The sequence below is a fragment of the Shewanella sp. P1-14-1 genome (assembly GCF_001401775.1).
GTDB lineage: Bacteria > Pseudomonadota > Gammaproteobacteria > Enterobacterales > Shewanellaceae > Shewanella > Shewanella japonica.
In genome coordinates this window covers 173,015-230,685 of record NZ_LKTL01000002.1, presented here as the reverse complement: position 1 = coordinate 230,685, position 57,671 = coordinate 173,015, and the positions used below count along the sequence as shown (strand labels likewise).

The following is a 57,671-nucleotide window of genomic DNA, read 5'->3' as shown; positions in this document are numbered from 1 at the left end:
ATCCGCTAAATTATCTTTATATGGAACGAGAAGGGCTATCCTTAACCTCGGTGAGTTCTGGCCGTATTTCAGATAATAATGACAATTCAAACTCCAACTCGAATTCGAACTCCAACAGTAGCTCATCAAGTAGCAACTCGAGTAATAATAACAACTCCAACAATAATAACGATAGTAACGACAACACTAACGGCACCTTTATTCGCTCGAAAACGAAATCTAATTTCTGGGGTGAATTAGAGAAAACCTTAGTATCAATTATCGGTAATACAGGTGGCGGGCGCCAAGTTGTGATAACGCCACAAGCAGGCTTAGTGACTGTAAGAGCGTATCCTGATGAATTACGTCAAGTCAGTACATTCCTGAAAAAAGCGGAAACGCACTTACAACGCCAAGTGATCCTAGAAGCTAAGATATTAGAAGTAACATTATCGGATGGCTACCAACAGGGTATTCAGTGGGATAACGTATTAGGACACGCAGGTAGTACTGATATTAACTTTGGGACTTCACCAGGTAGTGGCTTAAGCGACCAAATCACTAATGTCATTGGTGGTGTTACGTCAATTAGCCTTACAGGAACAGATTTTAGCACCATGATCAGCTTACTTGATACCCAAGGCGATGTAGATGTGCTGTCAAGTCCTAGAGTCACCGCATCAAACAACCAAAAAGCCGTAATTAAGGTTGGTAATGATGAATACTTCGTTACTGATGTCTCGTCAACGACAGTGGCAGGTACAACACCTGTAACGACTCCTCAAGTTGAACTCACTCCTTTCTTTTCAGGTATCGCGTTAGATGTGACACCACAAATCGATGCAGACGGTAATGTGTTATTACATGTTCATCCATCCGTTATTGATGTTTCAGAGCAAGTTAAAGAAATTAAAGTTAGCGGTTCAAGTTTAGAGTTGCCACTGGCTCAAAGTGAAATTCGTGAGTCAGACACTGTGATTAAAGCCTCTTCAGGGGATGTCGTTGTGATTGGTGGTTTAATGAAAAGTGAGAATATCGAAGCGTTGTCTAAAGTGCCTTTATTAGGTGATATTCCATTTATTGGAGAAGCCTTTACTAATCGCAGTAAATCCACAAAGAAAACAGAACTTATTATCATGCTAAAACCTACCGTAGTAGGAGCTGATACTTGGAGTAATGAATTACAACGCTCTAAAGATTTACTTGATCGTTGGTATCCAGAGCAGGAGTAACGGCTAAATGCCGTTGAAAATGCTATGTATCAACAACACTTTGGCTTAACTCAGTTACCTTTTACGTTAACACCTAATACGCAATTCTTTTTTGGGTTAACGCCGCATGTTGAAGCATTACAAGTGCTGCAAACTGCGATTGAGAATGGTGAAGGCTTTATTAAAGTCACAGGGGAAGTTGGCACGGGTAAAACATTGATTTGCAGAAAGCTGCTCAATGATTTACCGGAACAATACCATTGCGCATATGTGCCAAACCCTTATTTAAGCCCAGAAGAGCTTCGTTGGGCATTAGCGACAGAGTTGGGGCTTTCATTAGATGAGAACTTAAACCAGCAACAGCTAACGAGTTTAATTCAAAGCAGGTTACTTGAGCTTAATCAACAAGGTTTACAGGTCGTTTTAGTATTGGATGAAGCCCAAGCTTTGCCGAATGAAAGTTTGGAAACTTTAAGGCTATTTACCAACCTAGAAACAGAAAGCACCAAGTTAATTCAAGTGGTGTTGTTTGGCCAACCTGAATTAGATGAACGACTTGAAGATAACAAGCTAAGGCAACTAAAACAAAGAATAACCTTTAGTTATAAATTAAGACCACTAGCGTGGGATGAAATCCAAGCCTATATCGACTACAGGTTGTCCGTTGCTGGTTATCAAGGTCATTCATTGTTTAATGACAAAGATGTGAAACTTATTGCCGCTGCAGCGCGAGGGGTTCCTCGTTTGGTGAATGTGATTACTAATAAAGCGCTGTTACTTTGTTTCGCAGAGGGTGAAACTCGAGTTCATACAAAGCATTGTAAAGCGGCCATTGTGGATACAGAAGATGCTGAACCCTTGCCGCCAGCTCAGCAACAAGAACGATGGATTTTTTTATTACTACTTTTATGCGCTTCACTGGCGATGCTATATGTCGCTGATGTTGATTGGGTATCGATGTTAAGAGAGTCAATATGAGCGTCATTAATAAAGTATTAAAAGATTTGGATAAGCGTCAGCAACAACATTCTGATGAGAGTCCACAAGGCGCTGAGGCCAACGGATTTCAGCGACCTGAAGTACAGTTTACTAGTCAAGTTAATATGGCAAAAGGGACGACTACTGATAGTGCAAGCTCTTCTAACAAAAGCTTGCTGATGTCTGTACTGATGTTAGTCGCGGTAGCTTTGTTAGGCATAATGCTGTATCGACAGGGAATGCAGCTGCAAAAATTACAGCCATTGACACCTGAACGGGCTAACAACAATGCTTCAGTAGTGGTAAACCCTAATGAGAATTTAGGTGATGATCAGCCTATGGTTACGGCAGTTAAAAGCAGTGATGAATCTATCTCGCTGAGTCAGTCAACGATAGCGGATGCGTCATTTTCATCTAATGAACCTACTGATGACATGAAACAAGATGACGACAAGATTGCCGAAGAGGAAAGTGTCGTCGATAGGGATGTAAAACCAAAAAATACTGACATCGCGACGGTGGAAATTGCGAGAAATGAAAGCAAACAAGATATTGATAGGGCTGTAAAAGTAAATAAGGTTGAGCAAACTCAAACCAATGATTCAGGTTCAGTACAAGTCAGGTTTAGTCAAAACACTCGCAGTTCGGCCATTGTCGCTGATAACCAAAAAGAAACGGCAAATAATGTCGTTACAATCAATGAATCAAAGCCAACGAGTACAACGGCAAGAAATAGCGTTAGTGCGACAGCGAATAAGGGCAGCATGGCTGTCACTGAGGTTGTGTTATCAAATGCAGAGCTTGCACAAAAGAAATTTGATATTGCAGAGGTTGCAGAGCAGCAGCAAAAAGTAGATAGAGCCATTAAATACTATTACGAAGCATTGATGTTAGAGCCATCAATGCATCAAGCAAGAAAGCAGTTAGCATCTTTGTATTACGCGCTTAATAATTTGGGGCGAGCTGAGCAGATTTTGGCACAAGGCGTGGTTCAATTTCCTGAGGAAGTGGAACTCGCTATTTTAAAAGCCAAAGTTGAGAATGCGTCATTTAGTCCTGATAAGGCATTAATCACCTTATCAGGAGTGAGTGATAACAGCGACTGGGCAAGGGATAAGTGGATTTTACAAAGTGATATTGCCCAGAAAAATGGCCAATTTGAATTGGCAGAGTCGGCATATCGCTCATTAGTCGGACTTGAGCCTTCACAAGCGCGTTGGTGGATGGGATTAGCATATGCACTCGATTCACAACAAGCATATAAAGAGGCGGCAGAGACTTACCGTAAAGCGTTATCTTATCGAGGCTTATCAACTGGTGCTATGACGTATATAGAACAACGATTAATTCAACTTGAAGGTAGCCAATGAAACCAAAATTAAAAATGCGTTTAGGCGATCTTCTCGTTCAAGAACACATTATTACTGATGACCAATTAACCCAGGCTTTATCTGAGCAACGAAACTCAGGTAAGAAGTTGGGACGCACATTAATTGATTTGCACTGTATTACAGAAGATCAATTGCTCAAGTTTTTATCTCAGCAATTAAACCTGCCGTATTTAGACATAAGTCGTTTATCGATTCCTTCTGAAGTCGTCAATCTTATTCCTGAAGTGCAGGCTAGACGTTATCGTGCGCTTGTGGTTAAGGCCACTGAAGATACGGTCACATTGGCCATGAGTGATCCTGCAGACTTACAGGCCATCGATAATTTAGAAGTGTTCGTAGCACCAAAGAAAATTACTATTGCGGTGACGCCTGAGCAACAATTACTGGATGCTTTCGATAACTTATATCGTCGTACAGGTGAAATTGCCAAAATTGCAGGTGAGCTTGAAGAAGAATATGCCGCTGATGACATGTTTGATTTGGCGAGCATCACTGACAGCGATAGCGATAACGAAACCACCGTGGTTAAGTTATTGCAGTCAATTTTTGAAGATGCAGTACAAATGCGTGCTTCGGATATTCATATTGAGCCAGGTGAAAAAGTATTACGGATACGCCAACGTATTGATGGCCAGCTGCATGAAAATACCTTAGATGAAGTTAATATCGCTTCCGCACTGGTGCTGCGTTTGAAGTTAATGGCTGGTTTGGATATTTCAGAAAAAAGAATGCCACAAGATGGCCGTTTTCATATTGAAATCAAAGGCCATAAGATTGATATCCGTATGTCTACCATGCCAATTTATCATGGTGAATCTGTGGTGATGCGTTTGCTAGATCAATCAGCCGGCTTACTGACGTTAAATGAAACGGGTATGCCTGATCATATTTTGCAACGGATCAGAAAACAGATTAGACGTCCTCACGGCATGCTCTTGGTAACAGGGCCAACAGGTAGCGGTAAAACCACAACCTTATATGGCATTTTAAGTGAGCTAAATACGCCTGATACTAAAATTATTACTGTTGAAGATCCGGTCGAGTATCAGTTACCTCGCATTAACCAAGTACAAGTTAATCATAAAATTGGTTTGAACTTCTCTAACGTATTAAGAACAACGCTGCGTCAAGATCCCGATATCATCATGGTCGGTGAGATGCGTGACCAAGAAACGGTAGAAATTGGGTTAAGGGGAGCACTAACCGGTCACTTTGTATTATCAACCTTGCATACCAATGATGCGATTACCAGTGCATTACGTTTACTGGATATGGGGGCGGCAAGCTATTTGGTTGCGAGTGCATTAAGAGTGATTATTGCCCAGCGACTCGTTAGGCGTGTATGTTCAAATTGTATGACGGATCATCAACCTACAAGCTCAGAATTAGCCTGGATAAACACGATTGCTAAAAAAGATTTTAGTGCTGCGAGTTATAAAATAGGGACAGGTTGTCAAAGCTGTAACGGTTCGGGTTATCGTGGTCGTATTGGTATTTTTGAAATTCTTGAACTTGATGACGATATGGTCGATGCCATGCGTACAGGAAACCCGCAAGACTTTGCTCGTGCTGCGCAAAAAAGTCCGACCTTTGTGCCATTAGCTGACTCGGCCTTTGAGTACCTTTATAACGGCATGACAACCATCGAGGAAGTTGCCAAATTGGTAGAAGATGTCAGTGAAATACCAGGCGCAGAAACCATGCCTGCAGATATGGGTATGGGGAGCTAAGTATGCCAACTTACCGGTATCGAGGTCGGAACAATCAAGGCGCAGCCGTAGAAGCCTTTATTGAATCAGCAAATGAAAGTAGTGCTGCTGATGCTTTGATGTCTCGAGGCATCATTCCCCTTGAGCTGCGTGAAGTTAAACAATCTCAGCCATTTAAATTGGGTAGCCTTTTTGCAAGCAAAGTCTCGCTTGAAGAGTTGCAAATTTTTACCAGACAGATGTATTCATTGACTCGATCTGGCATTCCAATTCTGCGGGCGATAGCGGGGTTAGCTGAAACCACGCATTCTCAGCGAATGAAAGATGCTTTAAATGATATCTCAGAGCAATTAACGTCTGGTAGGCCACTTTCTGCGGCAATGAACCAACACCAAGATGTGTTCGATTCATTGTTTATCTCGATGGTTCATGTGGGTGAAAATACCGGTAAGCTGGAAGATGCATTTATTCAATTATCTAGCTATATAGAACGTGAACAAGAGACTCGACGTCGAATAAAATCGGCAATGCGTTATCCTATTTTTGTATTAATTGCGATTACCATCGCCATGGTGATCCTCAATATCATGGTCATCCCCAAGTTTGCTGATATGTTTTCACGGTTTGGCGCTGACTTACCTTGGGCAACAAAAATTTTAATCACCACTTCAAATGTATTCGTAAATTATTGGCATGTCATGTTAGTTGCTGTGGTTGGTGCAATTATTGGGATTAGATATTGGCATCATACAGAAAAAGGGGAGCGACAATGGGACCGTTGGAAACTGCATATCCCTGCTGTAGGCTCAATTATTGAACGTTCAACGCTTTCTCGGTATTGCCGAAGTTTTTCGATGATGTTGGGAGCAGGTGTGCCTATGACCCAAGCGTTAAGCTTGGTCGCTGATGCTGTTGATAATAGCTATATGCACGACCGAATTGTGGCAATGCGTCGAGGTATTGAATCAGGTGAATCAATGCTGCGGGTATCTAACCAAAGTGGACTGTTTACTCCGTTAGTATTGCAAATGGTGGCTGTAGGTGAGGAAACTGGGCAAATCGATCAGCTGTTGAATGACGCCGCAGATTTTTACGAAGGGGAAGTTGATTACGACTTAAAAAACTTAACAGCAAAGTTAGAACCGATTTTAATCGGATTTGTAGCATGTATCGTATTGATCCTAGCACTAGGTATTTACTTACCTATGTGGGATATGCTGAACGTTGTTAAGGGTTGATTGCAAAATGCAAAAACAACAGAAGTCAGAAAGCGATCTCCTAAGGACCTACGGGCGTATTATTACGTTAACCTTAGTCTTGGTTATTATGGCCGTTATCGCCAGTAAGCACTTTTCGAGTGTTGAAAGTATTGGAACAAAGGGGCTGCAGCTTGAGCATAGCCGCCTGTTATATGTGTTGGCTATGGTGAAAAGCCAATGGCTAAGCCAGGGCAGGCCCAGCGCACTTAAACTCAGTTGGGAAGAGACAGGTGTTGGTTCAGCAAATCGACAGCTTGATGAGGTTAAGGTTCAGCCTCAAAATAACATTATTCAGATGTCGCCTCAGGGCTGGCCGCTATTAAACTCGAGTGATGAAGCAGGTTGTAGGGCATTATGGCAACAGCTAATGGCAAGTGATTTGCATGACATTAAAGCTGATGTTTTTTATCAAAAAGAGCCAGAAATTTGTCGCTTTACCACAGATCAAAGTGGCAGCATCAGCTATCAAGCAAGCTCTGGGCGAGTGATTTTTTTAGAAGGCAGTGATTAAAATTTAACTATTACAACTGTTTAAATGTAGAAATGATGCTAAAATTTGTTTACACATAAGCTTTAGCTAGGTAACAATAGTCTTACTGCTGAGATGTTTATTCAATATTTGTAAGGCGTAAAATAGGTATTTTAGATATGAAATTAAGACAGCAAGGCTTTTCATTAATCGAGCTGGTTATTGTTATTGTTATTCTCGGTTTATTAGCCGCAACAGCAATACCACGTTTTTTAAATGTTACTGAAGATGCGCAAAATGCCAGTATTGATGGAGTTGCTGGTGGACTCGCAACTGCAGTTGGTTTTGTACGTGCTCAGTGGGAAGTTGATGGCCGCCGCAATACGTCCGTTATTTTAGACGGCACAGTGGTGTCATTAGATACGCGATTTGGTTTCCCTACAGGAACAAGTAATACTGATGTCACCGCTATGACAGATGCTACGTGCCAAGAAGTGTTTAATAACGTTTTACAAAGTGCGCCTCGTAACGTGATTTACAATGAAGATGCTCGTGAGCAACGCTACACGGTCAGAGTGCAAAATGGGGTGGGCGGTTCAGCCACGTCTATTGATGGCACAACCGTCACTGGAATTGACCTATGTGTTTACCACCAAGTAGCGTCTTTAACACTAAATCAAAATTCCGGTGTTCCTTCACCCGCTCCTGACTTGTCTACTGCAGGTGCGAAGGGGGTGACATATAACCCTGGTACTGGGCAAGTGCTTAGTTTCAGCAATGACTAGATTTTATTAATTGTTTGTCAATGAAGGTTTTCAACATTGCCAAACTAAGAGTAACAATTAAAGTCGCAATATAGCGGCTCGAAAAACAACCACAAAATATGGAATGTTGAGTGGGCATTTTACAAATGAACAGATGTACAAAATTCACATATTAGATTTAAATAAAGGGTCTACATTATGCAAAAGCAACAAGGTTTTACATTAATTGAGTTAGTTGTCGTTATCATCATCTTGGGTATTTTAGCGGTAACTGCAGCACCTAAATTTATTAACCTTCAAGGTGATGCTCGTGTATCTGCGTTAGCGGGTATGAAAGCTGCTATTCAAGGTGCCAACACTTTAGTTTACTCAAAAGCAGCTTTAGCTGGTGAAGAGAAAAAAGCATACAATGATACTACTCCGCCAGCTGTTGATATTGGAACTGGTACTGATGCAGTGACTCAGTATGGTTACCTACAAAGCTTTTTAGATGAAATTGAAAATGCAACTGATGTGACATTCAATATTGGTACTAGTGCAACAGATCCTACTGTAGTGACTGATAATGGTGGAGATTGGACTATTTTCCCAGGTACTGCTGCTGCGACAGTTACTATTTGGCAAGTTGGTGCTCCAGCAACGTGTACTTTAACGTACACACAAGCAACAAGCACTACAGTTTTACCTTCATTTGTAGCAGTTACAGATCCTGATAACTGTTAATCGCTGTCAGAAATTTAAGCCCGCATTATTGCGGGCTTTTTTGTGTCTAAATATCAGGTTTTAAAACACTTTTGTGCTGTCGGTAACACACTATAAATCAACGGAATGATAACATTACCTTGATAAAAGAATATGCTCATGAACATTAATTATAGTGTCAACAAGAGCTGTCGTTGTTCTACTTTTTAGTGAAGGTTTTCAAATGCAAAAGCAACAAGGTTTTACACTTATTGAGTTAGTCGTGGTGATCATTATTTTAGGGATCTTGGCTGTGACCGCGGCACCTAAATTTATCAATTTACAAGGTGATGCTCGAGTTTCCACATTGCAAGGTGCGAAAGCTGCTATTCAAAGTGCTAATAGTTTAGTTTATTCAAAAGCGGCTTTAGCTGGTGAAGAAAAGAAAGATCCTGGCTCTGTTGATATTGGCGCAAGCAGTAATTTGGTGACAGTTTTTGGCTATGCTGAAGGTGATGCCGATGAACTTATTAAAGCGGTTGATATGTCTACTGACGACTGGGATATTACAGGAACAGGCGGTACGGTGAAAATTCAGCAAAAAGATGCACCAACTAATTGTTATATTGAATATACCGAAGCGCAAACATCAGGAAGTACTCCAACTTTCTCAAGTGGTATTTCTGACGGTAATGGTGGTTTTTTACCTATGCCTACAGCGTCTGACTGCTAACATTCGTTTGTAAATAAAAGGTCTGCATGCAGGCCTTTTTTATTGTCTGAAATATTCTCCTCTATGTCGTGTTGTTACCTTTGAAACATCATTGCTAAAAAGTATTTTTAATAAAGGATATCAAGACGTTTATGTTATATTTTGCCATACTGTGTATAGGAAAATGTAATAAAAGGCGTTAACCGTTCGGATGCAGCACAACCAGAGTAAACGATACGCTTCAGGCTTTTCACTTATTGAGCTAGTCACTACGATTTTAATTGTAGGGATTCTTGCTGTGTTCGTCATACCCAAACTGATACCTGAATCGAGTTATAGTGCCTACACTTTGAGAAATGAATTTATAAGTGAACTGAGGCAGGTTCAAATTAAAGCGCTTAATAACAGTGATCGTTGTTATCGCATCACTGTCGATTCAGACGGTTATCAATTAACAACCTATAGTCATAACATTAATGCACCGTTTGCGGGGTGTGTTCCAGCCCAGCTGATACGAACCGATCTAAAGCAAACCTTTAATGGTGGTGCGTATATTGAGCTTGCGAGTAATTCCAGTACCAGCTTTAGCATGGATTTCGATAATTTAGGCCGCTCTACATTGGCTTGTACTGGCAGTTGCTTTGTCGTTGTTGCTGATGAAAGCCTCACTATAGCCATGGAATCCGAGGGATATATTCATGGTTTATAAATGTCGAGGCGGAGGGTTTACGTTAATTGAGCTTGTTATTGGCATGTTGGTGCTTAGTATTGCCATCGTGATGTTGACGTCGATGTTATTGCCACAAGCTGATCGGGCTGTTGATACATTATCACGGGTTCGCTCTGCTGAACTTGCTCATTCAGTGATGAATGAAATCTGGGGTAAACGTTTTGATGAAAACACGAACTCTAATGGCGGTATTCCAGCGTGTAATTCCCCTTTAGGTGCCAGTTGCTCTTCTACACTTGGACCTAATGGCGAAAATCGCAATGACTTTAATGATGTCGACGATTATCACGGACTCAACATTAACAGCACCATGCTTGATTCTAGCCAGACCTATGCAGATGTTTATATTGGTTATCAGATGTCTGTCAATGTGGAATACATAAATGGTCAAGCCCAAAAGCTGATTACCATTGATGTCACTACGCCTTCAAGCGAAGTTATTACTTACCAAGCGGTAAGGAGTAATTATTAATGAAGCAAAATGGCAAGCGTTATTCGAAGATGAAGCAAGCGGGTTTTACCCTAGTTGAAATGGTGACCGTTATTATCATTTTGGGGATTTTAGTTGTTGGGGTCAGCAGTTTCGTCATATTCGGAACACGTATTTTTGTTGAGTCGAGCTCAATTGACCAAGTCTTGGGGCAAAGCCGATTTGCTATGGAAAGAATGACGAGGGATATACGCAATTCAGTCCCCAACAGTGTCAGAATTAGGACGGCCAATTTAGGTATTTTTCAGTGTATTGAATTGCTTCCGATTGAGGCAAGCAGTAGCTATTTAGATTTGCCTATTTATCCAGATACATCATCAACGACAGGCACCATTGTTGATAATAATATTAATGTCGCGTCAGGCGTGTTTGCGATTGTTTACCCTCTAGCGAATGAAAGTATTGGCGGCGTTAACGATATCTATCAAGCGAGCCGAAATAAACGTTTTGAAGTGCAATCGAGTAGTTCTGCAGCAGACAAAATCACACTAACGTTTGCAAGTTCGGTTCAATTTGCTGAAGAGTCGCCTATTAAACGAATCTATTTTGCTAATGAGCCTGTGAGCTATTGTTTTGAAAGCGCAATTAATTCTTCGATTGTCAATCTATATCGTTATGCCAACTATGGTTATTTCATTAGCCAACCAGTGCCATCAAGTATGGGAACTGGGGTATTAATGGCTGAAAATATTACCAATAATTTGTTAGTTGAACCGGCGATTAAAGTCACTGAGCAGAATTTAATGACGAATGCGATAGTCCACCTTGAACCACGCTTTAGTGTGAATGGGGAAACATTTAAATATCAGCATCAAGTGCAGGTGACCAATGTCCCATAACTATCGACTTAATCGAAAACCACAGCAATATGTAAACCTTGGTGCGAGCAAGCAAAAAGGCAGTGCATTAGTTATTGCTGTTTTTGTCATTATTGTGATGTTTTTATTAGCAGGTACCTTGATTCGGATGCTTGAGGATGGAGACGCATCAGTGAACGTTGAAGTCTGGGGGGCAAGGGCTTTGTTTAGTGCCAATAGTGCAGCAGATGCAGAGCTAGCAAAGTTATTTCCGCTCTCTGGCGCTGTTGGTGTATGTAGCGCTAATTCAACTTGGACACCGCCTAACTCTGTGGGATTTCATGGTTGCAGTGTCACGGTAACTTGCACACCTATTAGTGTTGATGGAGTAACGCAATATCAAATTATCAGTAATGCAGTATGTGAGACTGGCGATTGCGCTGGTAATGCAGCAACGACAAATTGTTTAAGAGTCAATAGACAGGTCGAGGTAGAAGCTCGTGGTAATTAATCGATTGAAGTTGTATTCATTTGTAATGCTTGCAGTGCTGTCTTTTCAAGTAAGTGCTTTTGAGAGCATAGATTATGCCCGCTACTTCCCAAATGTCGTTCAAGGACATCATGGTACTGCGGCGAGTTGTGAAAATATCAATCAGCAGTTAGTTATTTACGATGCTCAAATTAATGGAACAAATGGCGTCGCACTCGATTATTGCACAAGTAATTCAAGTAATGAGATTGGAAATCAAACCTGTGATGATGGTGCATCGGGGTATAAAAAGTGCGAAATATCAGGTACTGATATTGATGGTCTTGATTTGAATGCTGCTGGAAATGAGTTTTTGTTTAGCTCAGGTAATACTGGGATCTCATGGGGGCAGTGTTCTAACAATGATCTACTGGGACCTGGAATAACCGAATTTGGGAATGTGATTATTGATAAAAATAATTGCGAATTAACATTCGGTGCTGCGCCAAGTGAACCCTATCGAATCAAGAGCTTAATCTTGGATAAGAAGACCACCATTAACCTTCCAGAAGGTGACTATTGGGTTGAGTCATTTACTATTAATGGTGGCACTCCAGTAATAAATACAACGGGCAATGTCAGATTATTTGTTAATAACAGTACTTCAATTAATGGTGCGTTGACCGTTAATCAAGGTACTGATTCTACATTTACACTGATTGCCTATAACAATATTAATTTTAACAGTTCTGATTCTGAGATTAACGGTTACATATATAGTGACGGTAATATTACCATTAACCGCACCAACACCTTTAATGGCCGTATCACCTCAAGAAAATTAGTGATTAATGATGATACAACCATTAACGACGGATTTCCTGAACCTACTCCTTTCCATATTCAATATGGTAAATCTACCTCTGGTAGCGTGACTTTTGATACGGCTTTTCCTGATGGTGTTACGCCTCTTGTTTTTTTAATGCCGACTATCGAGCAATCGAATACTAATAGTGATGGCCCAGCTTCTGTATTTTTAGATGGCACACCGACGACAACCGGTTTTAGTTGGTCTCAACAGGAGTCTCCGTCACCCGCAAGTCGTTATGTTGAATCTGAAGATATGACAGAAATTCACTGGGTTGCGGTGAATGCGGGAACCCATGATTTATCCAATGGTACTCAGCTTATCGCAGGAACAGTAGAGCTTGATACCGCTCTGATTGGCTCCAATAGTCAATACGTTAATGTGGCGTTACCAAGCACACAGAATGTTGTGCTGAATCAATTGCAAACTCAGGTAAATAACTGTTGGTTGACGAGCTTGTCGCAATTTAACAATACAGGGATCCGTTTAGCGATGGATACTTCTGAAGTCAGGAGTAATAACAGTCGGTGCCAGCCAGATAATTTAAATAATAATCAGATTCAGGCGGAAACGGTTGCTTATTTGAGCTTGCAATCAGGCAGTGGCTCAATTGTATTAAACAGTGAAAACCTCAATTATCATTTCGGACAAGCGCAGACTTTTACCGCAGGTAGTGTTCAAGACCTAAGTTACCAATGCGGCTTTACGACTGCGCTTGAAGGGTTTACTAATCCCCCCATTTTTGTCGCAGGAAAAAATAGCCGCCGTGGTGGTGACGGTGGTTGGTTAAGGCGTTGCCAATTGACAAATTCACTGGTGAGTATGGTGGTTGATGAAGATACCTACCGGGATACAGACCGTCGCCATATATGGGAAAATTATAGTTTTATCGCCTTAGAAAAAGAAGAACAGGTGTTAACGTGTTTTAATGATGACTTTCAGCGCAGTGATGTGGGTGATGATTGGGTCGTTTCTGAAAGTCGCGGTGGGTTTATTCCTACTATTGTGAATAACCGACTTCGGATAACCGAAGCTGCTGGAAATCAGGCTACGTCTTCGACATATCAGCGACTTTTCTCTGCCGCAGGAAACTTAGTGACCATTGAGTTTGATCATTATGCCTATGGGGGTAGTGGTGCTGATGGTATTGCTTTTGTGTTATCTGATGCTTCAATTACTCCTCAGCCTGGTTCATATGGTGGTCCATTAGGCTACGGTGCTCGTTCGAATGTCGACGGTTTTGCGGGCGGTTGGTTGGGTTTTGGTATTGATGAGTATGGTAACTTTTCTACCGAAGGAGGCCCTGGTGGACCTGGTAGAAGACAGCAGTCTGTAGCAGTTCGTGGCTCAGGTTCGGGGACTAGTGGTTACAATTATCTACGTGGTACCTGTAATAATGGGCAAGATAACCCTAGTGGAGGTTGTTTATCGCCTACGGTTGATAATAATGAAAATGCAAATCATCGTTACCGTATAACCGTTGATTCTCAGGTTGCTGGCCAATCAATGGTCAGTGTTGAGCGTGACACTGGCAATGGCTACGAAATGCTCATTTCTCCTTTTGATGCTGCATTAGAACCTAATCAGTCAGCTGTCCCTACTGATTTTTTACTTTCATTAACAGGTTCTACTGGCGGGGCAACTAATAACCATGAAATTGATAATGTTGAAATTTGTGCGCTTGATTCCAACCCAATAGGGGTTGTCATTGACCATTTTGAATTTACTCATACTGGTGCAGCCTTAACCTGTAATGCAGAGCCCATGACATTAAAAGCTTGTGCGAATGCAGACTGTACTCAAACAGTTCCGGATTTTGTTACTGCAACATTGAGTCCTGCAACAATAGCTACTGGTGGCGGCTGGATTGGCGGTAACGTCGTTAGCTTTAGTGGTGGAAGTACCAATTTAGAGTTAAGAAATAATACCGCAGGTTCAGTGACTGTGGATGTAACAGGTTCAACCCCAGGAGCCAAACCATTCAGTACCACTTTATGTAGTATCGCAGGTAATACTCCTACAGCAGCTCAATGTACGTTTAATTTTGCAGATAGTGGCTTTATTTTTGATGTGCCGAATAAATTAGCGAATAAACCCACTGGGATGATAAATATCTCCGCAGTAGAGAAAGATAGCGAAACGCTGGAATGTGTTCCTCAATTTGCCGATGTTACCAAGAGCGTGGGATTCTGGAGTGATTATATAGAGCCTAGTACCGTTATCTCAGGCCAAAATGTCTCTGTGACAGGGGCTGGTACTGCAATGAGTATCGGTACAAGTGTTGGCACACGAACGCCAATTAATTTGGATTTTGACAGCAATGGTGTTGCAGAAATTGACGTGAATTACCCTGATGCGGGCGCTATCCAACTTAACGCACAATACGACGGAACAGGTGATGAGGATGGCCTTGTTATGGTCGGGGCTGACACATTTGTCAGCTTCCCTGTCGGATTATGTGTTAGCCCAGTTGATGCTGCTGCGAGTTGTCCTGCCGGAAATCAGACTTGCGCCGTTTATAAAAAAGCGGGCGAAGAGTTTGAATTAACGATTCAAGGTATGGCGTGGGAGTCAGATGGAGATAGCGACTATTGCGATAATCTTGCAACACCAAATTATGCTCATGCAGGAATGACACTCGCAAGTTCCCTTGTGGCACCATCTCCAGGTATCGAAGGTGATATTGGCTTAAGCAGTTATGATCATCTTGCTGCAGCAAATAACAGCAACACGATTACTCAATCAATCAGTGAAGTGGGTGTATTTGAGTTTACCGTTAAGTCAGATTCAAGTTATTTAGGCTCGAGCTTTTATGATATTCCATTGGCGAGCTCAGGTAATATAGGCCGCTTTATACCCGATAGGTTTGCGATTAGTGGTGTCAGCGTATTACCGGCGTGTACTGTATTTAATTATATGGATCAGCCTTTTTCAATGGCGATGAATATTTCTGCATTTAACATTGGCTCAGATGTCACGGAAAACTATCAAGGCGACTTTGCTTTTGCCACGGCGATATTGGTCGGGGAAAACAGTGATGATGGTGATGATAAGCGAAATCGTTTAAGTGCTTTACCAGTATCTGCTAGTTCATGGAGTGCAGGAGTGGCCACAGTTGATAGTAGTTACATGGCCAGCTTATCCCGATTGGCTGCCCCTAATAAAGATGGGCCATTTGAAGACATGGATATCGGTGTGGTTATGGTCGATAACGATGGCGATAATAGCTTTGTGGCAGATCCTGACATGAATGCAGCTACTGCTGGCAGCTGTGGTAGCAATTGCGATGCTAAGCAAATTACAACCCAACGTTTTCGACATGGTCGAGTGGTGATGGATAATACCTATGGTGCAGAAAATGATACTTTGCAAATGCCCACTCGTGCAGAGTATTGGGACGGCGCTGATTGGAGTGTGAATATTCTGGATAACTGCTCCACGGTGACACCTGCTTTAGCTACACAAGTCGATGATTCAGTATTAGGCTATCAATTCGAGCCTAGTTTAACATCTGGGCAAACCATTGTTAGAACTGGGCAATCTTCGATGTTCGCTGCAGGTGAATTTACCTTACTTTGGAATGCGGTTATTACTGGAACTGCTGCTGACTATCGTGGGCAAGTCACAGCACCACTTATTGTGCCTGAATGGCTACAGTGGTATTGGAACTGGGATAATGCTTCAACGACGACATTATATGATCCAAGAGCCAGTGCTTATTTTGGCCGTTATCGTGGTCACGATCGAATTATCTATTGGCGTGAAAAACGTTAATGGACAAGTAGAAACCGAGTGACTATGAGTCAGTATTGAGCGTGAGGTCGTTAACTATGTCAAAAAATGTTGAAAGCGCGTTTTTTTGACACTAGATTGCCTTAAACATGCTGCTGTTTTTTTGCTCGAATAGTTGGTGTTTTTCTGCGCTGGTGGATTAATTTAGCATTATTGTAAAAAAAACACCTAGATTAGCGATTGTTAACCTGTTCGGTCTTGTGGAAAACCAGTGGCATTGATAAAGTTACCTGATTTTTCTTTTTTCTGATGTTACAGAATACAGGCTAGATACATGTTCAAAAAGCTGCGTGGAGTTTTTTCAAACGACCTATCGATCGATTTAGGTACGGCAAATACATTAATTTACGTTCGTGACGAAGGTATCGTGTTAAACGAACCATCGGTGGTAGCCATCCGTGGCGAACGTGGCAGTAGCGGACAAAAATCAGTAGCTGCTGTGGGAACAGATGCAAAGCAAATGCTAGGTCGTACGCCTGGCAATATTCAAGCTATTCGTCCAATGAAAGACGGTGTTATCGCTGACTTTTATGTGACAGAGAAAATGCTGCAGCATTTCATTAAGCAAGTGCATAACAATAGCTTTTTCCGCCCAAGTCCACGTGTGCTTGTGTGTGTACCGGTAGGTGCAACCCAAGTTGAGCGCCGTGCGATCCGTGAATCAGCCATGGGTGCTGGTGCACGTGAAGTTTACCTAATTGAAGAACCAATGGCTGCGGCGATTGGTGCAGGCTTACCTGTTTCAGAAGCGACTGGTTCAATGGTCGTTGATATCGGTGGTGGTACAACTGAAGTTGCGATTATCTCGCTCAACGGTGTGGTGTATTCATCATCAGTGCGTATTGGTGGTGATAAATTTGATGACGCCATTATCAACTACGTTCGTCGTAATTACGGCAGCTTGATTGGTGAAGCAACCGCAGAGCGTATTAAACATACCATCGGTACTGCTTATCCTGGTGATGAAGTGCTTGAAATTGAAGTTCGTGGTCGTAACCTTGCAGAAGGTGTTCCAAGAAGTTTCACTTTGAACAGCAATGAAATTTTAGAGGCACTGCAAGAGCCTTTATCAGGTATTGTAAGTGCTGTTATGGTTGCATTAGAGCAGTCTCCGCCAGAACTGGCTTCTGATATTTCAGAGCGTGGCATGGTGCTGACAGGTGGTGGTGCATTATTACGCGATTTAGATCGTTTATTAATGCAAGAAACTGGCATTCCTGTCATGGTTGCTGATGATCCATTAACGTGTGTTGCTCGAGGTGGCGGAAAAGCCCTTGAGATGATCGACATGCACGGTGGTGACTTATTCTCTGAAGAGAACTAAAGAGCGAAACAATGGCGGTGTTTATTCTGACAAGTATGTTAAGAGTGTCACCGCCTACATATTATGAAACCCATTTTTGTTCGTGGTATATCGCAACAATTTAGATTAACACTGGCAATATTTTTGTCGGTGGTGTTGCTTATCGCCAATGATCGTCTAGATCCCATTCGTCAGTCCATTTCCTCAGTTTTAAGTCCCTTACAATATTTAGCGAATGTCCCCGGTTTATTGCTGGATTGGTCAGCTGACTCCATCGCTACGCGAAATATGTTGGCGATGCAAAATAAAGAATTATTGCGTCAACAACTTATGATGTCTGAGCGATTACAGCGCTTTGAACATTTACGTCAAGAAAACGAACGCCTTCGAGCGTTACTCGGCTCTCCAGTGCATATGGATGCTCGAAAAGTGGTTGCAGAAGTCATGGAAGTGGCAAGTGATCCCTTTAGGCATTATGTCGTGTTAAATCACGGTGCACGTACAGGGGTTTTTGTCGGTCAGTCAGTCGTTGATGCCCAAGGGGTTGTTGGACAGGTGATTGAAGTCAGCGAGCTGACGAGTCGGGTGTTATTAGTAACTGATCCTACTCATGGGATCCCTGTTCGAATTACCCGTAATGATGTTCGCGCCGTAGCACAAGGCACAGGGGATATTGACGAAATTGAATTGCGACATGTTGCCAAAAGTACCGATATCGTTGTTGGCGATTTACTGGTTACATCAGGACTTGGGAATCGTTTTCCAGAAGGCTATCCTGTTGCACGAGTGATGAAAATTTCACGTGATGCTGGGCAAAGTTATTCGGTTGTTTCGGCTCAGCCATTAGCGGCACTTGATAGGATCCGTTATGTGTTGCTCATATGGCCTGATGATGGCACACAAGAGCAAGTTGATCCTGCTACCATGGTGAATGAGGCTGAACTTGATATTGAATCAGCGGAAGATGAGGTAAGCCAATGAGTGCGCATATCGCCAATGGCCGCTTTGTCGTGCTAGTGACCATATTTATTGGCATGATGTTTCAGATTATGCCGTTACCTAAAATCGTCGAGGCGTGGCGTCCTGATTGGTTATTGATGGTAATGATCTATTGGGCAATGGCATTGCCACATCGCTATAGTATTTTAACGGCTTGGGTATTAGGAGTATTACTGGATGTGCTACTAGGTGCAACCTTAGGTATTCGCTCACTTGCTTTTTCGATTGTGATTTATGTGATTGTGATGCAATCACAACGATTACGTAATTTTACTCGCTGGCAGCAGTCTATTTTGGTCGCTATTTTTATTTGCCTGTATCATTTTATTATTTACTGGGTTGAGTTTGTAGTGAACGGCGTGGCATTTGATTGGTCAATGTTTTTGCCTGCAGTGTCCAGTATTTTCATGTGGTGGTGGGTATTTTGGGTTTTACGAAATATTCGTCGCCGATATAAGGTCCGTTAATATGGGATGGGTTCTCGCTTCGACTTCGCCAAGACGTAAAGCGCTTTTTGCTGAAGCTGCTTTTACAGAGTCAGATTTTACCTTTAGGCAAGTGGCACCAGATATTGATGAGTCGCACCACGATAATGAACCTGCTGCCGAGTTTGTTGTCCGTTTAGCTAAAGAAAAAGCCAGAGTGGGTTTGACCTTATGCAATGATGAGCCAGCTGCGAAAGTGTTGGGGTCAGATACTATTGTCGTTATGGGCGAGGAAATTTTAGGTAAGCCTGAAAACATTAATGATGCAAAGCGCATGTTAACCTTGTTATCGGGTCAAACTCATCAAGTTATGACGGCAGTAGCGGTGACCAACGGTGCAATAACGCTGACTCGTTTATGCCAGACTCGAGTGACATTTTGCGAGATATCAGCAGAGGCTATCGATGCGTATATCAACACCGAAGAACCTATGGATAAAGCCGGTGCATATGGCATACAAGGGCTAGGTGGTTGTTTCGTACAATCTATTATGGGCAGTTATTCCGCCGTCGTAGGATTGCCGTTAGTCGAAACGCGCGAACTGCTCCATGAAATGAATCAAATTGAATTAACTTAATCTTTCGTTCGCCAACATGTGAATGTTACCACACCCATTTTTGCTGGTATTACATTATCCTTGAAGCGCGGCGTTAAACAGGTGGCTTATGCACACAAAAGCACAGCGTAAAAAAGGATCTGAATTACTGATTAACGTTACGCCAACAGAAGCCAGAGTTGCACTTGTTGAGCATGGCGTTTTACAAGAAGTTCATATAGAACGCCGAATGAAACGTGGCTTAGTTGGTAATATTTATAAAGGTAAAATCAGCCGAGTATTACCTGGTATGCAGGCCGCATTCGTTGATATCGGACTCGAAAAAGCTGCCTTTTTACACGCATCTGATATTGTGCCGCATACCGAATGTGTTGCCGATGTAGAAAAAGGTAATTTCGTGGTGCGTGATATTGCTGAGCTCGTGCGCCAAGGCCAAGACATTATGGTTCAAGTGGTTAAAGATCCCCTTGGCACCAAAGGTGCTCGTTTAACCACAGATATAACCCTTCCTTCTCGATATCTCGTCTTTATGCCTGGCTCAAGTCATGTCGGCGTGTCTCAACGTATTGAAGAAGAAACAGAACGTGCTCGCCTAAAGAAAATTACCGAACCCTATGTCGATGAAGATGGTGGCTTTATTATTCGCACCGCAGCGGAGGGGGTGGGTGATGATGAGTTAGCCCAAGATGCTGCATTTTTACGTCGTGTTTGGGCGAAAGTGAGCGAACGCCGTAAACGTAAAGGTGCCACGCTCCTGTATCAAGATTTAGCGCTTCAAGTGCGTATTATTCGAGACTTTGTCGGTGAGGAGCTTGATCATATTCAAGTCGACTCAAGACGTACTTTTGCAGAACTTCAAGGGTTTGCTCAAGAGTTCATGCCAGAAATCGCAGACAAAATTGAGCATTACGCTGGCCCTTCTCCTATTTTTGAACTGTACGATGTAGAAAATGAAATTCAGCGTGCATTAGGTCGTAAAGTAGAACTGAAGTCGGGTGGTTATTTGATTATCGATCAAACAGAGGCCATGACAACGGTTGATATTAATACTGGTGCTTTTGTTGGCCACAGAAACCTTGCCGAAACCATTTTTAATACCAATCTAGAAGCAACTCAAGCTATTGCTCGACAATTACGACTGCGAAATTTAGGTGGCATCATCATTATCGATTTTATCGACATGATGAATGATGATCATAAAAAGCGGGTGTTAGACAGCTTAACAGCCGCGTTAGCAACCGATCGTGTTAAAACGAGTGTAAGTGGTTTTTCAGGCTTAGGCTTAGTTGAAATGACCCGTAAACGTACCCGTGAAAGTTTAGAGCATGTGGTGTGCGGTGAGTGCCCTGCGTGCCAAGGTACAGGCTCAATGAAAACGGTTGAAACGGTTTCATATGAGATATTCAGAGAGATTATTAGATTAAATCGAGCATACGCAGCAGATGAGTTTTTGCTGTACTGTTCACCGGCGGTATTCAAAAGTTTAAGTACTGAAGAAGGCCACTTATTAGCAGAATTAGAAGTGTATATTGGCAAACAGATCCGCCTGCAAAACGAGACTTTATATACTCAAAATAAGTATGACGTGGTGATGGTGTAGTGCCCAAAAGTAAAACCGTAAAAGTGTGTCGTTTTTTGTTCCAATTTGTAGCCGTAGTACTGGTACTATTTGCGCTAGCGGTGAGTCTCATCCGAGGATTAATACCTCAGCTTCCTGAAGCGCGATACGAAGTGGTGAATTACCTCAAAGAACAATACCAGATTGAAGTTCAAGTGGGAAAACTCAGTGCCGAGTGGCAAGCGTTTGGACCTGCATTAACGGTTAATAATCTCGTTATTCCCCCGCAGCCATCGCTACCAGTGACCTTAATCGCCAACAAGGTGCACTTAAAACTCGATTTTTGGCAAACATTACTCACTCTGTCCCCTAAAATTGAAACCGTAAAATTTGATGGCATCCATGTTGCGTTAAATGTAGATGAGCTTTCTAGTTCGAAAAGTGATGAGGATGCGAGTACCAATTTAGATTGGTTATATGCCTTGTTACTTGAGCAGCTTGAATATTTTTCTATCAGTGACGGTACTTTACAGTTGCTAAGTCATAGCCATGATTTTAGACCAATATTTATCAGTAATTTGATGTGGCATAACCAACCAGGCCTTCACCAAGCGAAAGGCTTTATGCATTTGGATTCAGAAGCGTCAGCAAGTGAATTATTGGCTCTCAGAATTGATGTCACTGGCGATGGCTACAAACCTGATGAATTAGTGGGTCAAATTTATCTCTCTGCTGAATCATTAGATCTAGGTGAGTGGGCTTCACGTCAACATGACCCTTTATTAAAATTAGATAGTATTGAATTTGAAGGTGTTGTAAATCTTAAAGCTTGGCTAGGTATAGAGCATCGAACTATCAATACAGGCTTGTTGATGTTCGAACCAAGCTGGTTGCAGTGGAATACATCTGATAAGCAAAATACTGAACAACTGCAAAAGTTTGCGATTAATGGCGGTGCGTTAAAGTGGCAACCAAATGATAATGGCTGGCAAGTTACAAGCCATGATTTAGACTTTTCGACCAATGGTGTTCCATGGCCTGAGCTTAATTTATCACTGAAAACTAACTACAGTGACTTATCGGTTAGCGTGAATGAAATTGCGCCTGAAGTGCTCACGCCATTGCTCCCTTTATTTCCTAAAATGGGAGAAAAGGGCGTGGCTCAATGGCAAGAGTTGTCACCAAGTGGCGTTATTGGGCCGCTGCAATTACTTAAAGAGTCAGGGAAACCATTCTTACTCAAAACCGAAATAAACCAACTCAAGTGGTCTGCTACAGAGGGAATACCCGGTAGTGCCCCAATTGATTTACGCTTTTCTTGGGCCAATGGCTTAGTCAATGCTGAGTTCCCAGCACAAGATTATCAATTTGATTTTCAAGATGGGTTTGAAGCACCGCTTGCGCTTAAAGGTGATGCATTTCAAGTTCAATATAACGTCGATAAGTCGCGCCTGATATTACCTCATGTTCACTTTAGCAATGCCGATATCGATCTCGCTGCATCAATGCAACTGGATTTATTAGAGCAAGCACACCTTGCCTTAAATGCTAACTTAGCCATCAATAATGTTGAACATGCGGGTCGTTATTTTCCGTTAGATGCGATGAGCGATAACTTGGTAGATTATCTAAATGGATCGCTTAAAAAAGGCCAAATTCCTGACGCTGAAATTGTCTGGCACGGTCAACTTAATCAGTTTCCATATCAAGATCATTCTGGCATCTTTCAAGCAGGTTTTAATTTAAATGATGGTGCATTTTTGTTTCAACCCGATTGGCCAGCAGTTGAAGCGTTAAGCCTTTATGCATTATTTGAAAATGCGGCAATGGATATTGTTGTTAACAAAGGGAAATTATTGGATGTGGATGCCGACGGTGCACACGTTTATATTCCTTATATGGGTAAAGAAACGACCTTAAGAATTGAAGCTGAGGTTGGCGCTGATGCTGATGCTGCAAAAGCCGTTATTGATAATTCACCGCTTAAAACCTCAGTGGGCTCAACACTCAATGTTGTGCAAATCTCTGGTGACATTGTGAGTGATTTAGATTTAACCATTCCGCTTTATGATGGTGCGAAAGCGAACAATAAAGGCGTGATAACCTTCGATAATAATGCCGTATATATCACCTCTCCCGGGCTGCATTTAAACAGTGTGAGCGGCGCTGTCGAATTTATTAATGCTGAAGTGAGTGGTCAAGAAATCGCGGCAGATTTATTTGAGCAACCATTGCAGTTTAGCTTTGCAACAGAGCAAACGAATAGCGGTGATCTTGCTTTAAGCGTCGATCTGAACGGCCAATGGGATTTAGATAATTTACCGAATTACATTGATAATCCATTATCTGATTATTATTCAGGAAGCTTAGATTGGGATGGTGGGTTAACGATGATTTTTGATCCGCTTGGTTATCGTTTACAAGTACAATTAAATTCAGATCTCACAGGCACAACATTGTCCTTACCAGCTCCTTTTACTAAAGCAGCCGACGAACCTAGAATGCTGCGAGCTGAATTAATTGGTGATAACAAGCAGTCTTCCTTAGGGATCAAGTTAGGCAAAGAAGCTGAGTTTTGGGGCGGGTTTAATGAGCAAAGTGGCGACTACCTCGCCCATTATGATCTGTTACTCGGGCGCCATTTTAAACTGGGTGATAAGCTCGTTAAAAACCAAGGTCACATTCAAATTGACTTACCAGAAGCTGAGTTGACCACATGGCTACCTCTTATCAGTAAATTTACTGATAAAGTGACATCCAGTATCGATGTTATCGCAGATAAAGAATCAATAGTCGTCAATGATGAAACTGCGCAAACTGCCCCTGATAATACTGCTGAAACAACAAACATTGAGACAATTGCTGAACTGGCTAATCAATCTTCTTCAGTAAACGTTGAATCAGAGCCAGTAGTTAACCTCACTGACCTTGATGACAAGGTGAGCTTTTTCCCGCCGTTAACCTTAATCGACGCCCAAATTGGTTCATTGAATATTTTAAGTCAAAACTTTGAGCAATTATCGTTTACAGCCAAGCCGCTTCAGCATGTATGGCGTTTCGATATTGAATCAGAGCAGATGGTGGGTAATATTGATTTTTATCCAAGTTGGCGCGAGCAAGGCCTTAAAATTGTTGCCAGTAAATTGCATTTAGCACCTAATGTGAAAGCGCCAGAAGATGCCGAATTTACCCCAGGCAATTTACTCGATAATTTACCGCCACTTGCAGTTGATGTAGATGATTTTGGTTTATATAAAACGCGTTTAGGCCACCTTGTGCTACAAGGAATACCGTATGAGAATGGTTACCGCTTCCAAACGTTGACCTTAACGAGGCCAATAGTCAGCCTGCAAGCCTCTGGAGATTGGACGTTCGCCGCAGGAAAAAGCATGACCACGTTTGATGTCAATGTAAAAGCCAGCAAGTTTGATGCGTTATCTGAAGCGTTAGGCATCAGTCCTGGTCTTAAAGATGCGCCTGTGGATATGGTGGGAGAGTTTTCATGGCAAGGTGCGCCGTATGAATTCTCATTAGAAACCTTAAACGGCAAATTACGCTTTGATTTGGGTAAAGGATACTTATCTGAAGTGAGCGATAAAGGTGCTCGTATTTTCTCCTTGTTTAGTTTGGACTCGTTAGTGAGAAAACTCTCTTTAGACTTCTCTGATGTGTTTGGCAAGGGGTTATATTTCGACTCTTTTGGTGGCTCATTGGATATTGATAATGGCGTCGTAAAAACCACAGATACAGAAATGGATGCGATAGCAGGCAACATGAAAGTACGAGGCTATACTGACTTAACCACTCAAAGTTTGAATTACGATATTCGTTTTATTCCGCAATTAGCCTCGAGCGTCCCAACTGTAGTGCTATTAAGTACCAGCGCTTGGACATTGGGCTTAGGCGCCTTTGCACTCACAAAAGTATTGGAGCCGGTCATTGAAGTCATTTCTGAAATTCGTTTCAGATTAGGCGGTACAATGAATGATCCTTTGCTAGAAGAGTTAGAGCGTAAGAGTAAAGAAATCGAAATCCCTGAATCAATTTTACCTCGCGAAAAAGTGGAAACTGAGCCACAAAGTAATCTGCAAGGTGCTCAACAAGACCAATTGCAACAGGCGAGCGAGCGATTAGATGTCAATGACTCTGGCACTCAAACTGTAACTGAGATGACTGTACCAGACAGTTCCAATGTACCTGCAATCAGTATCGAGGCGGATAGCAGCAAAAACAGCGATAACATCATTATTAACAGCAATACTCAAACCGAGACTGATTCCGATAACGCTCCTAAAGGGGAGGGTAGCAGTCCGATATCATTTGTTGATTACCAGCAACGTCAAAGCCAAGGAGGCGCTAATGCAAGTCAACTTACTGCAATGTCAGAGCAGCAGGGATGTTCAAGCCAACTTAGCTTTTATCGACGAGCAGCTTAGTCAACTTCCAAGGCAAGAAAATCAGCCTCAGCTCGTTGTATTACCAGAATGTAGTTTGTTATTTGGTGGTCATGAACAGCAACAGTTATCAGTCGCTGGAGATGATAAAACCAGTGAGCTGAAACAGGCTTTAGCTGCATTGGCTAAAAATCATCGAGTGTATATGGTGGCTGGAACCATTCCTATTTTAGCGAATGATGGGCGGGTATATAGCCGAAGTTATTTATTTGATGATACAGGTGATACCTTAGGCAGTTATGATAAGTTACACTTATTCGATGTCGAAGTTGCCGACAGTACACGCTCATATCGTGAAAGTGATACTTTTTGTCCTGGCGATCGTATTAGTGTTATCGATACCCCGTTTGGTAAAGTGGGCTTAGCCATTTGTTATGACGTAAGATTTGCCGATTTATTCCGTGCTTTACGAGCTGCAGGTGCTGATATTATTGCTCTGCCATCAGCGTTTACTAAAGTGACAGGCGAAGCTCATTGGCAAGTGTTAGTGCAAGCTAGAGCGATTGAAAGTCAATGTTATATTCTGGCAGCTGATCAATGGGGCAAACATAATCAAGGTAGCCGAGAAACTTGGGGGCAGAGTATGATTGTTGATCCTTGGGGTCACATTGTCGCTGAACGAAAAACGGGAACAGGTTGGGTGCAAGGTCAGATAGACCGACAACAACTCAACGATATTAGACAACAAATTCCAGTCGTGGAGCACAACCGTTTTAATTTACCCGTGCTAACGACAGCACTTTAATCAAAGTATTAAAGTCAGAAAGATAAATGAAACATCGCTGTTGCGATTGATGAATTACATTTTACAAGCCATAGGGCTTAAAGAGAGAATTAATGCCATTTCTAGCTCAAGTTGAACAAAGTTTATTACATGATGGGTTAACCCTTGATGGGCTACAGGATTACCTCAATATTATTCACCAACATAATATTGATTTTTCAGACTTATATTTTCAAGGTAGCCGCCATGAAACTTGGGCGTTAGAAGATGGCATCATTAAAGAAGGCAGTTTTCATATTGAACGTGGCGTAGGGGTTCGAGCCATAACAGGTGAAAAGACAGGCTTTGCTTATGCTGATGAAATTACTCCAGCAGCACTGCAATCAGCAGCTGAAGCTGCACGAGGTATCGCAACCGCTGGTCAGCAACATCAGGTGCATGCCTTTAAGCGTCACAATACTCACGCACTATACAAAAGTGACGACCCCATTGCTGCAATGGAAGAAGCGCCAAAAATCAACCTGCTTAAACAAACCGATGCATACATTCGCAGTCTAGATACACGTATTATCCAAGTCGTGGTTAGTTTATCAGGGGTGCATGAAGAAATTTTAGTTGCAGCCAGTGACGGTACGCTTGCTGCTGATATTAGACCTTTAGTTCGCTTCAACTGTAGCGTCATTCTTGAAGACAATGGTAAACGTGAGCGTGGCAGTGCTGGTGGTGGCGGTCGTCATGATTACAGTGTGTTTTTAGCGACAGATGATGCTGGTTTACCTGTTTGTTTTGAGTTTGCTCGAGAAGCTGTACGTCAAGCGCAGGTTAATGTGAACGCCATTGATGCCCCAGCAGGTGAGATGCCCGTTGTCCTCGGTAATGGCTGGCCTGGTGTATTGTTACATGAAGCGGTAGGGCATGGCTTAGAAGGTGACTTTAACCGTAAAGGCAGTAGTGCATTTAGTGGCAAAGTGGGTCAGCAAGTGGCATCAGAGTTAGTGACGGTGGTGGATGACGGTACAATTGAAAATCGTCGTGGTTCATTGAGCATCGACGATGAAGGCGTGCCAACGCAAAAAACGACTTTGATTGAAAACGGTATCTTAAAAGGCTACATGCAAGATAAGTTAAACGCGCGCTTAATGGGACAAGCTACGACGGGTAACGGTCGCCGTGAGTCTTATGCACATTTACCTATGCCACGTATGACAAACACCTATATGGAAGCGGGTACTTCGACGCCAGAAGAGATGATTAAGTCGGTTAAAAAAGGCATTTACGCTCCTAACTTTGGTGGCGGCCAAGTGGATATTACCTCGGGTAAATTTGTATTCTCAGCCTCTGAAGCGTATTTGATTGAAAATGGTGAAGTGACCGAAGCAATCAAAGGCGCCACATTAATTGGTAATGGACCGGAAGCCATGAGCCAAATCTCGATGGTCGGTAATGATCTTTCGTTAGATAAAGGTGTGGGTGTTTGCGGTAAGGATGGGCAAAGTGTGCCTGTTGGTGTGGGTCAGCCTACATTGAAATTAGATAGCTTAACCGTTGGCGGAACGGCATAAACGGAAAAATAAAGGTGCTGTAATGGCACCTTTTTATTTTGTACTACACTCATTTAGAATATTTAAAATCAATCTCTTACGCTAGAAGTAAACAGTAAAACTAGTTATAATTCGCCAATTTAGAGTTATTGCTCTAACTAAAGGATGAGGTTCATGAGGCATTTAGCTGTTTTCAATATCAAAGTAAGACAAGTCTTGTCACTAGTACCCATTGGGGTATTTGTTATCACTGCTTCATTATCCCATGTGGTTAGCGCTGAATCGCTTTCGTTTGCTAATGCATGGAAACAGTTATTAACTGTCAGTGATAAATTAAAAGCCCAATCCCAAGAAGTCAGCCGTGCTGAAGCTGAAGAGCGAGCCGGTGAAGACATGAATTTGCCTTCATTAAATCTTGCTGGTAGCTATACCCGTCTTGAAAAGCCCATTGAATTAGATTTACGAGATCTGAATCCAATTGCTGCAATTGACCCTGGTGCGCTTCCTCCAGCACTGGGTGAAGCGTTAGCGGCTATTCCTGGCTCTTTATTTGTGACTCCTTTTACTGAGCAGGATATTTTCCGTGCTAGCTTACAAGCTATGTGGCCAATCTATACTGGCGGTAAAATTACTGCGGCTCAAGGTATTCATGCTGCTCATGTCGAAGAGAAAAAACATCAATATTCGCTTACCTCTAGAGACATGTTTAATCAGCTTGTTGATCGTTACTTTGCTGTGGCGGTAACAGAAACCTTAGTGGCAACGAATCAGCAATTAGTGGACTCATTAACGGAACATGAGTCTCACGCACAAAAACTAGAACGTGAAGGACAAATTGCAAAAGTTGAACGCTTAAATGCACAAGTGGCACTAGAAAATGCCAAAGTAAACCTTGGCAGTGCAAAGCGTCAGCATGAAATGGCTCAAATTGCTCTATCAAGAATGCTGCATTTACCTGAATCTGATCCTACTTCAGGATTATTCAGTTTGCCTCAGTCGCCGTCTTTACCTCGGTTAAGTCAGTTGACCTTAACGCAGCACCCTGCGCTCAAATTACTGGAAGCGAAAGAAGCGCAAGCCAATGGTCTCATTCAACTAGAGAAAGGTCGCTACCATCCAACAGTGTTTTTATATGGTAATTACACCTTATATGAAGACGATAGCTTGTTCTCACAAATTGAACCTGACTGGATGGTTGGAGTGGGGGTAAACGTGCCTATCTTTAGCCGTGATGGTCGCAGTGGCAAAGTTGAGGCTGCACAAAGTGCTTTACTGCAAGCTAAGTATACCAAGGCGCAAACCCAACAAGACCTGAGTTTGCTGCTTGATCAAAGTTATCGACAACTACAACAGGCCGATGAAGAAGTAAAAGCATTGAATGCCTCATTAGCGTTAGCAACAGAGAACCTTCGCCTACGTGAACTTGCCTTTAATCAGGGGCTATCAACATCCATTGATCGAGTGGATGCTGAATTAAAATTAAGTGCAGTTAAAACTCAGCAGCTTGGGGCGCAATATCGTTTCGTGCAAGCTTATGCAAGGCTAATGACAATTAGTGGCCAATTAGATGAATTTATCGGGCGCACCCAACTTCAGGAGAATCAAAATGCGGGCTAATCGAATTATTGCTGTTATCGCCATTCTTATCCTGTTGGGGATATTGGGTTATGGCCTGAAACTAGCATTTGAGCCAAAAGAAAACCTGTTACAAGGGCAAATAGAGGCTCGTGAATACAATATCTCATCTAAAGTACCGGGTAGAGTTGAGCAAGTGATGGTGCGCCGAGGCGATAAAGTTGCAGTTGGTGATTTACTGTATGCGATTAATAGTCCTGAATTGGATGCAAAGTTAATGCAAGCTGAAGGGGGGCGTGATGCTGCCAAAGCCATGCAACAAGAAGCGGATAACGGGGCACGTCAGCAACAAGTGACAGCGGCGAAAGAGCAATGGTTAAAAGCCAAAGCGGCAACCGATTTAATGGCAACCACCTATCAGCGAGTTGAAAATCTATTTGATGAAGGTGTTGTTGCCAGACAAAAGCGTGATGAAGCATTTACTCAGTGGAAAGCAGCCCAATATACCGAACAAGCAGCTTTAGCCATGTATCAGATGGCAGATGAAGGGGCGAGAGTAGAAACCAAAGCCGCTGCCGCTGGTAATGCTCGCATGGCAGAAGGTGCAGTGAAGGAAGTCAGTGCAATTTTAGCTGACAGTCAAATGCGATCGCCTAAAAATGCCGAAGTAAGCGAAGTCTTATTACAGGCTGGTGAGCTAGCACCGAGTGGTTTTCCTGTTGTCAGTTTAATTGATATCACTGATGCATGGGCCGTCATGCAAATACGTGAAGACCAATTGGCAGATTTCAAGCAAGGGCAAACGGTTGCCTTAACCATTCCTGCATTAAAGGTTACTGAGGACTTTACCATTGCGCATATTAGCGTGATGGGCAGTTTTGCAACTTGGCGTTCCACTGAAAGTGGCCATGACTTTGATATGCGTACCTTTGAAGTTGAGTTACGCCCCAATCGCCCGATTGCAGATTTAAGAGTCGGCATGTCTGTGCTGTTAAGTGTCAATTAGCATCATTAGTTACAAACTGATTAAGGTGCTTCTTATGACTAAGGTGCGAAGATGCGGGTTTTACTAAAACAAGAATTGAAACGCTTATGGTGTTCACCCTGGCAACTGGCTTTGGTGACATATATTCCGTTAATCAGTATTTTGTGCTTGTGGTGGTTATTCAGTGCTGGGTTACCTCGGCAACTGCCTGTGGCTGTGGTTGATCAAGATAATAGCCAACTTACTCGAACCTTAACCCGTAATTTAGCCGCTAATGCCGTAATTAAGCCTATTACCTATACTCAGTTTGCTGATGCAAAGGCTGCGATGACTCAAGCAGAAGTTTACGCTGTGGTTGTGTTTCCGCATGAGTTTAAGCGTAAGTTGTTAACGGGTAGCAGTCCCACCGTCGATATTCGTTATAACAGTCAGTTTTTATTAGTCGGGAAACTATTATCGAGTCAGTTACAGCTGAGTGTAGGCGCTGGACTCATGGAAGTGGCTGGTATGAAGCAGCTTCTCAATGGTGCTAATCGTGCAACGGTTGCGGTCAACTTAAGTCCTGTCACCAGTCAAACCACGGCCTTGTTTAACCGTAACAACAATTACGTGGGATTTTTGGTTCCTCCCGTGTTAATCGCCTTATTGCAGCTTTTGGCAATGATGGTATTTGTAAACTCATTAAACGACAGCCTCATTCGTCAAGGCGAACAGTATTTATTACCAGCAAAGTTTTGGTGGCATGTTGGCGCTAAAGTGTTGTTTTATACCCCTGTAATGTTAGTGCATGGTGGCTTTATCTTAGCGTGGTTATACGGCGTGTTGCGTTTACCGATTGCGGGTAATCTATTGTTACTGATAGCAGCGCAAGCAATGATGTTTTTAGCATTGTGGACCTTGGTTATTTTGGTATTTTTATTGATGCGTGAACCAGCGAGAAGCGTCAGTTTTTGCACCGCTTTATTCGCCCCAGCTTTTGCATTTATGGGGATCACTTTTCCTGTCAATGATATGCCAGAGTTAGCGCAGTGGTGGCGTTTAATTATGCCTTCTAGTCATTATATCGACTCCCATGTCAGTATTATCAGCTACGGCGCTGGAGCGCTTCAGGTATTGCAGCAAAGTATTTCTTATGGCTACTTTATTATCGTTTTAGCGTTAGCTTGGGGGTTACATCGTGTTATTTGGAATAAGCAAATTGCGCTGACTACAACGTCACAAGGTGAAGCTGTAGGGGTCAAGTCATGAGCTGGTTGCAACTGCTATTTGTAGAGCTAAAAGCCATTTTAGCGGATAAAGCCATAGTCGTGACCATGTTTGGTGGCGTGCTGTTTTACTCGGTGCTTTATCCTCTCCCTTATCTGAACCAAGTTCCGACTCAACAACAAGTGGTTGTGGTTGATCACGACAACTCTTCATTAAGTCGCCAGTTGCTTAGACATGCAGATGCTTCTCCCAAAATTACTATCGTTGCTCAGGTGGGCAGTATTGATATTGCACAGCAATGGATATCAGAGTCGAAAGCCCATGGTTTATTAGTCATTCCAGAAGGGTTTAGGCGTAATTTATTACTCGGTAAAGGAGCCACCTTAAGTTACGGTGGTGATGCGAGCTATTTTTTAATTTATTCAGCGGTTGCTGAAGGATTAATTAGTGCAGGCATGGATGCGGGTCGGCAAATTCAGTTAGTGGGGTTGTTAGCGCGAGGAGAAAACCCGCAGCAAGCTGAGCAAAGTTTACATTCAGTCAATATTAATAGCGTCCCTGCATTTAATCCCAGTTTAGGTTACACCCCGTATGTGGTGCCTGGATTGTTTTTACTAATTTTGCACCAAACGTTATTGATTGGTACGGGGATTTTAGGGGCAGGACAATGGCGCAAAAAGGGCTATTGGAATCACGTTTCTCCTATGGCATTAATTGGTGCACGTCTGACTGTTTTTAGCGCCATTTATGCTTTGTTTGCGAGCTTTTATCTAGGTTATTGCTTTTATTGGTACGATGTCAGTGTGCAAGCGACTTTAACTGAGGTGGCCTTATTGATGGTGCCGTTTATTTTATCCACTGCGGCATGTGGCATTGCGTTAAGTAGTCTATTTGTAAGGCGAGAGTTACCGACACAAGTCTTGCTGTTAGTGTCGATGCCCATTTTATTTGTGTCTGGCTTTGTGTGGCCTATCGCATTAATTCCTGATCTTTTGGTGCAATTATCCCAAGTGATTCCTGCCGTACCAGCTATTATGGCTATGTTAGAGTTAAGTCAAATGGGCGCAGGTTGGACGAGTGTATTACCTTTATGGATACATATGTGGACCCTGTTTGTGCTATTTCTGTTATTGGCTTTTATTGGTGTGAAGCAACGGCTGAAAACGGAGAATGGTTAAGTAAAAAAATAGGCATTAAAGTGTCCACTTAATGCCTATTGGTTCCACATTTACTGGTTGTCGACAGAGTAAGCTTTGCTGTCGCTGTTGGTCATCTTCCAAATTATAAGGTCCCCGTTTCTAGGCTATTAAGTGCAGCTTCTAATCGAGTCAGATTTTGCTTATAAATCGGGTCTTTAGTCGCTTTTGCGGCTTGTCTAAAGTCTTCTAATGCACCAATATTATCATTTGCCAGCACTTTCATTACGCCTCGGTTATTAAAAGCATATGCGCGCATTCTCATCGACGGTAATGTTTCTTCATTGACTGCCATTCTAACGGCATCACTACACGCTTTTTCAGCAACATCAAATTGAGATAACTTAGTATATCCCACGCATAAGTTGAGGTTACGAGTATAGGTATCAATGGCTGAGTGCTTTGCTGATTTCGTTAACTCAATGCCTTCAATTAAGTCGCCTGATTGAATAGCATCTACGCCAGGTGTGTCTTCAATAAGCACCATTTTATAACGACTATTTTCAGCGGCATCAGCCATAACCATGGGTGAGCTTGCAAGTAATAAGCTTGCTGCGATAAGAGTAGGTAATGTTTTCATTGTATATTCCTTTATAGGTAGTATCGGGTTGCTACGTGGCTAATTTAGGGAATATATGCTTGGCTGACAAACGAGAAAATTCATTGTGATAGATGAGATTTTTTCACTTATTAGCCGCGCGAGTCTGATTATTGTTGGCCAAAGCGGGCAACCGTCCAATCTATTAATTGCTGGACCTCCATTCTTGCTTCACTTTGCCCGTGTTGCAGTAAGTAGTATTTATCATGACTATTTAAGGCTTCATTAAAGAGTGCCACTAAACTGCCATTTTCAAACCATGCTTTACTGATAGGCATTGGTATAAGTGCGATGCCAATACCTTGCTCTGCTGCGCGAGCAACGCTGAACATACTGTCCAGTTGAATCACTTGTTTTGGCGAAAAATGCGGTAAGTTAACTGATTCTGCCCATTGTTCCCATGAGTGAGGTCTTGCTTGATGAACAATTAATGGGACTTTAGATATCACCGATAGTCCTTGAGAATGCAACTGCTGAAATTGGTGAGGGTTGCAGGCTGGGATGTACTTTAGCGGAAATAATTCATGACTATGCTGATCTTGTTGTTTAGAACCTGACAGAACAATTGATAGGTCGGTTTGCCCAGTTTGTGCCGCCCTAGTTTTTACTGTGTCTAATTTTAAATTTATCTGCGGGTATTCTTGAGACCAGCCAATAAGTTGAGGGACAAATAACTCACTGGCAAAAAACTCTGGCATCGAAATGCTTACCTCTAAAGTAGTATTTGTTTGTGCGAATTGGTTTACGGTTTCTGAAAGTTTTACCATGACAGGTGCAACTTGCTGATAAAACTGCTTACCCGCATCAGTGAGCTTGATTGCCCGCGTTTGGCGTATAAAAAGAGGTTGTTGCAGGTTTTGCTCTAATTGCTTGATTTGATGGCTCACTGCTGAAGGCGTGAGGAATAATTGATTTGCCGTTTCTTTAAAGCTAAGGCATTCGGCTGCAATACAAAAACAACGTAGTCCTCTAAGGGACGTATGCAGTGGTAACATGATGGACTCGTATAATGAAAGCAAGAAATAAGCAATTGCCAAGCCAAGTCGCTTGAGTGCTTTAACTGCCTTTATTCAGTGTGTTAAGGGCTTATAAGTCTAGTTCAGTGCACCAGTATAGTGCAGCCGAACTAGCCTACAATGCATTGTAAAGTTTGGGTTCGTTATTACAGCTTATGGTGATGTTTTAGAAATACAGGTTTTCAACAGGCTTGTTGTTTACAAGCATTTCGCACTTGTCGCCCGTGCTTGATTTTGAAGATTGAATGATTCCAGCAACGGCACCAAATGCACCACCTTGATCACCTAATACCGAACCAAAATAGCATTTACCTTCGATTTTTAAATCTCGATACTTACTCTTTAGGTTTTGAGTTGGTGTGTATGGTGGAAAGCGTCCTTTCATTAGCGGATCGCCATTAACTGACAGTTCAAGTTTATTTTTTTCAGTATCATAGATACCTGAGAAGACCAAAGTTTGCCCTTCAAATTCAACAGTTTTCTCTTGAGCAACGATAGGTTGAGTTGATGCACATGCAGTGAGTAAAGCGCAGCCAGCAAGTGTGGCTAAAATAGCGGTAGTACGCATTTAAATATCCTTTTAAGCGGTTTTTTAGATTTAATTTTGAGTATTAAACCGTAAGAAAACGAACCCTGTTTTCCCAATTGCGAAAGAGTATATCCTAGTTTTATGATATTTCAATAATAAGAAGCTCGCCGAGGCGAGCTTCTAGATAGTGGGTGATTTACGGGTTAAGCTTGATGACACTAGCTTATGGCACAAGGCATTAGCCCTGTTAAATCATTACCCTATTATCAGATATCACTGCACAGTGACACTCAGGTCTGTTTTCGTAATCAAGCCACCTGGGGTTGTCACTGTTAATGTAATAGAGTCTTGACCCACTTCATCAGCAGCTGTGTAGGTAAACTTAGTGGCAACTTCATCACAGGCATGGCTTGCATCATTAGCTGCGAAGCTATAACACGTCGTGTTAGGAACGGTATAACCCTCGAAGTTGATCGTCCCATTTATGGCTGTCACCGTTAATGTCGATCCTGCTGGCATGACCTGTCTAGCACTGTCATATAGCTCCACTAATACTGTCTGCATTGCTTCAGGTGCCAAGACTAAATTAGTCACTGGATTTCTATCCACGTCGGTAGCGATAATATTAGCGGCTGAACCTGACATGGTCAGTACAGTGGCTGCACGAATGTAAGTTTTGTTCGCTTGGCCTTCACCACAAAGACTGCCTTCGCATTGGGGTCCATTGAATTTACCATCAGGGCCAGAGTAACTGGTATTGCCTTCAGGATTGAAAAACGGTTTGCCAGAAACATAAACACCGACTTCATCATCATCTCTAAAGGCATCACCTAAATCGCTAAAGCCACTTTGATGATAGGTTTCCCTGTCCATGCCATTACCAGTACAAGCGATAGGAGCACCTGCGCTATCTAAACAAGCATTAGTTATGGCTGTTCCATCAGCATCATCAAAGATGTTATTGCCGTTAGTATCAAAGAAAGTTTCATGTCCTAACGCGTAAGCGAGCACTGTTACACGATGATCAGCTGGTCGTGGATCGGCTGATGTCCATATCACAGAACAAGTCCCATTAACCGTTGAGCATGAAGGCTGGATTTGGCCACCTTCAGTTGTGAAGTTGACCGTAGTGTCATCAGGTGCTGGGTTACCAAAGCTGTCTGATGCAAATACTGTTATGGTGACCTCTTCACCGTTATTGTTTCCCGCCTCCGGGTTAAATAACGAAGGAGAAATGCTAAAGCCTAATTGCTGAGGTAAACCGGTATTCACGGTTAGTTGCTCAGACTGCGTTGTGATGACATCACCCGTATCGCTGTCGGTTGCAGAGGCAAGCACACGCACAGGGGTAGGGATAGTGCCAGACTGAACAGTCACGGTAACTAACCCCTCACTATTGCTGGTTGCTTCACTGGTAATCTCACCATTTGAAAAGCTTAGCCCACCCACAATGGTATCTAAGCTGAAGTCAACAGATTGCTGGGCAGCAGGCTGACCGCTGGCACTACTTATTAAAAATGTCACTAATGACGTTTCTGTTGAGCCAGTTCCGCCTGCGCCTTTAATACGAATTTGTGTAGGTTCGGCAGATATAAAGCTTAGGCTACCAAGCGTTTGGCGTTCTAAGGAAAAATCAAATGTTGCACTAAAAGTTTCGCTACCAACAACCGCTGAAGCCACAATTTGCTCACTACGAACACTATTGCCGCTGCAGCTTGTATCTTGGTATGTTGAACTTGCACGCCCTGCAGAAGTGGTCACAGGAGAGTCTATACTGGCATCAGTACTGGCGACACAGTCAGAGGTGAATGAAATGCTGGTTGGGGTTTGTAAAGGTGCAAAGCTGCCGTCATCGGCTTCTACAATAATATCAGCTATCACGCCAAAGCTTGCGCCCGCACCAATAACGTAATCGCCGTCAGTATCTGCAATTAATGTTGAGCCTAACTGATTTTCGTGGAAAGTATTACTGTCATCAATATAACCAAACTTGAGCGTACCATCAGGTATCACTTCATCACCGGCAAGGACTTCATATGCACTGGTGCCAGATACTGTTTCACCATTAAATTCAGTACTGGCTACTAAGGTGTAGGCACCTAGCTCTTCAGTCGATGCAGTATAGCTTATTGTCGCCACACCTTCGGCTGATGTGAGTGCTGTGTTTGGAGATAAACTCGCATTACCTGCTTGGAATGTTACTAGCTGATTGACGATGGGTTGGTTAGTGCCGTCGAGCACATTGGCCGTTAAGATAACAGCATCATCAATTTTGAAACTGGTTACCGTTTGACCTGCTTGAGTAATGCTAGAAACCACAGAAATGGTGTCAGGTGTCGGGACAGTATTGGTGTCTTCGAATTGATAATTACGGGTTGCCGTAACGCTATCTGCATCAGTTGGTGTATGGCTGACTAAAAGGCTGCCAGCACCGACATCGCCACTTGAACTAATAAAAACGCTTGCTAAGCCATCGCTGTCAGTGAGCTTACTATCTGCACTTGCTTCACCAAAGTCAGGTGAAAAGTTGATAATCGCACCACTAACATCACTATTAGAAAGTGTTAAATGGGCTACTGCACAAAAACTTTCGTTGATATCAAAAGTGAGTGAGTCGGTGGCTGCATCACATTGTCCGTTTACTACCGTTTGGTAGCTAACACTAATGCTATAACTGCCGTCCTCTCCTCCGTTATCACCATTGTCATCTGAAGGGCCATTACAACCGATGAGAAAACCAAGTGAAGCGATTGATAAAGGTAGTGCGTATTTTATTTTTTTTAGTAGCATCAGCAACATCCCTGTAATGAGTATATTTAGTCTGCTAAACCAGCGCGTAAGTATTTGAATAGTTCTTTGTGAGATTTTGATTCTGCATCAGGACTCTTAGTGAGTTCTTTATTTGCTTGGCGAATCAGTTGACGTAACTTTTGACGTTCAAATGCAGGGTTGTCAGCCAATAATGCTTCTACTTCCTCATTTGGGTTTTCAAGTAAACGAGCACGTAACTTCTCAATAATTTGTACTTGAGCAGTTTCATTGTTGTTTTTATTCAATACGTTATCAAGCGCTGTAATAATTGGTTCGTGATCGAATCCGCGCATAAGTTTGCCGATGTACTGAAGGTGACGACGGTAAGCTTCTGTTTTAGGTTTGATGCTTTTTGTTTTTAGTACAGCATCATATAAAAATTCGTCTAAACCAACTTTGTCTAGCTGTGATTTACTTAGGGCAATAAGTCGCATGCCAAGCGCTTGAGCTTCCTCACTTTCTTTTTTGAACTCTGTTCTGCTGACGTAATCATCGTCATTGTCATATGGCTGATGGAAGTGGTCGGAATCGCCAACAATTTTCATAGTAAATAACCTCTAATAAATATCCGTGAATAATAACACTTCAAGGGGCATTGCGGCCACTGAATAACGGCTAAGTCGTCAATTTTGCGTAAATCTATTTGTGTTCATTAAGTGATAATTCAACATGATAACTAAAGGTTAGTTTATTTAAGGCAATTTGTGCGCTTAAATCCTTGTTTTGATGGTTATCAATACAGTTTTGAATTTGATATGCTAGTGCCAACAATGGAAACTGAAGAGTAAGTGTGTGTCTACCAATAAAATTGATACTGAATTAGCGGCGCTAAAAGATGCCGTTGCTGTTGCATTAGAGCATGCTAAAAAATTAGGCACCAGTGCTGCAGAAGTGGCGATAAGCAAGCAGCAAGGCTTATCGGTTTCAACCCGTGAAAAGGAAGTTGAAACGGTTGAATTTAATAAAGATGGCGCACTAGGTATTACGGTTTATCGTGATGGCTGTAAAGGCAGTTCATCCACGTCAGATTTAAGTCCTGAAGCGATTGCTGTCGCCGTTAAGGCCGCTGATGATATCGCAAAGTACACTTCATCTGATCCATTTAGCGGTCTTGCTGATAAAGCGCTTATGGCAGAAACCATTCGTGATTTAGACTTATACCATCCGCAAGACATTTCACCTGATGAGTTAGCACAGCTTGCTATACGTGCCGAAGAAGCCAGTTTGTCAGTTGATGAACAAGTGAAACATTCTGACGGCGCAACTGCTAACGCTCATACTGCAGCAAAGGTTTACGGGAATAGTCATGGCTTTTTAAACGGCTATTGTAGCTCTCGCTATAGTTTAAGTTGTGTCGTTATTGGTGAAGAAGCCGATGGCAATATGCAACGTGATTACGATTACACCATTGCCCGTAAATATAATGAGTTAATGACACCTGAGTCGGTTGGTTTATTGGCTGCAAATAAGACATTAAATCGCTTAAATGCACGTAAGATCCCTACGGCAAACTTGCCTGTATTGTTTTCTCCAGAAATTGCGACAGGACTCATAGGGCATTTAGTGGGGGCTATTAGTGGGAGTAGCTTGTATCGTAAATCAAGCTTTTTACAAGACTCAATCCATACCCAACTATTCCCTGAATGGTTTAGTATTGAAGAAAACCCGCATTTGATTGGTGCACTTGCTAGTGCTAACTATGATAGTGAAGGGGTGGCGACACAACAGCGTCAGATCATTGATCGTGGCCAATTAGAAACGTATCTCTTAACTAGCTATTCTGCACGTAAACTTGGCCTAACTAATACGGGTCATGCTGGTGGCATTTATAACTGGACATTAAGTCATACAGGCCAAACCTTTGATGAGCTCATTAAGCAAATGGGCACAGGGTTAATTGTGACGGAAGTGATGGGGCAAGGCGTGAATATGGTCACAGGTGATTATTCACGTGGTGCTGCTGGGTTTTATGTTGAAAACGGCGAGATTCAATTCCCTGTTGAAGAAATTACCATTGCAGGTAATTTAAAAGATATGTTTATGGGAATTCAAGCTGTCGCGAAAGATCAAGATTTACGCTCCTCTATTCGCACTGGCGGTATTTTATTAAGTGATATGAAAATCGCTGGTAGTTAAGCCAATTGTTGACTTAACCCATTAGAGCACTGCTTAGGCGGTGCTTTTTTATATCTTTAAAATAGTTGAGTTCCCCGAATAAATAGCCATTTACGCAGGCTTTATCTTCTTTACACTTCTTTACGGTCAATTACATCCGTGCTCTGTCCTATCTCCTGAGAATGTAATTAAACAGTTAATGGAGTGAGTATGTTTAACAAAAATGTATGTAGTTTGATGATGGTTTGCTTGGGAAGTGTTTCATTAGCAGCATGTGATTCGATTGATGGCAGCAGTGATGATGATTCGGATTCTGTTGCGTACGTACAATTTTATAATGCCTCAGCGGATAGCACAGCGACATCATTAGTTTTAGATGACTACCAATACACCGACGTTGAATTTGGTGATGCAATGCCACGTTACGGATATGATACGGGTAGTGTTGATATGGAAATATATGGTCTAGATGAATATGAGGATACTGTCAGTATTTATAGCCAGACGATCAGTTTGAGTAATGAGGCAAATCACTTATATGTGCTTTACGGTGATTATGTTTCACCTGAGTTATTAGATATCGAATATGATCGCAGTGATATGGATGATATCAATGATGACGAGGATAGTGACGACAGTAAAATGCAGGTTTTGGTTGCCAATGTAACCAGTGAAGATAACGCTTATGACGCCTATATCTCGCTTGATAGTGACAGTTATCAAGATGCCACTATGATAGGCAGTATCAACTACGGTGGTTATACCTCAGAGCTGATGCTAAATACCGATGAGTACATCATTTACCTGACAGAGCAGGGCACTGATAACGTGGTTTATACCACTGATAGCATGAGCTTAACCAGTGAAACGGTTTATAAGTTTGTTCTAAGAAATAGTTTTGGCTCTGGCGATTTAAAAATCACTTTGGACAGTGTTGATTCAACATCAACCCCTGTGACATACACCAATATTGATTCAACGGCCGACTTTAGAGTGTTCAATGGTTTAGAAGATACCACGTTAGATATTGATGTCGTAAGTAAATTAGAATCCCACTATTTGAAAGACATTACGCCATTTACTACCAGTGAGTATTCGCAAACAGGGTTTAATGATTATGGTGTGACGGTAACCAATGCGGAGACTAGCGAAGTCATTTTAGACAATGTGCTTGTGACGTTTAACCAAGACGACATCCGCACTTTATTGTTGTATCGAGATGATACTGTCAAAGGCATGGTGATAGAGCATGACCTTCGCCCAAGAGCTTATGAATATAATGTTGATGTCGCTAACCTATCTCAAGATTACGATGATGTGATTGTGTACTTTGTCAGCAGCACTGAAACCATTGAGTCAGCACAATACACCATTGAAAACCTCGATTTTGAAGAGCAAGATAGCTTGGTTATGCCGCAAGATGACTATGAAATAAATGTCGTATATGAATCTGATAATGGCACACAGACCTTGCTATACCAGTCTGATTTAATCAGTTTTGATGGTGACACGAATTACAGCTTTGTACTTACCCAAGATAGCCAAAGTCAGTTTGGCTATACATTACACCAATTGTAATCTTTCGTAGAGTGCCAATAACATTACTGCGAATGGAAGCAGTTTCATAAAAAATGCCGATAGTTGATGCTATCGGCATTTTTGTTATAAGGCTTTGGTCTGTCGATGTTTGAGCTTTAAAGCATACACCGTTATCAAACCTATTTAGGCTGTTTGATAGTTACTTAAAATTCGGCCTAAGTTGGCTGATGCTTCAGATAAATCAGCAACACCACTTGATGACTGATTAGCAAGATCTCTGATGGTATTAGATTTAACACGAATTTCCGTCAGCTCTTTAGCAATATCGTTTGCCACCGCGCTTTGTTCTTCTGAAGAGGTTGAAATATGGAAACTCATGTCCATAATCGAACGAGAAGACTCGGCAATTGAGTTCACGTCTGTCCCAATGTTGGCAATTAAATCACTGCTACTTTGCGCTTGCTTAACTGTATCTTGGGTAATGCTATCAATGTTAAGGGTTTCAGATTGCAATTGCTCAATCATGCTCTGGATTTCAACCGTTGCTGATTGTGTACGACTGGCTAAGGTACGGACTTCGTCTGCAACGACGGCAAAGCCTCGTCCCATTTCACCCGCTCTAGCTGCTTCAATAGCGGCATTTAATGCCAATAGGTTCGTTTGTTCTGAAATAGCATTAATGGTAGTAATCACTTCATTAATTTTGGTCGCGTTTTCTTTCAAGCTGCCTACGGAGTCTGAGGTTTTTTCAATGTATGTTGATAATTGCTCAATCTCTTCGATTGCTCTTTTTACACGATTGTAGCTTTGCTTAGTGTATTCAGAATCTTGCTCAACTTGCTGAGTGGCGTTTTTAGCAATGTTTGATACCTCTAACGACGATGCCGTCATTTCTTCCATCGCAGTCGCAACAGAGTCTAAAGAGACATATTGTTGATCTATTTGCTCGGCGCTTTGCTGTGTTTCATCGGCAAATGAAGACGAGGTATGGTGCAAGGTATCTGCGCTTTGCTTAACCGTCACAACCAGTTCGGTTAATGTGTCCATCGCTTTATCTAATGCGCAACCTATGGTGCCGAACTCATCACGACCTGGGTGGAAGCCCAAGCGAGACGTTAAATCACCATTGCCAATTTTTTTAGTGGTATCCCACAGCACGAAAAGTGCGCCGCCAATAAAGGTCGCATTCCAATAAATCACTAATGCAAAAGGCAGTACCCATAAATACGTGAGCAATAAGCTATAAAGTGCCGCTTGTTTGGCATCTGCCTCTAGTTGATAAACAGACTGGTTAAGCGAGAAGTATTGTCCATTTGATTGCATTACTGCGGTAATGTTGTTGCCATTACGTTCGCTTTGCTGATGATAAGTCGATACCGATAAGCCAGTGGTTGCAGCTTGTTCGATTTGATCAGTAGCGATAAGCGTATTAACTGTGGTGTTGACCTTTTCAGTTAACATTGCCATTGATTGTTGTTCTATCTGATCGATACGGTCTAGGTAGGTATTAATTGAGACAAAGCTCAATATTACTAAGAATAACCCGAAAATTGCCCAGAACTTGTCGTTAATAGACATTTTGATAAACAGTTTATCAATATTACGAAATTCAACTTGTTTCATAAAATCAGCACTTGAATAGAAGAAATTAATTGGATTCTAGAGCAGGTGGCGTCGATTTGATATGGTTTTTTCACAAAAAAAGCGCTTTTTTATCGGTTATGCTACATAGGGAACATTGACTCAACAAACGCTGGCGCAGTCTGATTATACACACCTTAAAACAGTGCTAAGTAAAGATGTGTTTTCATTTATTTATTCAATAAATTAACCATGAAACGCCTAAAGGCATTTTCAAAGGCATGTAACAAATCCATATCGTGATCGAGAATGTGGTTCATCGCGCCATAAGAGACTGCTTGATGGGCATAACAGATCCCTTCGGCTAAGTGCCAAGCTTCATGAAGCGCCTCCATATCAGCATAACTTTGCCATTGGGATAAATAGGCTTGAACAATTTGCTGCTTTGCAGGTGTTTTTTCCATACGAAAGACATAGGTGCCATCGATAAATGGGTGGCTAATACATGCATCACTCCAATCAAAATAGATAAACGGCTCGCTTGCTGGTTCAGTTGCTAATGCAGTATTGGGTGCAATATTTTCGATGTGTAAATCACTATGCACTAAGGTGTTAGGGAGGCCAAGTTGCAGCAATGCATTAATCTGTTGTGTCAATTTAGTCATGACCTCGCTGATTTGCGCAGCAGATTGTGGCATGTCTTTAGGTAGGCGAGCGGTTATGTTGTCATTAGCAAACATGGCTGTTAATTGATCGGGTAAGTTACGAATATCACGTTGTATGCAGCCAGAATCGATTAATTTATCGAGATGCTGGATAGAGCGCTGCTGCAATTTTGCAAAGGCATTAAAGGGGAGCGCCCAATCTGACAATGGCACAGTATCAACAAAAGCAGTGCCAAAATCAGCGGTTAGTAACCATTGTTGCCTAGGCTCATAAGCCAGCGTGGTTGCTATAGCATTTGGAAAAAGGTCATACAATGTTGCACATAACTGCGATTCATTAGAAAACAAAGGTAGTGAAGCAGTGGCTTTAAAAAATACATTACCTTTGTTTGTCTTTTGTTTATAAACGTACCCGAGACTCCAGCCTTTTATCAGCGCTAACGAACCAATAACTTGGTAATCCAGCTCCCCTAATGATCGATTTACCCACTGTTGTGCAGGCTTGGGCCAATCAGGTTGTAACCAAGATTGAGATGTTACCTGTGTCATTAAGCGACCTTAAATGTGAATGTACGTTTGCTTACGATTATTGTTGATCTTTTTTATACTTTAAATTCAGTTGCTTATTTGGGTTTAAGTGCAGTCGCGGGCTGAGGTTATATTACTGTGATTGCACTTCTTATGATTTGGTAATTTAATAAGATCACATCAATATCCTAATATAGATAACAAAAAGAGAACAGGTATGAAGCTAATTCCCCTCGCGGCTGTGATGGTCAGCGTTGCATCAATGATGACAGTAAGCGACGTTATTGCTGACCAAAGTAATGAAGTGTCAGCTCATAAGCAGACAAATGTCAGTATGCATAGTCGTCAAATTGCCATTGATGAAACGGTAGTCACTGAACATAAAACGAAAGTGAATGGTAATAGCTTTTCTTATACCGCAACGGTTGGTACCCAACCTGTGTGGAACGAAAATGGCGATGCGGTCGCAACCTTAAGTTATACCTATTATCAGCGAGATAACGTTAGAAATAACGCCAAACGTCCTTTATTGATATCATTTAATGGTGGTCCAGGTTCAGCGTCTGTGTGGATGGACATAGGTTACACAGGTCCTCGTGCCATTAACGTTGATGACGAAGGCTACCCTTTGCAGCCTTATGGGGTTAAAACCAACCCATATTCTATTTTAGATGTTGCCGATATCGTGTATGTAAACCCTGTTAATACGGGTTATTCACGGGTGTTACCTAATAAAGATGGCGAGATGCCATCAAAAGATGAACAACAGGAAATGTTTTTTGGGGTAAATGCTGATATTAAGTATTTAGCAGAATGGTTAAATACCTTTGTGAGTCGCAATGAGCGCTGGCGTTCACCTAAATACTTAATCGGTGAAAGTTACGGTACTACACGTGTATCTGGTTTGGCATTGGAGTTACAAGATCGTCAATGGATGTATTTAAATGGCGTCGTGCTGGTTTCACCAACCGATATTGGTATTGAACGTAAAGGCCCTGTAAAAGCCGCTAACCGCCTTCCTTATTTTGCCGCAGCCGCTTGGTACCACAAGGCGTTATCTGCCGATTTACAAAATACAGATTTAACTGAGTTTTTACCTGAGGTTGAGGCATTTACCATTAATGAATACATACCTGCGTTGGCAATGGGTGGTTTTATTGCGCCTGATCATAAGCAAAAAATTGCTGAGAAAGTAGCTTACTTTTCAGGCTTAAGTGTCGATGCTGTATTGAAGTCTAATCTAGATGTTTCAACTCGCTTTTTCTGGAAAGAATTATTACGTGAGCGTGGTCAAACTGTGGGGCGTTTAGATTCTCGTTACTTAGGGATTGATAAGCAAGATGTTGGCGATAGTCCAGATTACAATGCTGAGTTAACGTCATGGTTACACTCTTTTACACCAGCAATTAATGCGTACATTCGTGAAGAGTTAAACTATAAAACCGATATTAAGTATTACATGTTAGGTGATGTGCATCCGTGGGATCGCACTAACAACAAAACCGGTGAAAACTTACGTCAAGCGATGGCACAAAACCCGTATTTAAATGTCATGGTACAAGCTGGTTACTATGACGGTGCGACCAACTACTTTGATGCCAAATACACCATGTGGCAACTTGATCCAAGTAGCAAGATGAAAGACCGTTTAAGTTTTAAAGGTTATCGAAGTGGTCATATGATGTACTTACGTTCTGAAGATCTAAAACAGTCAAACCAAGACTTACGTGAATTTATTGAGAACACCATGCCTAAACCAGATATGGCGGCAAAATATTAATAAATCATGTTTCAGTTGCGCAAGCGGCGATTTAAGCTTGACTGGATGACACATAAAATGGGAGCTTCGGCTCCTATTTTGATTAGGAAATCAACCGAGTTGTTGATTGAGTTATTTTGTATTACAAAGCAGAAAAATAATGAGTTGGAGTGGTCAATGAGATTAAGGATGTTATCGGCAGTATCGCTAGGGATTACGTTGTCCATGCCGATGTGGTTACAAGCTAAAACGGTCAATGAAGCAGCGTCAACGGCGAGTAATGTGTTATGTGAAGCTGCCTCGATTACTCCGATTTCTCAGATCCAAGGCGCAGGAAGCAGTAGCCCGTTTGTGGTGGAAGGCACAAATGAATCGGTTAATGAATTAACCACTCGAGGCGTAGTAACAGCTCGAGCTGATAGATTATACAAAGGTTTCTTTATTCAAGATCCTCTCGCTGCAGGTTCACCTTTAGCATCAGACGGTATTTTTGTGCATTGGGGAGCGTCTGCACCCGAAGAAATCGTCCCAGGGATGGAAGTCTGTGTCACAGGTAAAGTACAAGAGTATTCAGGCTTTACCCAAATCAATATAGAACAACAGCAAAAATTTACACTCGGTAACCATGTTGGTGAGCTTGCTGCTACGCCTTTATTGGTTCCCGAAGGTCAAAGTTTGGCTCAAGCTCTTGAGCGATTTGAAGGCATGAAAGTTGTGTTAACAACAGCGAGTGATATGAAAGTCACACGTTCATTTAGCCTCGATTATGATTCATACCGTAATAACATGGTGTTGTCACATCAAGCACCATTAATGAAAGCCACCCAGGTTTATTCACCTTTATCCACTGACGCAATCGCATTACACAGTGCCAATCTCAGCAATCAACTTGTGGTTGAATCTGACTATAAAGCTGCGCATGGCGAGGTGCCGTATTTTTCAAATTTTAATGCCGATAACGGTTATATTCGTATCGGAGATACCTTGACCAACATTGAAGGAGTCATTGGCTATAGCTACGATCAATACCGTTTGATGCCAACCAATAGCATCAATGCTAGCGACTTTATTCGTAATCAAGACAGAACGGCGGCACCTATGATTGCAAACCAAGGTGATATTCGGGTCGCCAGTTTTAATGTGCTGAACTTCTTTAATAGCGAATTTGGCGGAGATGCTAACCCATTAGGCCATAACCGAGGGGCAAAAGTTGAGTCAGAAATGCGATTGCAACGGACAAAAATCGTTAATGCAATGGCGGCAATGAATGCAGATATTATCGGTTTAATGGAAGTTGAGAATAATGGCTTTGGTGAATTAAGCGCCATTCAAAACTTAGTTACAGCGCTTAATGCAAAGCTGCCTGCTGAACTTGCTTATCAATTTGTTGAAGTCACTGACAATGGCGGTTTTGTCGGCTCAGATGCTATTGCTGTCGGTATATTATATCGACCTTCTGTGGTGACTTTAGATGGAAAAGCAAAGGTGATACCAACACCTGAACAGCATCTAGAAGAAGGGGTGATTACACGTAGAATTGGCGATGTAAAAGAAACGAACCCTGCATATCATAAATACCAGCGCCATAGCTTAATGCAAGCTTTTATGATTGATGAGCAAAAACTGACAATCGTAGTGAATCACTTTAAATCTAAAGGCTCAGGCTGTGTCGAAGATTGGTTAAGCTTCAATGAAGAATCAGAGCCAGTAGATTTACAAGGCAAGTGTAATGCGTTTCGAGTCTCTGCTGCTAAGGTCATAGGCGAGTCGGTTAAAGACATAGAAGGGGATGTATTGGTTATTGGTGATTTAAATGCCTATGGCAAAGAAGATCCATTAGCAGTGCTAACTGATTATGATGCAGCGCTAAGTGAACGAGTCATTAAAACGGCATCATATACCCGTTTAAATGGCGTTGAGTATGAAGCAACAGGCCAGGTAATTGATAAAGGCTATGGGTTTATTAATTTAAATACGCAAGCCCATGGCGCAGCGACGTACTCATACAGTTATCGAGGTGAACTAGGCAATTTAGACCACGCCTTAGGTAATGCCAGCTTAGCAGCACGTATGGTAGCCATTGAAGATTGGCATATCAATGCGGTTGAATCTAACTTGTTCGAATACAGCAGTAAATATACCGGAGAGCTAGCCAAGTCTGATAATGTTTACTCTTCATCAGATCATGATCCAGTGCTCATTGCGCTGGCATACCCTCAAGCGGCAGTATCAAAAGTAAAAGTCGGTGAAATTAAACAAGATGCTGGTGGCAGTTTAGGTTACTTGGGTTTATTACTTTTATTGACCTTATGCCTTGGCCGTACGTTTAGGCTTCAAAATGAGTCAGCTCATCACTAATGGCGAGATTGGGTATGGTAGGTTAGTAAAAAAGGAGCCTTAGGCTCCTTTTTATTGGTTGTTGTCACTTCAAGCCACTGGCTGAGAGTCTATGGCCACTCTGGCCCGTTTGGATGCGGATTTTTGCTGACGCCGATTCCAATATAAATATAAGCCTGTGAAGCCTAGTAGTACTGGCATTAACCCTACAATACACCAAATAATACGAGTAATGAGTCCGCCAAAGTAACCAAAGTGCAGTTTTCTAAAACTGTCTAAAAACACCATTAATAAACCCGTTTCTCGAATATCTTGTTTATTAAGGAGTTTGCCTGTGGTTTTGTCAAAACTGACAGTGCTTGCGTACTCACTATGCAAAGGGTTACTGCTTTGTACTGCGCCATAAAAAGTAATATCTCGTTCGGGTTCATGGGGCATAGCCAAGTAGCCAGCTTGGTAACTGGGTATTTCAGCATGGCTTTTTAGCCGCAATGACTCGAAAGAAATCTCAGGGCTATGAAGTGGAGCAGTGATGTACACATGGCCGCCATCACCGTGTTCGTTTATTTCATGCAAGATGCCAGCAATGTTCCAGTAGCCGCCGGTAAAAGCCATGATGATTAAAATTGGTGAGCTTAAAATGCCGATGAACTTGTGAATATCACTAAATAAAACACGCTTAACGGCTTTAAAGCGCATGGTGAACAACTTTGCCCAAAAACGACGGTATAAAATGATGCCGCTGATCCCTAAAAATAACATGATCAGTGCGGCAGCAAACCCAGCCCAAGCGCCTTTAACATCGAGTAAAAAGGTGTAATGCAATTCGAGCAACCAATCAGTGATGTAGTGTCCCATTGGCTGGGAGACTGACAATAACTCGCCGTTATATTGATTGATATAAATCTTTTCCCATTGTTCAGTGCCATGCTTAATCAAGTAACCTGCATCTGAACGGTGCTTATCGTCAAATAATTCCCATCCACCTAGCTCGTAACCTGGATTTGCAGCCAGTGTCGTTTGCATCAAGGTATCTAAGCTGACTCGCTCGCTGGTTGCTGTGGCATCAACGATCATATGCGATGGGCGCAAAAGGCTGTCTATTTCGACCTTAAAAACCAAAATGCTGCCAGTTATTGAAATGATCAATAACGGCAGCATCGCAATTAAGGCTCCATAGGAGTGCCATTTAAATAATGTTTTTCTCATAATTGACTCTAATTGGATCAAAAAAGGCTTCTTGCTTTACAGCAAGAAGCCTCTACATCAGCTTATAATTTCCAGCTTAATGTCGCGCTATAATTTGTTGGAGCACCATAGAAACCTTGCGCCCAGTATAGGCTCGTTAAGTATTTCTCGTCGGTGATGTTTTTAGCATTAACGCTTAGCTCAATATTTTCGTTAAACTCATAACGAGCCATCAGATCAACAATGGCATACGCATCTTGCGTAGTCACAACTGTTTTCGTTGGTTCTTGGTAGCGGAAAATATCATCCTGCCAGCGCATGTTTGCACCAATTGTTAAGCCTTCTAAGAATGGAATTTCATAAGTGGTGCCTAACTTGAATAATTTTTCAGGAGTGTAATTAGCTACCTGATTCGTTTCGTCGCTAGTACTGATATCAAAGTCAGTGTAGCCAAGACTCACATTTAATCCTGGGTAAACTTCGCCAGCGACATCAAGTTCAAAGCCTTTACTCTCGATGCCATCTGCACCGTAATAACGCTGTTCAGTCGGTGGAAGCTCAGCGGTATCTGGGTCTAGCGTCGCTAAGTTGGTTTGAATGACATTGAAGTAAGCCACAGTGGTGATCAACCTGCCATCAAATAACTCACTTTTTAGCCCTATTTCGCTGCTTTCGCCCGTAACAGGTTTCAAGATGTTGTTATTGATATCTTTTTCTGTTTGAGAGGTGAATGTTTCGGTATAACTCGCATAGGCTGAAAGTTCAGGAATGATATTATAAACTGCGCCAACATAAGGAATGAATTCAGCATCTTCTACAGTTTGATCATTACCATAAGCTTCTCCATCAACCTGCCAGTCATTAAAGCGACCGCCAGCAATCAAGTGGAAACCTTCGAATAAATTAAATCTACCGGTGAAGTAAGCCGCTTTTTGGGTCGCTTCAACATCACTGCCACTCAGGCCGTCAGCAAAAGTTGGTTTAGGAGTATTACCATCCCAGGTGTTGAGATCTGGCATTGCTGGGAAACCATTACCAGTGGTGTAATCATATAAGGATGTGTCGATATAACTTACTTTCGCATAGTTCACACCCACGACCAGCTGATGGTCTCTTCCAAACAGTTCAAAGTCACCATTTAAATATACGTCGACTAAATCATGTTCATCATCAAGATCATACTCACTGCCATAACCAGTTAATCCGAGCTCGGTTTCTTTATCTGGTGTGCCATATACATAGAAGAGCTCAGTATCTTCATCGGTGGTGCGGTGTGAGTAGGTTGCACGTAAATGCCAGTCATTATTAAAGTAATGGCTTAGCTCTGCGACAGTATTGTTTTTGACAACTTGCCAATTTGACCAGTCAGCTGAAGTATTGGTTGAGCGATCATAATTGGTTGGGCTGCCATCAGTATAGAAAAGTGGCAAAGCGCCCCAGTTATTGCCTTTAGCATCATTATTTATATAACTGTGACTAATAGATAATGATGTATTGTCACCCAAGTTGGCTTCGAGAAAGGCATACATAATCGTCTTGTCAGTTTCATATCTGTCTAAATATGAATCTTTGGTTTGCTTGACGGCAACAGCTCTTGCTGCAAAAGTATCATTAATTACGTAAGTGCCATCGGCTTCTATGCGTTTGTTATCCCAGCTTCCGTAACTCGCTCGTAAATTAAGGTTACTTTGTGCCGTAGGGCGTTTACGAATAAAGTTAATGGTGGCAGATGGATTACCGACACCAGTCATTAGGCCATTTGCACCACGGATAACTTCAATACGGTCATAAATCGCAGTATCTTCATCTGCGTGGTTATTACCATTGGTTAGTGGTAAACCGACGCCATCAATTTGAAAGTTGGTGACATCAAAACCACGTGCCGTGTAGTAAGTTCGATCAGTTTCGATACGCTCAACATTAATACCGGTAGCGCTATCTAATGCAGAGTTAATATCATTTAACTGAAAATCCTGTAGCTGCGCGCTTGTGATAACAGAAACGGATTGAGGAATGTCAACAATTGCTAAGTCTAATCGAGAAGCTCCACTTGCTGAGTGAGCGTTATAACCTTCAATATATCGGCCTTTAACTTCAATCACTTCTAGATTGCTCGGCTGATTCTGATTATCAGTTTCATTAATTTCTTCTGCTGATACGCTTTGTAATGCACTTAAAGCGCATAACATGGATAAGTAAATAGGACTTAGTTTCATATTTTCATCATCTTAACTGCTGTGAAAGCACAGTGCTTTTCACTAGAATGGGCAATTGTTATTGCAAATGGAGTATTTGCACCAAATGATAAAGAAAAGTTAACAAAAAATGAATGAAAATCATTATCATTTACAAATGAGCTAAATTGTAAATTTTTTGAAAATTTTTCACTGTTATTTGAGATGGCTTTATGGGCTATTTTCGATAAAGAACAAACCCGTTTGCAGATGATTGTTATAGTGATAGAAGCACATTTGTGGCTAATAATGATCATTCTTAAGTTCCCAAAGAGAACCCAATAAATGAATACTGTAAGTCAATCAGTACTTAAAAAGCGTATTGATAGTATTGATATCATGCGTGGTATCGTGATGTTAATCATGTTGTTAGATCATGTCAGGGAGCGATTTTTCTTTCATGAACAAGTGACTGACCCAATGACCTTAGACAGTACCAGTACAGGGTTATTTATCAGTCGATTTGCTGCACATTTTTGTGCACCGACTTTTGTCTTCTTAACTGGTGTGTCAGCTTGGTTATATAGTCATCCTCAGTTTGGGCCAGAGCGCTCAGCAAGGTCTTTTTTAATTAAGCGTGGTCTGTTTATTATTGCCTTAGAATGCACCGTGATTACTTTTCAGTGGATGGGTAATTACGAGATGATTTGGCTACAGGTTATGTGGGCGATTGGTATTAGTATGCTAGCACTCGCATTACTGATTGGCTTACCTCGAGTTTGGCTTGGTGTGATTGGCCTAGTCATCGTATTTGGCCACAACATGTTAACGCCTATACAGTTCTCACCAGGTGAGTGGGGTTACACGTTATGGGCGATATTGCATGATCGCGGTAATATTTTACCTAATGACTTTATTGGAATTAGAGCTAGTTATCCCGTGTTGCCTTGGATAGGCGTGATACTGTTAGGCTATGTTATGGCGCCAATATACAGTGCTTCATTTGAAGATAAACAGCGTCACAAAATCCTTATTCAACTTGGTCTAAGCTGTTTTGTTATTTTCGCTATTTTGCGTGGTTTTAATATTTATGGTGAAACCTTAGATTGGCAGCAAGGTGACAGTATACTGATGACGCTGAAGTCGGTGTTTAATTTAACTAAATACCCACCTTCTTTAGCTTTCTTATTAGTGACTATTGGCGGCACTTTATTCTGCTTACGTGCACTTGAAAAAGTAAATCCGCGTTACGGTAAAGTCTTGTCTACCTTTGGCTCAGCGCCGATGTTTTTCTATATTGTTCATTTGTATTTATTACTTGTTATGTACCGATTTGCAGTAAATGTAATTGGGCCAAACTATGGTGATTTATATGGATTTACAGACATTAGTTGGGTATGGATTACGACAGTTATTTTAGCGGTATTACTGTATTTTCCCACCAAGTGGTTTAGTCAATATAAGCATCAAAGTAAACAGGGTTGGATTAAGTACTTCTAAAGGTCACAGCCAGTAAAAAGGCGCCATTAGGCGCCTTTTTACTCTGCGAAATTCATTTTTAGTCGATTAAGTCGTAATTTTCACGTAAAACTTTAATGATATCGGCTTTAGGGTTTTCAGGAAGCTTAATGCTGCTACCTGTGACTTTTTCTGCAACACCGGTATAGGTACGCGATACATTCATCATCGCTTCAAGAGGTAGATCGTTGTCACGTGCTAATGCTTCACGTTCAGGCATTCTGTCTTTATTTAATAAAATGTCTGCATCATCAAAGTGATTGAGTAAGAACTGACGGAAACCTTCTTTTGAGTTTTCTACAATCTTACCGTCACGGTAAGCTGGGCCATCCCAAATACGTGATGAATCAGGCGTACCCACTTCATCCATGTAAATCAGTTTCGAATTACCTTCTTTGTCATCTACGTAACCAAATTCAAACTTGGTATCGACAAACATCTGGTCGTGGCTAGCTAAGGCATCTGAAATTACGTTAAAGCCCTCTTTAAGCAGTTTTTCGTATAAATCGATATCGGATGACTTTTCAAACCCAAATGCTTCCACATTGGCTTCAATGTCTGCACGACTGATGTTGACATCATCTTGCTCTGGAACCCCAGGAATACCTGTTAAAATCCCTTTGGTAGAAGGAGTGATTAACAGCTCAGGCAGTTTTTGATCTTTTTCTAAGCCTTCAGGTAAGGTGATGCCGCAAAATTCACGCTCACCTTTTGCATATGCACGCCACATCGAGCCAGTAATGTATTGGCGACAAATTGCTTCAACTTTAATTGGTCGTGCTTTTTGTACTATCCAAACAAATGGATGTGGGATGTCTAGGATATGGCTGTCTGCTAAGCCATGCTCTGCAAACAAGGTAAACCAGTGGTTAGAAATCGCATTCAGTGCTGCGCCTTTACCAGGAATACCTTGCAGGTTACCTTCGCCATGGAAAATACAATCAAATGCTGAAATGCGATCACTTATCACCATGATGGCTAACGGTGTATCCGCTGGAACATCGTAGCCTTTGTCTTTAATAAGGCGGCGACTATCAGTATCGGTTAGCCAATAAACACTGCGGACCTTGCCACTGTGTACCGGTTTGTCGGTACGAATAGGCAAATCATTGTTAATTGCGAGAACTGAATCAGCAAGACTCATGACCAGTATTCCTTAGAGGTTAAGTGTAGGGAGCTATCCTTTAATAACAGGATATGTCGGTATTTTAATGGCGGCTATTTTACCCTTATTAATCCAGATTTCCATGCTTATAACAGGGCTAAACTCTTAATCCTGTATAGCGAATACTGAGGGGCTTAATATTAGTTTTTAATGCTTTATTCGTTGGTCTGTATCAGGCAAGATATTGCAGTTTATACTCTTGTTAACATCTGTGAGACATTCTGTGCATCCTACCAAACTCGGTTTATTTTTTGTGTCTATTGCCGTCATTTTTTGGGGCATATTACCGATAGCGTTAACACTCTCTGGAAATTTTATCGATCCGGTTACCTTGACTTGGTTTCGATTTTTAGTGGCATTTATCGTGACCTTTTTGGTGATGTGGCATCTAGGGTATTTACGTCAGTTCATGTCACTTTCACGAGGGGATTGGGTTAAGCTCAGTGCCGCCGGCATTTTACTCATGTGTAACTACACTTCGTTTGTGTATTCCTTAGATTATTTATCGCCAGGTACTGCACAACTTAACTTTCAGACTGCGCCATTTTACCTTGCTTTCGGTGGTGCGTTATTTTTTAAGGAGCGTTTAACTGCGGTGCAGTTGAGCTGTTTTGCAACTCTGGCCTTGGGAGTATTACTGTTTTTCCATCCAAGTCTTGATATGTCTGCCAGTGATAATAGTCAAATTGGTTTTGGGGTGTTAATCGTGCAGTTCTCTGTACTTTCTTGGACCAGTTATGCTTTATTGCAAAAGTCGCTGATCGCTAAGTTATCGCCTAATAACGTATTGCTATATATCTATGGTTTGGGTGTTGTCGTGATGGCGCCATTCTGTGATTTCAGCCAATTCTCTAAGATGAACTCATCTGAGTGGTTTATTATTTTATTCTGCGCAGCCAATACATTGATTGCTTACGGTAGCTTTGGACAAGCCATCAAGTATTGGCCCACAGCGCAAGTCAGCGCTATGCTGGCTCTGACACCTGTGTTGAGTTTCATTGCTAATAGTCTGGTGGTAAAGATAAACTTATGGCCCAACACCTTTAGGGCTGATGCCATTGATGCTTGGTCATTGCTTGGGATTATCTTAATTGTCGGCGCTGTTTTTGCCATGCAGATATGGCCTTTATTGCAGCAAAAGCGCAAGCAGCCATCAGCTGACAGGTATCGTTAGAAACGGTAGTTGATATTGACTGCTGCAAAATTGGCAGTACTTGGCTGATCTTTATATTGCTCAGTGCCACGAATGACTGAAAAGGTTAACCCCCAGTTTTGCCAGTTAAGCATAAATCCTGAATTGATCATTGCTTGCTGGTTCGTCAGTTCGACTGAGTGGCTATCTGTAAAGTTATTGCCATCAAGGGTTATATCGTTAAATACATAACGTCCATACAAGGTCAAAAACAGCTGCCAGCTTAACTCGCTAGCAGGTTTTACTTGGTATCCATTGTTACTTCTTGATGCAGCTTGCGTTACGAAGGCATAACTGTGAGACAGAATGTTACCGATACGAAATGACATACCAGCTCCAACATCACTCATTAAATTACCTATTGCCGCATTTCCATGAATAACAGTATCAAACTCGACATTTTCTGAAATTGGGGTGTATGCCCATTGATAGAGGCGTTGTGCTTCAACTCTGAATACAGGCTCATTACTTAACTGATTATCCCAGCCCATTGGCTCTTTGGCATCAATGATTTCGTGAACTTGTTTTTGAGTTTGCTCAGCAAGTGAACCTGGCCCGACAAGACCTAAAGTTATGCTTAAATTATCGGCGATACCATCACCAAAACTACGTAATGTAGATTGCCATAATAAGGTGCCAGCATATGGCCTGTCTGAATCTATGAGTTCCGCTTGTTGTAGGTCATCAGGGGTGTACATGCGCTGGGATACACTATAGCTAATTTGATACTGTCTTGATGCACCATGGTTTAAATAACTGTAACCATAAAGACCTGTGAGCCAAGTGGGCATGTTAAGCTCATCAAAATCATCGACGATTGCCTTACCCCAACTCCACTCTAAACCATTGCTGTAGCCATTATCACTGGTATTAATAAGGCCAAATGCATCATTCTCAAAACTGAACTGTACCCAGTCACCATTTGATGTCGCTAAAACCTGCTGATGTTGATCTGCAGACACAACAATAGGTAAAACACTGCATATTAGTGCAAGTGCGCGAGTAATATGTTTGGCTAGGTATGTGCTTAGTAACATGAAATAAAACTATGTATCAGTAGGTATCAAAATGAGCGAAGGATTATACAGAAAACAGCATAAAAAAATGGAGCCTAAGCTCCATTTTTATTACAGGGTTTCAACAGATTGTTGATACTGTGATCAATTACTCGCTGTCACGTGGTTTACGTGGACGACGGTCGCCACGAGGACGATCATTACGATCACCACGAGAACGGTCATTACGTGGACGACGTGGACGGTCGCTACGTGTAGACTCTGGGAATGGAGTGTCACTTGCTTCTTTGATGTTAAGTGGCTTACCACAAACACGTACTTTACGAAGGTGTGTTAACACATCTTTTGGCATACCGTCTGGTAAGTCAATTGAAGTCACTTGGTCGAATAACTGAATTTGACCAATGAACTGACTGTCGATATTAGCTTCGTTAGCAATTGCACCAACGATGTTACCTACACCAACGCCATTATCACGGCCTACTTCAATTACGTAACGACACATTTTAACATCAGGCTTATCTTTTAAGCCTTCTGCACTACCAAAGCTTGTAGGCATTGGGCGGCCACCACGTGAATCACGACGGCTGTTGCGATCTCTGCCACCATCACGATCGCGGTCACGTGAATCACGTTGACGCTCTTGAATTGGAGGAAGTTGTAAAGGACGTTCAGCCTGAACTTGTTGTAATAATGCCGCAGCAAGTAAATCTGTATCGATTTCAAGCTGTTGACATAATTCAGCTACTGCGTTCTTCATGAAGTCTAAGTCACCATTAATGGTTTCTTGAACTTGCTCGCCTAAACGAGATAAACGACGCTCTGTTACTGTTTCTGGGCTAGGTACTTTCATTGGCGAAATACGGCTGTTCGTTGCACGTTCAATGGTACGTAACATACGCATTTCACGATTAGTAACGAAAAGAATTGCCATACCAGTACGGCCAGCACGACCTGTACGACCAATACGGTGTACATAAGCTTCTGAATCATATGGGATATCGTAGTTTACTACGTGTCCAATACGTTCAACGTCAAGACCACGGGCTGCAACGTCTG

At 42.0% G+C, this 57,671-nt stretch carries 44 protein-coding genes (2 of these 44 running past the window's edge); 32 read left to right on the top strand and 12 right to left on the bottom strand.

What is annotated here, in order from left to right; genetic code table 11:
* The 26 genes from mshL to AN944_RS01985 form a co-directional block, all read left to right on the top strand.
* Positions 1 to 1,211, top strand: the 3' portion of a protein-coding gene (mshL, locus tag AN944_RS02110) for a pilus (MSHA type) biogenesis protein MshL (protein WP_055022921.1). 466 nt of this gene lie to the left of the window's left edge; the window shows 1,211 of its 1,677 coding nt (coding positions 467-1,677); the start codon falls outside the window, past its left edge; it ends in the stop codon at positions 1,209 to 1,211.
* A 24-nt stretch (positions 1,212 to 1,235) separates the two neighbouring features.
* A complete protein-coding gene (locus AN944_RS02105; protein ID WP_055022920.1) occupies positions 1,236 to 2,168 on the top strand; it encodes an ExeA family protein in 933 nt (310 codons plus the stop codon).
* On the top strand, positions 2,165 to 3,538 hold the full coding sequence (locus AN944_RS02100; protein WP_055022919.1) for a lipopolysaccharide assembly protein LapB: 1,374 nt from the start codon (positions 2,165 to 2,167) through the stop codon (positions 3,536 to 3,538). Before AN944_RS02105 ends, AN944_RS02100 begins: the two co-directional genes overlap by 4 nt.
* On the top strand, positions 3,535 to 5,289 hold the full coding sequence (locus AN944_RS02095; protein ID WP_055022918.1) for a GspE/PulE family protein: 1,755 nt from the start codon (positions 3,535 to 3,537) through the stop codon (positions 5,287 to 5,289). Before AN944_RS02100 ends, AN944_RS02095 begins: the two co-directional genes overlap by 4 nt.
* A gap of 2 nt (positions 5,290 to 5,291) precedes the next feature.
* Positions 5,292 to 6,506, top strand: coding sequence for a type II secretion system F family protein (locus AN944_RS02090; protein WP_055022917.1), 1,215 nt, complete (start codon positions 5,292 to 5,294; stop codon positions 6,504 to 6,506).
* 7 nt (positions 6,507 to 6,513) lie between these two features.
* A complete protein-coding gene (locus tag AN944_RS02085; RefSeq protein WP_055022916.1) occupies positions 6,514 to 7,038 on the top strand; it encodes a hypothetical protein in 525 nt (174 codons plus the stop codon).
* 137 nt (positions 7,039 to 7,175) lie between these two features.
* Positions 7,176 to 7,781: a prepilin-type N-terminal cleavage/methylation domain-containing protein gene (locus tag AN944_RS02080; RefSeq protein WP_055022915.1), complete on the top strand. Its 606-nt coding sequence runs from the start codon at positions 7,176 to 7,178 to the stop codon at positions 7,779 to 7,781.
* A 177-nt stretch (positions 7,782 to 7,958) separates the two neighbouring features.
* Positions 7,959 to 8,483 carry a type II secretion system protein gene (locus AN944_RS02075; RefSeq protein ID WP_055022914.1) on the top strand — a complete coding sequence of 175 codons (525 nt, stop codon included), beginning with the start codon at positions 7,959 to 7,961 and terminating at the stop codon, positions 8,481 to 8,483.
* Between the two features lie 202 nt (positions 8,484 to 8,685).
* Positions 8,686 to 9,174, top strand: coding sequence for a type II secretion system protein (locus tag AN944_RS22000; RefSeq protein WP_055022913.1), 489 nt, complete (start codon positions 8,686 to 8,688; stop codon positions 9,172 to 9,174).
* A gap of 190 nt (positions 9,175 to 9,364) precedes the next feature.
* Positions 9,365 to 9,862 carry a type II secretion system protein gene (locus AN944_RS02065; protein ID WP_055022912.1) on the top strand — a complete coding sequence of 166 codons (498 nt, stop codon included), beginning with the start codon at positions 9,365 to 9,367 and terminating at the stop codon, positions 9,860 to 9,862.
* Positions 9,852 to 10,355 (top strand): prepilin-type N-terminal cleavage/methylation domain-containing protein, encoded by a 504-nt coding sequence (locus AN944_RS02060; RefSeq protein ID WP_055022911.1) that lies wholly within the window; start codon positions 9,852 to 9,854, stop codon positions 10,353 to 10,355. The genes AN944_RS02065 and AN944_RS02060 overlap by 11 nt, the downstream gene beginning before the upstream one ends.
* Positions 10,355 to 11,212: a PilW family protein gene (locus tag AN944_RS02055; protein WP_055022910.1), complete on the top strand. Its 858-nt coding sequence runs from the start codon at positions 10,355 to 10,357 to the stop codon at positions 11,210 to 11,212. Before AN944_RS02060 ends, AN944_RS02055 begins: the two co-directional genes overlap by 1 nt.
* Positions 11,202 to 11,681, top strand: a complete 480-nt coding sequence (locus tag AN944_RS02050) for a hypothetical protein (RefSeq protein WP_055022909.1) — start codon at positions 11,202 to 11,204, stop codon at positions 11,679 to 11,681. Before AN944_RS02055 ends, AN944_RS02050 begins: the two co-directional genes overlap by 11 nt.
* 25 nt (positions 11,682 to 11,706) lie before the next feature.
* Complete coding sequence (locus tag AN944_RS02045; RefSeq protein ID WP_055022976.1) at positions 11,707 to 16,281, top strand: DUF6701 domain-containing protein; 4,575 nt, start codon at positions 11,707 to 11,709, stop codon at positions 16,279 to 16,281.
* A gap of 292 nt (positions 16,282 to 16,573) precedes the next feature.
* Positions 16,574 to 17,623 carry a rod shape-determining protein gene (locus AN944_RS02040; RefSeq protein ID WP_055022908.1) on the top strand — a complete coding sequence of 350 codons (1,050 nt, stop codon included), beginning with the start codon at positions 16,574 to 16,576 and terminating at the stop codon, positions 17,621 to 17,623.
* 63 nt (positions 17,624 to 17,686) lie between these two features.
* Positions 17,687 to 18,583: a rod shape-determining protein MreC gene (gene mreC, locus AN944_RS02035; RefSeq protein ID WP_055022907.1), complete on the top strand. Its 897-nt coding sequence runs from the start codon at positions 17,687 to 17,689 to the stop codon at positions 18,581 to 18,583.
* Entirely contained in the window at positions 18,580 to 19,068 is a 489-nt protein-coding gene (mreD, locus tag AN944_RS02030) for a rod shape-determining protein MreD (RefSeq protein ID WP_055022906.1), read from the top strand. The genes mreC and mreD overlap by 4 nt, the downstream gene beginning before the upstream one ends.
* 1 nt (position 19,069) lies before the next feature.
* Positions 19,070 to 19,663 carry a nucleoside triphosphate pyrophosphatase gene (locus tag AN944_RS02025; RefSeq protein ID WP_055022905.1) on the top strand — a complete coding sequence of 198 codons (594 nt, stop codon included), beginning with the start codon at positions 19,070 to 19,072 and terminating at the stop codon, positions 19,661 to 19,663.
* A gap of 88 nt (positions 19,664 to 19,751) precedes the next feature.
* Entirely contained in the window at positions 19,752 to 21,242 is a 1,491-nt protein-coding gene (gene rng, locus AN944_RS02020) for a ribonuclease G (protein ID WP_055022904.1), read from the top strand.
* Positions 21,242 to 25,636 carry a YhdP family protein gene (locus tag AN944_RS02015; RefSeq protein ID WP_055022903.1) on the top strand — a complete coding sequence of 1,465 codons (4,395 nt, stop codon included), beginning with the start codon at positions 21,242 to 21,244 and terminating at the stop codon, positions 25,634 to 25,636. The genes rng and AN944_RS02015 overlap by 1 nt, the downstream gene beginning before the upstream one ends.
* Positions 25,560 to 26,399, top strand: coding sequence for a carbon-nitrogen hydrolase family protein (locus AN944_RS02010; RefSeq protein WP_055022902.1), 840 nt, complete (start codon positions 25,560 to 25,562; stop codon positions 26,397 to 26,399). The genes AN944_RS02015 and AN944_RS02010 overlap by 77 nt, the downstream gene beginning before the upstream one ends.
* Positions 26,400 to 26,491: 92 nt before the next feature.
* Positions 26,492 to 27,940, top strand: a complete 1,449-nt coding sequence (gene tldD, locus AN944_RS02005; protein WP_055022901.1) for a metalloprotease TldD — start codon at positions 26,492 to 26,494, stop codon at positions 27,938 to 27,940.
* 153 nt (positions 27,941 to 28,093) lie between these two features.
* Positions 28,094 to 29,536 (top strand): TolC family protein, encoded by a 1,443-nt coding sequence (locus tag AN944_RS02000; RefSeq protein ID WP_144430117.1) that lies wholly within the window; start codon positions 28,094 to 28,096, stop codon positions 29,534 to 29,536.
* The gene (locus tag AN944_RS01995; protein WP_055022900.1) at positions 29,526 to 30,500 is read left to right on the top strand and encodes an HlyD family secretion protein; all 975 of its coding nucleotides are present in this window, start codon (positions 29,526 to 29,528) and stop codon (positions 30,498 to 30,500) included. Before AN944_RS02000 ends, AN944_RS01995 begins: the two co-directional genes overlap by 11 nt.
* Before the next feature lie 51 nt (positions 30,501 to 30,551).
* Positions 30,552 to 31,727: an ABC transporter permease gene (locus AN944_RS01990; protein WP_055022899.1), complete on the top strand. Its 1,176-nt coding sequence runs from the start codon at positions 30,552 to 30,554 to the stop codon at positions 31,725 to 31,727.
* The gene (locus tag AN944_RS01985; RefSeq protein WP_055022898.1) at positions 31,724 to 32,863 is read left to right on the top strand and encodes an ABC transporter permease; all 1,140 of its coding nucleotides are present in this window, start codon (positions 31,724 to 31,726) and stop codon (positions 32,861 to 32,863) included. Before AN944_RS01990 ends, AN944_RS01985 begins: the two co-directional genes overlap by 4 nt.
* A 103-nt stretch (positions 32,864 to 32,966) precedes the next feature.
* Here the strand turns inward: AN944_RS01985 and AN944_RS01980 are convergent, their stop codons facing one another.
* The 5 genes from AN944_RS01980 to yjgA all read right to left on the bottom strand — a co-directional run bounded on the left by AN944_RS01980 (position 32,967) and on the right by yjgA (position 38,380).
* A complete protein-coding gene (locus tag AN944_RS01980; RefSeq protein ID WP_055022897.1) occupies positions 32,967 to 33,461 on the bottom strand; it encodes a hypothetical protein in 495 nt (164 codons plus the stop codon).
* A 128-nt stretch (positions 33,462 to 33,589) separates the two neighbouring features.
* Positions 33,590 to 34,465 carry a LysR substrate-binding domain-containing protein gene (locus tag AN944_RS01975; protein WP_394498313.1) on the bottom strand — a complete coding sequence of 292 codons (876 nt, stop codon included), beginning with the start codon at positions 34,463 to 34,465 and terminating at the stop codon, positions 33,590 to 33,592.
* 196 nt (positions 34,466 to 34,661) lie between these two features.
* A complete protein-coding gene (locus tag AN944_RS01970; protein WP_055022895.1) occupies positions 34,662 to 35,063 on the bottom strand; it encodes a hypothetical protein in 402 nt (133 codons plus the stop codon).
* Positions 35,064 to 35,297: 234 nt separating this feature from the next.
* Positions 35,298 to 37,814 (bottom strand): Ig-like domain-containing protein, encoded by a 2,517-nt coding sequence (locus AN944_RS01965; RefSeq protein ID WP_055022894.1) that lies wholly within the window; start codon positions 37,812 to 37,814, stop codon positions 35,298 to 35,300.
* 26 nt (positions 37,815 to 37,840) lie between these two features.
* Positions 37,841 to 38,380, bottom strand: coding sequence for a ribosome biogenesis factor YjgA (gene yjgA / locus AN944_RS01960; RefSeq protein ID WP_055022893.1), 540 nt, complete (start codon positions 38,378 to 38,380; stop codon positions 37,841 to 37,843).
* A 247-nt stretch (positions 38,381 to 38,627) separates the two neighbouring features.
* Between yjgA and pmbA the strand changes: the two genes are divergently transcribed.
* Positions 38,628 to 39,971 carry a metalloprotease PmbA gene (pmbA, locus tag AN944_RS01955; RefSeq protein ID WP_055022892.1) on the top strand — a complete coding sequence of 448 codons (1,344 nt, stop codon included), beginning with the start codon at positions 38,628 to 38,630 and terminating at the stop codon, positions 39,969 to 39,971.
* Between the two features lie 189 nt (positions 39,972 to 40,160).
* Entirely contained in the window at positions 40,161 to 41,528 is a 1,368-nt protein-coding gene (locus tag AN944_RS01950; RefSeq protein ID WP_055022891.1) for a hypothetical protein, read from the top strand.
* A gap of 144 nt (positions 41,529 to 41,672) precedes the next feature.
* Here AN944_RS01950 and AN944_RS01945 read toward each other — a convergent pair whose 3' ends face one another.
* The gene (locus tag AN944_RS01945; protein WP_055022890.1) at positions 41,673 to 43,112 is read right to left on the bottom strand and encodes a methyl-accepting chemotaxis protein; all 1,440 of its coding nucleotides are present in this window, start codon (positions 43,110 to 43,112) and stop codon (positions 41,673 to 41,675) included.
* 188 nt (positions 43,113 to 43,300) lie between these two features.
* Positions 43,301 to 44,284, bottom strand: coding sequence for a phosphotransferase (locus AN944_RS01940; RefSeq protein WP_055022889.1), 984 nt, complete (start codon positions 44,282 to 44,284; stop codon positions 43,301 to 43,303).
* A gap of 196 nt (positions 44,285 to 44,480) precedes the next feature.
* Between AN944_RS01940 and AN944_RS01935 the strand changes: the two genes are divergently transcribed.
* Positions 44,481 to 46,043, top strand: coding sequence for a S10 family peptidase (locus tag AN944_RS01935; RefSeq protein ID WP_082419849.1), 1,563 nt, complete (start codon positions 44,481 to 44,483; stop codon positions 46,041 to 46,043).
* A gap of 156 nt (positions 46,044 to 46,199) precedes the next feature.
* Positions 46,200 to 48,380, top strand: a complete 2,181-nt coding sequence (locus AN944_RS01930) for an ExeM/NucH family extracellular endonuclease (RefSeq protein WP_235530831.1) — start codon at positions 46,200 to 46,202, stop codon at positions 48,378 to 48,380.
* Between the two features lie 69 nt (positions 48,381 to 48,449).
* On the opposite strand, the gene AN944_RS01925 is transcribed toward AN944_RS01930, so the two are convergent.
* Positions 48,450 to 49,568 (bottom strand): PepSY domain-containing protein, encoded by a 1,119-nt coding sequence (locus AN944_RS01925; protein ID WP_055022887.1) that lies wholly within the window; start codon positions 49,566 to 49,568, stop codon positions 48,450 to 48,452.
* A gap of 62 nt (positions 49,569 to 49,630) precedes the next feature.
* Complete coding sequence (locus tag AN944_RS01920) at positions 49,631 to 51,763, bottom strand: TonB-dependent siderophore receptor (protein WP_055022886.1); 2,133 nt, start codon at positions 51,761 to 51,763, stop codon at positions 49,631 to 49,633.
* A 303-nt stretch (positions 51,764 to 52,066) separates the two neighbouring features.
* Between AN944_RS01920 and AN944_RS01910 the strand changes: the two genes are divergently transcribed.
* On the top strand, positions 52,067 to 53,221 hold the full coding sequence (locus tag AN944_RS01910; RefSeq protein WP_055022884.1) for a DUF1624 domain-containing protein: 1,155 nt from the start codon (positions 52,067 to 52,069) through the stop codon (positions 53,219 to 53,221).
* A gap of 58 nt (positions 53,222 to 53,279) precedes the next feature.
* Here AN944_RS01910 and AN944_RS01905 read toward each other — a convergent pair whose 3' ends face one another.
* The gene (locus tag AN944_RS01905; protein WP_055022883.1) at positions 53,280 to 54,383 is read right to left on the bottom strand and encodes a phosphoribosylaminoimidazolesuccinocarboxamide synthase; all 1,104 of its coding nucleotides are present in this window, start codon (positions 54,381 to 54,383) and stop codon (positions 53,280 to 53,282) included.
* A gap of 214 nt (positions 54,384 to 54,597) precedes the next feature.
* Between AN944_RS01905 and AN944_RS01900 the strand changes: the two genes are divergently transcribed.
* On the top strand, positions 54,598 to 55,578 hold the full coding sequence (locus tag AN944_RS01900; RefSeq protein ID WP_055022973.1) for a DMT family transporter: 981 nt from the start codon (positions 54,598 to 54,600) through the stop codon (positions 55,576 to 55,578).
* On the opposite strand, the gene AN944_RS01895 is transcribed toward AN944_RS01900, so the two are convergent.
* Positions 55,575 to 56,633 carry a lipid A deacylase LpxR family protein gene (locus tag AN944_RS01895; protein WP_055022882.1) on the bottom strand — a complete coding sequence of 353 codons (1,059 nt, stop codon included), beginning with the start codon at positions 56,631 to 56,633 and terminating at the stop codon, positions 55,575 to 55,577. The genes AN944_RS01900 and AN944_RS01895 overlap by 4 nt on opposite strands.
* 127 nt (positions 56,634 to 56,760) lie before the next feature.
* Positions 56,761 to 57,671, bottom strand: the 3' portion of a protein-coding gene (locus tag AN944_RS01890; RefSeq protein WP_055022881.1) for a DEAD/DEAH box helicase. 904 nt of this gene lie beyond the right edge of the window; the window shows 911 of its 1,815 coding nt (coding positions 905-1,815); its start codon lies off the right edge, out of view; the stop codon is at positions 56,761 to 56,763.

Coding starts and splice junctions, on each gene's coding strand:
- AN944_RS02105 (WP_055022920.1), top strand. CDS start 1,236: ATGTATCAACAACACTTTGGCTTAACTCAGTTACCTTTTACGTTAACA.
- AN944_RS02100 (WP_055022919.1), top strand. CDS start 2,165: ATGAGCGTCATTAATAAAGTATTAAAAGATTTGGATAAGCGTCAGCAA.
- AN944_RS02095 (WP_055022918.1), top strand. CDS start 3,535: ATGAAACCAAAATTAAAAATGCGTTTAGGCGATCTTCTCGTTCAAGAA.
- AN944_RS02090 (WP_055022917.1), top strand. CDS start 5,292: ATGCCAACTTACCGGTATCGAGGTCGGAACAATCAAGGCGCAGCCGTA.
- AN944_RS02085 (WP_055022916.1), top strand. CDS start 6,514: ATGCAAAAACAACAGAAGTCAGAAAGCGATCTCCTAAGGACCTACGGG.
- AN944_RS02080 (WP_055022915.1), top strand. CDS start 7,176: ATGAAATTAAGACAGCAAGGCTTTTCATTAATCGAGCTGGTTATTGTT.
- AN944_RS02075 (WP_055022914.1), top strand. CDS start 7,959: ATGCAAAAGCAACAAGGTTTTACATTAATTGAGTTAGTTGTCGTTATC.
- AN944_RS22000 (WP_055022913.1), top strand. CDS start 8,686: ATGCAAAAGCAACAAGGTTTTACACTTATTGAGTTAGTCGTGGTGATC.
- AN944_RS02065 (WP_055022912.1), top strand. CDS start 9,365: ATGCAGCACAACCAGAGTAAACGATACGCTTCAGGCTTTTCACTTATT.
- AN944_RS02060 (WP_055022911.1), top strand. CDS start 9,852: ATGGTTTATAAATGTCGAGGCGGAGGGTTTACGTTAATTGAGCTTGTT.
- AN944_RS02055 (WP_055022910.1), top strand. CDS start 10,355: ATGAAGCAAAATGGCAAGCGTTATTCGAAGATGAAGCAAGCGGGTTTT.
- AN944_RS02050 (WP_055022909.1), top strand. CDS start 11,202: ATGTCCCATAACTATCGACTTAATCGAAAACCACAGCAATATGTAAAC.
- AN944_RS02045 (WP_055022976.1), top strand. CDS start 11,707: ATGCTTGCAGTGCTGTCTTTTCAAGTAAGTGCTTTTGAGAGCATAGAT.
- AN944_RS02040 (WP_055022908.1), top strand. CDS start 16,574: ATGTTCAAAAAGCTGCGTGGAGTTTTTTCAAACGACCTATCGATCGAT.
- mreC (WP_055022907.1), top strand. CDS start 17,687: ATGAAACCCATTTTTGTTCGTGGTATATCGCAACAATTTAGATTAACA.
- mreD (WP_055022906.1), top strand. CDS start 18,580: ATGAGTGCGCATATCGCCAATGGCCGCTTTGTCGTGCTAGTGACCATA.
- AN944_RS02025 (WP_055022905.1), top strand. CDS start 19,070: ATGGGATGGGTTCTCGCTTCGACTTCGCCAAGACGTAAAGCGCTTTTT.
- rng (WP_055022904.1), top strand. CDS start 19,752: ATGCACACAAAAGCACAGCGTAAAAAAGGATCTGAATTACTGATTAAC.
- AN944_RS02010 (WP_055022902.1), top strand. CDS start 25,560: ATGCAAGTCAACTTACTGCAATGTCAGAGCAGCAGGGATGTTCAAGCC.
- tldD (WP_055022901.1), top strand. CDS start 26,492: ATGCCATTTCTAGCTCAAGTTGAACAAAGTTTATTACATGATGGGTTA.
- AN944_RS02000 (WP_144430117.1), top strand. CDS start 28,094: ATGAGGCATTTAGCTGTTTTCAATATCAAAGTAAGACAAGTCTTGTCA.
- AN944_RS01995 (WP_055022900.1), top strand. CDS start 29,526: ATGCGGGCTAATCGAATTATTGCTGTTATCGCCATTCTTATCCTGTTG.
- AN944_RS01990 (WP_055022899.1), top strand. CDS start 30,552: ATGCGGGTTTTACTAAAACAAGAATTGAAACGCTTATGGTGTTCACCC.
- AN944_RS01985 (WP_055022898.1), top strand. CDS start 31,724: ATGAGCTGGTTGCAACTGCTATTTGTAGAGCTAAAAGCCATTTTAGCG.
- AN944_RS01980 (WP_055022897.1), bottom strand. CDS start 33,461: ATGAAAACATTACCTACTCTTATCGCAGCAAGCTTATTACTTGCAAGC.
- AN944_RS01970 (WP_055022895.1), bottom strand. CDS start 35,063: ATGCGTACTACCGCTATTTTAGCCACACTTGCTGGCTGCGCTTTACTC.
- AN944_RS01965 (WP_055022894.1), bottom strand. CDS start 37,814: ATGCTACTAAAAAAAATAAAATACGCACTACCTTTATCAATCGCTTCA.
- yjgA (WP_055022893.1), bottom strand. CDS start 38,380: ATGAAAATTGTTGGCGATTCCGACCACTTCCATCAGCCATATGACAAT.
- AN944_RS01950 (WP_055022891.1), top strand. CDS start 40,161: ATGTTTAACAAAAATGTATGTAGTTTGATGATGGTTTGCTTGGGAAGT.
- AN944_RS01945 (WP_055022890.1), bottom strand. CDS start 43,112: ATGAAACAAGTTGAATTTCGTAATATTGATAAACTGTTTATCAAAATG.
- AN944_RS01940 (WP_055022889.1), bottom strand. CDS start 44,284: ATGACACAGGTAACATCTCAATCTTGGTTACAACCTGATTGGCCCAAG.
- AN944_RS01935 (WP_082419849.1), top strand. CDS start 44,481: ATGAAGCTAATTCCCCTCGCGGCTGTGATGGTCAGCGTTGCATCAATG.
- AN944_RS01930 (WP_235530831.1), top strand. CDS start 46,200: ATGAGATTAAGGATGTTATCGGCAGTATCGCTAGGGATTACGTTGTCC.
- AN944_RS01925 (WP_055022887.1), bottom strand. CDS start 49,568: ATGAGAAAAACATTATTTAAATGGCACTCCTATGGAGCCTTAATTGCG.
- AN944_RS01920 (WP_055022886.1), bottom strand. CDS start 51,763: ATGAAACTAAGTCCTATTTACTTATCCATGTTATGCGCTTTAAGTGCA.
- AN944_RS01910 (WP_055022884.1), top strand. CDS start 52,067: ATGAATACTGTAAGTCAATCAGTACTTAAAAAGCGTATTGATAGTATT.
- AN944_RS01905 (WP_055022883.1), bottom strand. CDS start 54,383: ATGAGTCTTGCTGATTCAGTTCTCGCAATTAACAATGATTTGCCTATT.
- AN944_RS01895 (WP_055022882.1), bottom strand. CDS start 56,633: ATGTTACTAAGCACATACCTAGCCAAACATATTACTCGCGCACTTGCA.